We start from the raw sequence: 57,340 nt of genomic DNA, 5'->3' as shown, positions 1-57,340 counted from the left end.
TGGCCCCATGTCGGCGCCTGGCCCGTCGGCATCGAGACCGATTTGTGGACGCCAGCGCCAACCGAGCAGAAGAGCGTCGACGTGCTGCTCTATGACAAGGTCCGCTGGGATTACGGACGGTACGATGTGGAGCTAATCGAGCCGATCCGCAGGTATCTCGAAGCGAGCGGCCGCTCCGTCGAGGTGATCCGCTACGGCTACTATAAGGAAGACGACTACAAAGCGGCGTTGGCGCGTTGCCGCAGCATGGTCTTCCTCTGCGAACACGAGAGCCAGGGCATCGCCTGCCAGCAAGCGCTGTCGAGCGGCGTCCCTGTCTTTGCCTGGGATCGCGGCGGGCCGTGGCAGGATCCAAAATATTTCCCGAACAAAGTGAGGTTCGACGGCGGCGTATCCTCAGTGCCCTACTTCGACGCACGCTGTGGCATGACCTTCACCGATGCGGACGGCTTCACCTCCGGTTGGAACGGCTTCTGGTCGCAGGTCAGCGCCGGCGGCTTCACGCCGCGCGACTATGTGCTGGACAATCTGACACTCGAGAAAGGCGCGCTTCACTATTACGAAATCGCCGAAGCTGCGATGCAGAACCACGCGTGACGAGGCTCGACAGACGCGAATTCCTGCTCGGCAGCGCCGCGACGCTCGCGACGGGCGCATCTGCGTCGGCCGCGCCGGCCTCGAAACGTGCCCAGCGCCGTCCGGGCTATGGCGCGGCGGCCACGCTATGGGACCTGCAAGCCGATCCGCGGCTTGGGGACGCCATCAGCACCTATTGCACGCAGGTGGTGCCGGTGCTCGAGCTGAAATGGCCGATGCTGCGGCCGGACGCGCACACCTTCGCCTTCGAGCGCGCCGACGCGATCCTGGATTTCGCGCGAGACAACGATCTGACGATGCGCGGCCACGCGCTCGCCTGGTATCACGACATTCCGGACTGGACCAAGCAGATCAAGGACGGCAAGGGCGTCGAGCGCGCCTTCGTCGACCACATCAGCACCGTCGTTTCCTATTACAAGGACAAGCTGACGTCTTGGGACGTCGTCAATGAGCCGATCCCGGACAATCCGAAGAAGATCACCGATCGGCGCGACACGTTCTGGACACAGCATCTCGGCGAGCGCTGGATTCCGCTGGCCTTCCGCACCGCCGCCGCGGCCGACCCCTTCGTCAAGCTCGCGATCAACGAATACGACATCGAATCGGCCAAGGACTCCTTCATCGCCAAGCGCGCGGCGTACCGCAACCTGATCATGGATCTGCTCGACCGGGGCGTTCCGCTTCACGCCGTCGGCTTGCAATCGCATCTGCATGCCGAGCTCGAGATCGACACGCACGGGCTTGCCGAATTCGTCACCGAGCTGCGTTCCTGGGGGCTCGAGGTGCTCGTCACCGAGCTCGACGTTGACGATCAGAAGCTGACGGGGAGCGCGGCGGAGCGCGACGCCATCGTCGCCAAGCGCGTCGACGATCTGCTGACGGCGATTTCGACCAGCGGACCGGTGCGCTCGATCCTGACCTGGGGTATCTCGGATCGCTACAGCTGGATCAACGGCACCTTCGCCCGCAAGGACAAGCAGCCGAACCGTCCTCTGCCGCTCGACGGCGAGTTCAAGCCGAAGCCGTTCATGGACGTGATCAGCAAATTCACGAAGGATGCTTGAGCGCGCTATTGTTTGAGCATGATCTTTCCGGAAAACCGCTGCACACTTTGCGCGAACGCGGCCCTTCGGGTCCGGATCATGCTCTAACGCGCCTTCGGCACCTCGAATGTGGCCACCTCTCCCATATGGTCGGGAGACAGGCTCGGCGCGCGCCGGTCGCGCGAATTCAACCGGAACACATCCCGGATGTCGTCGATCGAGGTCGACGAATAGGACTGGATGCAGAGCGCGACCTGTTCGGGCGAGGCGGCGCGCATCATCGCTTCGATGGCCGGACGGTCGAGGCGCGTGTCGTCCCAGTGCGAGACCGCGATGCTGTCTTCCGTGACCTGATGCGCAGCCAGATGCGCGGGCGAGCTCGCGACGAAATGGCCATAGAGCAGGTACTCGGAAAACTTCTTCTTCCGGCACAGCGCCAGGACCCAGTTCAGCCCCGTCGCCGCCTTGATGGCGCCGGTCATCGCGCGCGCGGTGTCTCTGTCCCACACCAGCGCGTTGCCGACATAGTCGTCCGCGGGGAAGGACCGGTCCTTCACGCCGAGGAGCTGATCGACGGTGCGCAGCCACAGGGCGTGCAGCGGCGCATCGGCAGCGATGGCCTCCGGCGTGACGAAGAGCGGCGTCTTCTCACCGCCGGCGTATTGGCCGACGTCGAATTCGCGGAAGAACAGATTGTCCGAATCCAGGATGCAAACGCGCTGCTCCGGCGCATTGAGGACGCCGGCGATCTTCAGGATCTGCTGGATGTGCCAGCCGTGCACCGGTGACGAGAGCAGCGAGAGCCAGACGCGGCGGCTGCTGATGAACTGGAGGGCCGGCGGCAGCGCGAAGAGCCATTTCGGCAGGTAACACGAGGCCGGGACGATGACGCGCTTGTCGGAACCGAACGGCTCGAACAGCGGCACATCCTCATCGTTAACGAGAACATAATGCCGCGTGTATCCCGAGAGCCAGGTGTCGATGCTCTCGCTGAGCAGCGAAAAGCGCTCGATATCCTTGGCGTAGCTGGCGGTCAGCAGGGCAACGGAATGCATGGGCGCGCTCGAATGGCAGTCAGGCCGCAGTCATAGCCGCGTCAGGACGCGTTGGATACGTCCATTCGCAATCAAGGTAAAATGAAACGAAGTATTAGCCATCGGCCGGCAGCCCCTGTTCGATCCTGCGAAAGCGCAGCGGCGCCAGTGCGGAGGCGCGTTGCCACCAATCGGCGACGCGGTCGTCGAGGGCGGACACGCCGCGGCCCTGACCGGGAAAGATCCGGATCTGCTGAACCGCCTCGGCTTCAAAACCCCTGCCCTTGCGCGTGATCTTGAGGGCGGCACCTTCGCGGTCCCGCTGCGTCAGCGGCACCAGGAGGCGGCCGCGCGGACGGAGCTGCTCGAGCCAGAGTGGGTGCGGGTGCGAGAAGCCGGCGTGCACGATGATCACGTCGGCGAGTTCGCTGATCTTCTCACATCCATCGCCATGGACCACCTCGACATTGCGACAAGCGCGGAGGTGACCCGTAGCGCGCTTCGCAAGCCGCTCGTCGCATTCGATTGCAAGCACCCTGCCCTTTGGGCCGACGATCTTCGACAGCACCGCGGAAAAATAGCCGAGCCCACAGCCGATCTGAACCACCCGGTCCTTCTCCCCGACCTCGAGCACGTCGATGAAGTGCGCCCACAGGCTCGGCAGCCCGGTATCCAGCTTGCGGCGCGCGTCGATCGCGACCAGCACATTGTCGTAGAGATGTATGGGATCGGCGCCCGGCGTCAGCCGATAGCTGCGCGCCGTCGCGCTCTTGATGCGCCAGGGTCCCCTTGGCAGAAAACCCTCGCGCGGGACGGTGGCGAGCGCTTCGAGCAGGCGCTTTGAGGCAATCCGCTCGCGCTTTGCGATTGTCTCGGCGTAACGCGCACGCGCTGCGGCAAGATCGCTCATGTCAAGGGGCGGCCTGCTCGCGGACGAGCGCGTCCGCACCGAGCTCGTCGACCAGCTGCATCGCCTGCTTCAGGTCCGGCGTGTAGAAACCTTCGCTGAACTTGCCGACGATGGGCACGAGCAGGAGCCTTGCGTGCTCGCGCCTGCCGGCCTGATGCGACAGCCGCGCGAGGCTGACGGCGGTACGAAGCTCCCAGGACAAGGCGCCCTGCTTGCGCGCGGTCTCCAGCGACAGGGCGAACATGTCCTCGGCCTCCCGCACTGATGCCGGGTCGCCATCCGACAGCGTGATCTCGCCTTGCAGGCGATAGACTTCGGCGAGGTAGGAGTGATCGCCGGTCCGTCTTGCGGTCGCGAGCGCGCCGTCCAGTGCCCGCAAGGCGGCATCGCGCATCCCGACCTTGGCATAGGCCTCCGCGAGCAGGCAGCGGAACCAGCAGCCAGCAAGCCAGGAATCCATCGCCTCATACTCGTCGAGACCAAAGCGCATCTGGCTGAGGCCTTCGTCGGCTTCGCCGAGCTGAGCCAGCGCCCAGCCGCGCAGGATCGCCGCCTGCTGCTTCCAGTGCAGGAAATTGTGCTCGGTGGCGATGATCATGGCGCGGTTGGCGTGATCACGTGTGCCCTCGACGTCGCGCAGATGCTGGCAGAGATAGGCGCCGAACATGAGCGCGAAAGCGAGCGTGAAGGGATGGCGGATCTTCTCGGCGTTCGCGATCGCCTGCTCGCTGTGCTGGCGCGCCGCGTCGGGATGGCCGAGGAACCAGAGGAGATAACCGAGATAGGAGAGCGAGACGACGCCGGGATCGATGCCGTGGCGCTCCATCAGATCGGAGTGCAGATCGGGGCTGTAGAGGTTGATGCAGCGGTGCAGGTGATGCTGGGCGGCAGCAAAGCGGCCGCGATAGAGCATGGTCATCGCGATCGCGCGGTGCGCCTCGATCAGATAACCGGTTTGCTGCGACGGCTGCGCCCGCTGGTTCAGCCGCTCGCGCTTGGCGAATCTCAACAATTCGACGCTGAGATCGTGCGCACGCGTGAGATCGGCACGGATGAAATGGCACACCCAGAGCCCGCGCGTGGCGGCGAAGGTCTTTTCGTCGTCGTCGAGCTGGTGGCCGAGCTCGAGCGCGCGGATGTAGTTCTCCTCGACCTCCTGCACGGCATAGCCTTTGGCGGCGATCAGCGCGTTGCCAAGTGCGATCCGCAGCTCGAGCTCCATCTCGTCGGCGCCCTGCATGCGCCCATTGGCCTGCACGACGCTGAGGCCGCGCCGCAAATGACCGATCGCTTCCAGATTGGCGCCGCTCTTGGCCGCCTGCTTGCCGGCCTTGAGCCAGAAGCTGGCGGCGCCCTCACTCTGGCCGGATTCGGTCAGGTGATGAGCGAGCAGCTCCGGTTCGCGCTCTGTCTTCTCCGGATACATCTCGGCGAGCACCTGGGCGATCCGGGAATGCAGCTTGCGGCGCTCGCTGTGCAGCAGGCTCGCATGCGCGGCGTTCTGGATCATCACGTGCTTGAAGGAGTAGAGCGCGTCCGGCGGATGGCCGCGGCGCATGATCAGGCCCGCCTGCTCCAGATGATTGAGCGCGGCTTCGATCTGCTCGGCGGGCGTGTTGGCGACTGCGTGCAGCGTCTCGTAGGAAAACTCGCGACCGATTGTGGCGCCGATCTGTGCGATCCGCTTGAACGGACCCATCCGGTCCAGCCGCGCCATCAGCGAGTCCGTCAGGGTCGCCGGGATCGCGAGCTGCCGCCACGGGCCCGACAGCACGTAGCGCCCGTGCCGCTCGGTCAGGAGGTTGGATTCCAGAACCGTCTTGGTCAGCTCTTCCAGGAACAGCGGCACGCCGTCGGTCTTGACGATGATCTCCTCGACGACTTCCTTAGGCAACTCTCGTCCGGCAACGCGCTCGACCAGCGTCGTGCGCAGCTGCCGGCTCAGACGGTTCAGCACCAAAGTCGTGACATGCGAATGCGCGTTCCAGCTCGGCTGGAATTCGGATCGCGCGGTAATGATGACCAGCATCGGCCGGTTCTGCACCCGGTCGACCAGGAGGTCGATCACCTCGCGCGAGGTCGGGTCGATCCAGTGCAGGTCCTCGAACACAATCACCAGCGGCATCTCGCGCGCAAGGCCGAGGAAGTGATTGACCAGCGCCGCGACGGTCGCATCCTTCTGCTGCTGCGGCGAAAGGTCGAGCCGCGGATAGCGGTCGCCGGTCGGTATCGACAGCAGCGCGGCAAACAGCGGCGCGACCTGATCGACGTCGCCATGCGCGGCGGCGATCGCGGTTTCCAGACTCGCCAGCGACTGCGTGGACGCATCCTCGCGGTCGAGACCGAGGGAGAATTTGAGCTGCTCGACGAACGGATGGAACGCCGTGGAGGTGTAGTAAGGCGAGCACTGGAGCGAGACTTGTCCATGCCGATCGCCGGATATCCGCTCAAAGATTTCCTGGATGATGCGTGACTTGCCGATGCCGGGCTCGCCGAACTTGACGACGACCTGGCCGTCGCCGTCCTTGACCTGCTGCCAGCGCCCCATCAGCAGCGCGATCTCCTCCTCGCGGTTGACGAGCGGCGTTAGCCGCGTGCCCATGGCAGCGGCGAAGCGGGTCTCCACCCGCGAGGCGCGCATCACGTGCCAGGCTTGCGTCTTTTCGGAGATGCCCTTCAAGTCATGGACGCCGAGATTGCGGTAGTCGAACTTCCCCTTCAGCAGCGCTTGTGTCGAGGCGGAGATCACGACGCCGTTGGGCGGCGCCAGGCCTTGCAGGCGCGCGGCGAGATTGACGGTTTCTCCGACCGCGGAATCGCGCTCTTCGGTGCCCTGTCCGACGAGATCGCCGACCACGACGAGACCGGTCGCGATCCCGATGCGGACGGCGGGCGAGTGGCTCAGCGCACCACGTGGCTCGGTCGCGCGCGCGCTCGACAGCACTCGCACGATCTCGAGCCCGGCGCGCACCGCGCGCTCGGCGTCGTCCTCATGAGCGGTCGGATAACCGAAATAGACCAGGATACCGTCGCCGACGAAACGGGCGGCAAAGCCCTCGTAATGCTTGACCACGCGGACACAGGTTTCGCGGAAGCCCGCGATCATGTCGCGCACGTCTTCCGGATCGAATTGAACCGAGAGCGAGGTGGAATCCACCATGTCGCAGAACATGGTGGTGAGCTGACGCCGTTCCGCGCCAACCTCCGCCCGCGCTTGCGGAGGCGCCACTGCCGCCGACGGCTCCGCCGTTTCAGCCTGGAATAGCGCCGACATGGCTCGCTGAAGCCGCTTGCGATCACCGAGCGGCAATCCGAGCTCGACTAGATCCGACTCGGTCAGGTCCGCCACGACGTCGAGATCGAGACGGTGCTGCGCGAACAGATCAGCGTAGTGGCCGAGACCGATGCCCTCGAGCCAGCGCTTCAGCCCGCCCTCCGTTCCCGTACCCGGCTCGTTCTCCAGCATGGTGATTTCTGCCCGACCATCACTCCGTCCTAGGGCTTTGGACCCCTCAACCACAGATTTTGGGGCCCGAACTTCACCTCAGACTGGACGCGTTCCCTAACTCCTGGAAAGAATAGCTCAATCAGATCAAAAGGGAATGGCGTTGTCGGACATTGCATCCGGAGCGAAACGGGAATCGGAAGGCGTAGGCGCCGAAATCAGGTCCTTTGCCCATATCGGCGGCCTTCTCGATTTCCATGCGCGGAAGATGCCGGCGGCACCCGCCCTCCTCGCCCCGGGCCGGCCGGCCCTCAGCTACGGCGCACTGGGCGAATTGATCCAGCAACTTGTCCGTACCTTACGTGGGCTCGGCATCGGTCACGCAGACCGCATCGCCGTCGCGCTGCCGCGCGGCGCCGACAGCGCGCTGGCATTGATCGCAGTCGCCTCGAGCGGTGCCTGCGTCCCCATCAATCCCGATCTGACCGCGGACGAGCTGCAGCGCTATTTCAGCGAACTGAAGCTGACGGCGCTCGTGACCCGGGCCGACATGAACTCGGCGAGCCGCGACATCGCCAAGGCGCTCGACATCGCGGTCATCGATTTCGTGGCGGGGCCGGTGAACGATCTCGCTGGCTGCGCGTTCATCGGGCCGACGATCGGGCCGGCAAATTCCAGCGGCACCTCGCGCGGCGACGACGATGCGTTCATCCTGCTGACGTCAGGCACGGCGGCGCGGCCGAAAATGGTGCCGCTGACGCATCGCAATGTGTGCCTGTCCGCCCACAACGCCGGCCGCGTGCTGTCGCTCACCTCCCACGATCGCCTGCTCAACGTCCTGCCGCTGTTTCACGCCCATGGTCTGATCTCCGGCCTGCTGACGGCGCTGGCCGCAGGCTCCAGCGTGATCTGCACCGAGGGTTTCGACGCGTCGTCCTTCTTCAGTTGGATGCGGGAGCTGCAACCGACCTGGTACACGGCGGTGCCGACCATTCATCGCGCGCTGTTGACTGCGGCGGAAGCTGATCCGGACCGCGTCCGGGCATTGTCGCTGCGCGTGATCCGCTCGGCCTCAGCTTCGCTGGCGCCAGCGATACTCGAAGGGCTGGAAGCGACGTTCGGCGTTCCCGTGCTCGAGACCTACGGCATGACCGAGGCGGCCTCGCAGATCGCGGCCAACCCGTTCGAGCTGCGCAAGGTCGGATCGGTCGGCCGCGCGGCGGGCCCGGAGATCACGATCATGGACGAGACGGGCCGCGCAGTCGCGAGCGGCACGCATGGCGAGATCATGCTGCGCGGCCCCAACATGAGCCGCGGCTACTACAATGACGCGGCGGCGACAGAGGCCGCGTTCCGCAACGGCTGGTTCCGGACCGGAGATCTCGGCTATCTCGACGCCGACGGTTATCTCTTCATCGTTGGCCGCATCAAGGACGTCGTCAACCGCGGCGGCCAGAAGATCTCACCGCTGGAGGTGGAAGAGGTCCTGCTCAGCCATCCGGCGGTGCTGGAGGCCGGCGTGTTCGCCGTCCCGCACGACAAGCTCGGCGAGAACGTTGCGGCCGTCGTGGTGCTGCGGCCGAATTCCGCGATGACCTCGGACCAGTTGCGCCAGTTCGCGCGAAAGCGGCTCGCTGCCTACAAGGTGCCGAGCCTGATCCGCAGCGTCACCGCGCTACCGAAAGGCGCCAGCGGCAAGGTCAAGCGCAATGCGCTGGCCGCGCTGATCGCAACATTGGACGGCTGCGACGAGGCCCGGCTGCCGCGCAATGCGCTGGAGACCCAGCTCGCCGCGATCTGGGCCGGTCTATTGGAGCTGCCGCAGGTCGGCGCCGATCAGGACGTCTTCGCGCTCGGCGCGGATTCGCTCGCGGTGACGCAGATGCGCTCGCGCCTGCGCGAACGCTTCAACGTCGATTTCTCGTTCGAGGACATTTTCGACTGTGCCACGGTCACGGCTCTTGCGGCCCGGCTCGAGACCGCCGCAAGCCACCGCGAGGCGGCGCTGCCGGCATGGCGCAAGGCCATAGACGCGGACGCACCGCTGTCGTTCCAGCAGCAGCGGATGTATTTGCTCTCGCGGCTCGATCCGACCCACTACAATTACAACGTCGCCGAAGTCGCGCTTCTCAAGGGCCCGGTCGACGTCGCGGCCCTTCAGGCGGGCCTCGCGGCGATCTGCGTGCGCCACGAGGCGCTGCGCGCGGTTTTCATCGAACGGCAGGGCGAGCCGGCGCAGCTTGTGCTGCAATCGCCACCGCAGTTCGAGCGGATCAAGCTCAAGCCGTGCCCTGCGGACAAGCGGACCGCAGTGATCCGGCGCGAGGCGCTCAAGCTCGCGCAACATCCGTTCGATCTTTCGCACGCACCGCCGCTCAAGGTGACGCTGCTGTCATTCGACAAGACGAGCCACGCGCTGGTGGTCAACGTCCATCACCTCGTCACCGACGGCTGGTCGCAACGGCTGTTCTGGCAAGAGCTTGCCGCCCATTATGCGGCCGCGCACAAGAGGAGCGCCGCCGCGCTGCCGCCACCCGCCTTCCAATATCGCGACTTTGCGCTGTGGCAGCAGAGCTGGGCGCAGACGCCGGCGGCAAAGGAACAGCTCGACTATTGGCGAACCCAGCTCGACGGCGTCACCATGCTGCCACTGCGAACCGACCGGCCGAGGCCGGAGATCTGGAGCGGCCACGGCGCCCGTCACTACCTCGAATTCTCAAGAACTCTGTCGGCCGACCTGCGCACGCTCAGCCAGAACCAGGGCGTCACGCCGTTCATGACGCTGCTCGCCGTGTTCCAATGCCTGCTGTTTCGCCACACCTCGCATGAAGACGTCGCCACCGGCTCGCTGATCGCCAATCGCAACCAGATCGAAAGCGAGCGCCTGATCGGGCTGTTCGCCAACACTCTGGTCCTGCGCAACGATTTCAGCGGCGATCCGAGCTTCGGCGAGATGTTGCGGCGGGTGCGGCAGGTCACGTTGGACGCCTACCGCAACCAGGATCTTCCGATCGAGGAGGTGTTGCGCGCGCTCCAGGTCGCGCGCCGCAGCGACGGCAATCCGCTGTTCCGGATCATGTTCATCCTCCAGAACGCCTCGATCGAGGCGGCGCGCTTCCCGGGCCTGTCGACGCGGCGGCTGGAAGTCGATCCGAAAGTCGCGCGCTTCGACATCACGCTCGAACTGGTCGAGGCCGACGGCCGTTTCACCGGCTTCTTCGAATACGCCACCGATCTGTTCGACGCGGCGACGATCGACGGCATGGCCGCCCAGTTCAAGACCCTGCTCAAGGCGGCCATCGCCAATCCGGAGCAGCGCATCTCGCGCCTGCCGCTGCTGACCGAGGCCGAACGCCGGCAATTGCTGGCGAAAGGCCGGGGCGTGCCGGCCAATTTCACCACGCGCGGCAATTTGAGCGAACGCTTCGATCGTCAGGTCAGGACGACACCGAACGCTATCGCGGTGTCGGACGGACGCACGTCCCTGAGCTATCGCGAGCTGGCGCGCCGCAGCCAGGCGGTCGCGCGCTGGCTGACCCGCGAGGGCGTTGGTGCCGAGAGCGTGGTCGCCTTGCTGGCGGAGCGCGGGCCCGACCTGCTCGCCGCGATGATCGCGGTGCAGCGCGTGGGCGCGGCCTTCCTCAATCTCGATCCCGACCAGCCGACGGCACGGCTCGCGACCATACTCGGATCGAGCTGCGCCCGCGTGCTGCTGACCGGGCGGGCTCAGTCCGCCATGGTCGAGACGCTGATCGATCCGCTGGTCGAGCGCATCCATGTGGCCGAGCTCGAAGACGCGATAGCGCCAGGGACGACCAAGCCGGCCCGCGCCGCACCGCGCGCCGCCGCGAGCCTAGCTTATCTCGTCTATACCTCCGGATCCTCCGGCACGCCGAAAGGCGTCATGATCGAGCAGCGCGGCCTGTCGAACCATCTGGCCTCGCTCATCTCCGAGCTCGGGCTCACGGCCAGGGACGTGATCGCGCAGACCGCTCCACAGAGTTTCGTCATTTCAGTCTGGCAGTTCCTCGCCGGGCCCATGGTCGGCGCACGCGTGCATATCTGTGGCAACGCGACCATGCAGGACCCGATCCTGTTGGCGCAGGAGATCGAGCGCGAAGGCGTCACGGTGCTCGAGATCGTTCCCTCGCTGTTGCGGGTCGTCGTCGAACGGATGAACGAAGCGCGGGTCCAACGCGCCTTCTCCAAGTTGCGGCTGCTGATCTCGACCGGAGAGCCGCTGCCCGTCGATCTCTGCCACGCCTGGTTCGCCCGCTCCCCGAAAGTGCCGCTGATCAACGCTTATGGCGCGTCGGAATGTTCTGACGACGTCTCCCTGCATCGCCTGACCAAGGCGCCGGCAATCGCGACCGGCAACGTTCCGGTCGGCGCGCCGCTGCCGAACACCCAGCTCTATGTGCTCGATACAAACCTCCGGGCGCAGCCGGTCGGCGTGACCGGCGAGCTCTGCATCGGCGGCGCTGGCGTCGGCCGCGGCTACATCAACGATCCCGCCCAGAGCCGGCAGCGTTTCATGCCCGATCCGTTCACGCGCCGGGCGGGCGCGCGGCTTTACCGGACCGGCGATCTCGCCCGCCGCCGCGCTGACGGCACGATCGAATGCCTCGGCCGCGCCGACCATCAGGTCAAGATCCGTGGCTACCGAATCGAACTCAAGGAGATCGAGAGCGTACTTGCCGAGCATCCGAATGTGCGCGCCGGCATCGTCGAGCCGCGTCGCGAAGCGAGCGGCGATGTCAGACTGATCGCTCATATCGTCGCAAGGCCCGGCAGCACGAGCAGCGCCAGCGAGCTGCGCGAATTCCTGAAGGGCCGGCTGCCGGGCCACGCCATCCCGTCCGCATTCCTGTTCCTCGATCAGGTGCCGCTCAATGCCCATGGCAAGCTCGACCGGTCCGCACTACTGGCGCCGGCGCAGCAGGACGTGTCCGGACCGGATGCGGCCGTGCCGGCGCGGCGCTTCACCGAGAAGGTGCTCGCCGACATCTGGATCGACCTATTGAAGGTCGAGAGCATCAGTGTGACCGACAATTTCTTCGATCTCGGCGGCCATTCGCTGCTCGCGGGACAGGTGAAGGCGCGCGTCGCCCGTGCGCTCGGCGTGTCGCTGCCGATCAAGACCATCTTCGAGGCCCCGACGATCGAAGCGCTTGCCCGGCAGGTCGACGCGGCGGTGGCGGCGAAGCCGCGCAAGCCTGCCGCAAGCGGGATAAGGCAGACTGAAACGAGGCTGGCCGGCAGCAGTCCTCCGGCGCTCTCGATCGCACAGGATCAGATGCTGCGGATCGAGCAGAACCTGCCGGGGCTGCCGCTGTTCAACCTGCCCTTCGCCTTTCGCCTCCAGGGCCCACTCGATCGGGACGCTCTGGCGCAGGCGATCGATGATATCGTCCGCCGGCACGACGCGCTGCGAACCAGTTTCGACTGGAACGGCGAGGAGCCCGTCAGCCACATCGTCGCGCCCGGCACCCTCGGCCGCGTCCTGGCCAATGAGGTCATCGGCGATGGTCTTCCCCACAACAACAAGCGGCGCAGGGCTCTGGAGCTCAGGAAGATCGATCTCCTGATCGAGCAGGAAACCTATACCCCGATCGACATCACGCGCGCGCCGCTGTTGCGCGCCCGGTTGTTGCGGCTCCACGACGACGATCACGTGCTGCTGCTGACGCTGCATCACGCCATCGTCGACGGCTGGTCGATCGGCGTGCTGTTCGAGGAATTGTCGATCCGCTATGCGGCGCTGGCCGGATATCCGTCGGTGCCGCTGCCGAAACTGCCGCCGGCCTTTTCGGACGTCGCGCGCTGGCAGCGCTGGTGGTGCGGCACCGACGCGGCCCGCCGCCAACTCGCCGACTGGACCGAGAATTTGCGCGGCGCGGCGCCGCTCTTCGATGGCGAATCACGGCCGGGTGCGTCCACCGGGCATCATCCGGTGAGCCTCGAGCGTGAGCTGATCGGCCGGCTCACGGCTTTCGCCGGCCGGCATAACGCCACTCTGTTCATGTGCCTTCTCACCGGCCTGAAGGCGTTGCTGCTGGCGCGAACGGGGCGCACCGACATCGTGGTCGCCACCGCCATGGCCAATCGCGCCCAGCCGGATACTGACCGAATCGTCGGCCCGTTCGAGAACACGGTGATCGTCCGCACGAAAATCGCGCCGGAGCTGTCGTTCGTGCAAGCCTTGGCGCGGGTGCGCCAGAACGTGCTGGACGCGCATGCCCGGCAGGAGCTGCCGTTCAACATCCTGGCCGAACATCTTGAGCGGGAGGGGGTAGATCCGGCCTCGCTGTTCCAGGTCTATTTCACCTTGCAAAATCCGCTGCGCCAGCCGCTCGATCTGCCCGATCTCGCGACAGAATCGATCGGCAACATCGCTCGCGAAGGCCAGCCGGTGCTGCCGATCGACCAGACCTGGCTGTCACTGATGCTCAAGGAACGCCCGACCGGAATCACCGGTTCATGCAATTACAAGCGGGAGCTGTTAGACGGCCGCATGGTCGGCGCCTGGATGGAGGATCTCGTTGCGTTGCTGGCGGCGGCGATCGCCGAGCCCAGCGCGCCTCTCGGCAAATTGCTCGACCGCAGAGCAGCCTGATTTCAAGCCGGAGGAAAACGCCGGCTCGTCGAAGCTGTGAATGATCCAGTTGCATCTTGATTATTTGGCGCCGCCGCGCAAGATTGTTCGCGGGCTTTGATTTGCACGATTATTTTCAACCGGGGAAATGTTATGGGTTTCATCAAATTTACGAAGAAGACCTCGCTCAGCGAGGAGGACCGCAAGGCACTGCGAGAGCTGCTCAACTTCGAGAAAGACAAGCTCAAGCTCGCGCTGAAGGATGTCGACGACAGCCTTAAGGCTCTGCGCGGGGCCAAGAAGAAATCCAGGAAGAAGAAAAAGTAAGCGTCGGCCGGGGACGCCGCACGATTGTTTAAAAATCGACCACTCGCCTGTCGAGTTGGGGTCTCGCACAAGCTTGCGTCTGTAAACCGGCCAGCAATCGACAAGAATTCGCCCGAGTGGACCGCTAGAAGCGGTCTGCTCAATTGATTCTTGCGTCCCGCGCCGGGGGATTCCCTCCCGCCTGACGCCAAAGGCCTCATTGATGGCAGACGACGGAATTGAACTGTTTGTCGGACTGATCGAGACCATCGACGCGCCGGGGGCGGTCGATGCGTGCCGACGCCTGCTTTCGGCCGACGAACAGATCCGCGCCGACCGTTTCATGTTCGAGCGGCATCGACGGCAGTATATTTTCGCGCACGCCATGCTGCGCATGGCGCTGTCGCAGGTCGCCTCCAACGTTGCGCCCTCCGACTGGTCCTTTGCGGCCGGCCGCTATGGGCGGCCGTTTGTCGCAGCGCCCAAGACCTCGACCGCGCTGCATTTCAGCCTGTCGCATGCCGACGGCTGCGTCGCCTGCGTCGTGTCGCGGCATGAGGCCGTCGGCGTCGACGTCGAAACCGTGTCCCGGCGCGTCGCGCCGTTATCCACCGCGCTTCGCTTCTTTGCGCCAGAGGAAGTCGAAACCTTGCGCGGATTGCCGGAGCCCGCCGCGATCGACCGCTTCTTCGACTATTGGACGCTCAAGGAGGCCTACCTGAAAGCCAGAGGCTTTGGGCTCAACTTGCCGCTGGACGCCTTTGCGATGCAGGTATCGCGCGAGGGCATCGAGATCAGCTTCAAGCCCGATATCGCCGACGATCCGCATGGCTGGCGCTTCTCGCTGTGCTCGCCATCGCCATCACATCGCCTCGCGATCGCCGACGGCTCCCGTGCGCACGGCGGCCTTCCCATCAGCCGCAATGCCTGGCCGCTCCAGGAAGCGGCTGAATGACGACCTCGCGGCTGCGCGTCTGTCGAGGTAATGACGTGTTTTCCGGCCTCTGCCCGCATCCGCCTTCGCCAAAGGCTTCGGCGGGCAAGGGCGGTAAAAGGCGGAGATCACCGCGCCTCTTCGAATCCTGCCAGCACAGAAGTCAGGTTCGCGCCTAAAATATCCGAGAGATAGCCGCCCTCCTGCACGAATACAGTCGGCAGGCCCATTTTCGCGATGGCCTGGCCGATGCGGCGGAAGCCCGGCGTGGTGACGGCCAGTCCCTTCAGCGGGTCGTGCTCGGAGGCATCGAGACCGAGCGCGATGACGAGGGCGCCAGGCGCAAAGGACTCGATCGCCTTGCGCGCGACGTCCAGCGCCTGGATGTAGCCGTCATCGCCGGTGCCGATGGCCAAGGGAATGTTGAGATTGGTGCCGAGGCCGGGGCCCTCGCCACGCTCATGGGCATAGCCCCACACGAACGGATAATACGCAATCGGATCGGCATGGATCGAGATCGTGTAAACGTCCGGTCGCGCATAGAAGATGCCCTGCGTGCCGTTGCCGTGATGGACGTCGACGTCGAGGATGACGACACGCTCATGCTTCTGCCGCAGATGCGCCGCTGCGATCGCGCTGTTGTTGAGGAAGCAGAAGCCGCCCGCCATGTCGCGATAGGCGTGATGGCCCGGCGGACGGCAGAGCGCATAGGTCGCATCCTCGCCGTCCATCACCATCTGCGCCGCGGTGACTGCAACGTCGGTCGCGGCACAGGCGGCCGCCCACGTGCCTGGCCCGATCGGCGCGGCGGTGTCGGCGGTGTGCCAGCCGAGCTTGCCGACGATGTGGGTGGGATAGGTCGCGGCGTGGCGCACCGGATGGATGTTGCCGATCATCTCCGGCCCGGAATCGCCGAGCGCAGTCCAGGCATCCCAGGCTTCGCTCAGGAACGACAGATATTCCGGACTGTGGATGCGCGCGCGCGGGCCCTGCCCGAATTTCGTCGGCTCGACCAGTTGATGCTTGCCGTCCTTCAATCCCTTGAGCAGACGGTCGGCGCGCTCGGGCTGCTCGGTGGTGCGCTTGACGACACCGCGAACCAGGAAGAATTGCGGATCATGGCTGCGATGAAGTTCGGTATGGACGGCTTTCACTCAAACACTCCGTGGGTCGCATGCTCTTTAATGTGCCGCAGAGTCTTGATCTCCGCGGCGGCCAGATGCAAGCAAGAAGAATGCCGCCCTTGTCGCGCTGCCCTGCGCTGAGGGCAGATCGCCCGTGATGCTCAGCAGCGCCCGCGCTGAAGACAGTGCTCGCGGCCCTGCTGGTCGGTGCGGAAGGCCTCGATGAAGCCGCCCTGGCGCTGCGTGACGAAAACGGTCTTGCCGTCGCCGCCGCCGAAGGCGAGGTTGGTCGGCTCCTTGGCCCTCAGCGCGATCTCGCGCTCGACCGCGCCGTTGGGCTTCATCAACGCGATCGTGCCCTTGAGAATGCGCGCCACATACAGCCGACCGGTGACATCGGTGCGCAGGCCGTCGATGGTGTCGGGCTGGAACGACTTGACGAGCTTTGCGTCGACGAGGTCGTTGCCCCGGATGCCATAGGACCAGATCTGGCCGCTGCTGGATTCGCCGACATAGAGCGTCTTGCCGTCAGGACTGAGATCGATGCCGTTGGTGGTGCCCATTGCGCGCGGCGCCGCCATGACCTGCCCCTGCACCGATCCGTCCGCTGCCTTCGCGATGCGCCAGATGTGCCCCTCGCGGCCCTTCCAGTTCGGGTCGCTCGCATAGATCGTTCCGTCGCGGGCGATCGTGATGTCGTTGGGCTGGTTCATCTCGTCGGAGTGAAACCAGAGGGACGGCTCCGTCGCTCCCTTCGGAATCGTGAAGACGTTGTGCTTCTTGTAGTCGGCAATGAACATGGTGCCGTTCCGATCGAAACGGATGGCGTTGCCGACGCTGCCTTCGGGCAGCATCGTGAACGGCTCCGAGGCCGCCCTGCCGGCTGGCAGCCTGCCGATGGTGCCTTGCTTGCCGAGATTGACCACGAAGAGATTGCCGTCGAGGTCGGCGGCAGGCCCTTCGATGCCGAAGGTGTATTCGCCAGACGGCGTCACCTGTGCGCTTTCGAACAGCTTGGTCCCGGCAGCAGCCGGCAGCGTCGCGACGAGCAAAATACTACTGCACAGGCACCAGAAATTCCTGCCGGATGTAATAGCCATCGTCGTCGGTGCACTCGCCGTTCAGATAGGGATCGGCCGGCCGGAAGAATCGGCCGAAGCCGGGTTTGTCTACAGCGCTCCTTTGTGTCACGACCACGACCTTGGCGGCCGGTATTTCGCCGCATTCCTTGTTGGTCTTGCCGAAGAACTTGCGCTGCGGCGGACCGGGCTTGATCCGCATCCGCGTGCCCGGAACCATTTTCGCAACGAGCAGGTCCGCAGTGTCGAGCAGCCGCGTGTAACCCGGCTCGCTCTTCGGCAGGCCCTCGCCGCCCGGCGGCATCAGCTTCTCCGCACCGAGACCGCGCAGCCGCGTGCGCAGCTTGCCGGCGTCGGGATCGCCCGGATAGATCCAGCCGTCCTGCGACAGCATGAAGCGGAGCACCGTCGAATCCTTCTCTGCGTCCGATTGTCCTGGTTTCAGGCCGAAATCCGAGTGGCAGCCGACGCAATGCTTCTCGACGAGGCCCTTGCGCAGCGTCGTGAGTCGGACGCTGTTCTGCGCGTCTCTGGCGACGAACGCCGCGAGCTGGTCGATCATCGCCTGGCTGCGGATGTCGCAGGGTAGCGGCGCCGGCGCGTCGCCCGCGGCGCGATCGATGCGGATCACGGTCTTGTTCTTGTCCTCGACCAGCCAGATCGCGCCATCCTCCGCCACCGTCATGCCGACCGGGGCGCCTTGCGGCCGCGCGCCGTTGACGCGGTGCCAGCCTGAAATCAGCTCCTCGAACGGCGCGGCGGCGACTTCGCCGGCATCGGTCAGGAAGCTGCGGGTCGGGTCTGCGGCGCAGCTGACGTGATAGTGCACCGGCGCCGGGACAGGCTTGGGGAAGCCGTGGTCGTCGACGTCATAGATGAGGACGCGGCTGCCGGTCGGGCGATAGCCGTGCAGACCGACCAGCAGCTTACCCTCCAGCTCCGGGAATCTTGTGCCGTGATAATAGAGCATCGCGAGCGGCGCACCGTGCGGCGGCATCAGCGAGAGCGGCGGCTTGTAGAGCGCGTTGGCGGTGCAGAGCGATTTATAAATGCCGGACTGCAGCACGCCCCTGAATTCCGGGCTCGGCGTCGACACATCGTAACAATAGGGCCAGCCATAGTGCCTGCCCTGCTCGATCGCGTTGATCTCCTCGTTGGGCTTGATGATGTCTGGCAGGTCGCGGCCGTTCTCGCCTTGCAGGAGGGCGTAGCCGGCATCGGGAAAGCTCGGATGCAGCGCCAGCGCCATCGAATTGCGCAAGCCCCGCGCATAGACGGTGTGCGGCGGATCCGGATCGTTCGGCTTCAGCGCCGGGAAGACGCCACCCGCTGGCGGCGTGTACAGCCAGATCGATGCCATCGCGGACGCGCCCTCGGCGGCCGCGCAAGGCTTCGTGATCGGTGCCGGCGTGATGCAGTCGTCGCTGTGCGAGCCGATGTTGACGAACAGCCGCCCGTTCCTGTCAAAGACGAACTGCTTGAGCGGATGCGCGCTTTCGTCGAGCCTGGTGCCGTCGGGCAGACTGATCCGCCGGCCGGAATGATGGTCTCGACCGTGCCGCGCGGATTGTCCGCAAGCGGATCGAACCGGAAGATCGTCTCTGCGGTCGAGGCATAGAGCTTCCTGCCGGGGCCGATCACCAGGCCGAACGGATACTCGACCCCGGTCAGCAATTCCTTCAACCGTTGGCCTGGGGGCGCATGCGGATCGAGCAGCAGCAGCCGTCCGTCGGTATGGCCCCAGCCGCCCATGTCGGCCACCACGAACAGGTCGCGGCCCGGCACCTGGATGATCGCGCGCGGGAATTTCAGGCGGTCGTCCTCGCTGGCGACGAGGCCGGCGCAAAAGCCTGCCTTCATGTCGATCTGGATTCTGGGAAAAGCGAGATCGCCGCTGCCGCAGACGTCCGTGCCGATCGCATAGCCGCCTCGCCTGACGAGCTCGGATGATGCCCCGGGGGCAAGACCAAGCAGGAGCGCGGCGAAGGCGACTGCCCACGCGCGCAGGCTCCGGCCTTCCCTGCAGATTGTGAGATGTTTCACTGCCGCCCTCCCCCGACTTTTGTCGGAGGTTGTTCCATGCCGCCGAAGCGCGGTCCAGCTGATCATCACCCGCCTGTGATTAAACCTGTAACGACCTCGGAGGCGACCAATCTCCGTAAATTCCCTTACCGGGTTCGACCCGAATGTTTCGCGAATGCCTCGGGTGGTATCAGTTTGCCATCCCAATCGCTCCCTACAGGAGGCGTATATGGTCCAGGTCTATTTTCACTGCTCCAATACCGAGGGCACACTGATCGATCGCTACGGCGCCGCCGTCTCCAATCTCACCGAGGCCCGCGACCGCGCCGCCCAGATCATGCGGTCGATGATCCTGACGCCGAGCAACGAGGATTGGCGCGACTGGGTGATCCATGTCAGCGACGACGATGGCGAGGAGATTTTCGATCTCCCCTTCACGGCCATGCTCGGCAAGCCGCATTGAGGTGATGCCATGCTGCTCGCTCCCTTGACCCTGCTCCGCCACCCCCTGAGCTTCGTCGCCACCAAATGGCAGACCTTGATGAGGGTCGCAGGCGATCCTTACCGCCCCGAGCTTCACTACATGCGCGGGCCCGGCCCGAAATGGCGCGCCAAGTATCAGGCCAGCCGGCTGACCCGCCCACTCTGAGCGCTCCGGCTCGTCGCTTTCCCATTGATCTCCGTCGTCATGGCCGGGCTTGTCCCGGCCATGACGTTCTTGGAGAAGACGTGGATGCCCGGGATAGCGCGGGAATGACGAGCTACGGGAAGCGGTCCCTGCCTCATCGCCCTGTAAACCTCGCCTTGCGCTTCTCGACAAAGGCATTGCGGCCTTCGATGGCGTCGGCGCTCTTGCGGATCGTGGCCTGAAGCTCGATCTCGCGGCGAAACTGCGCCTCGTAGGTCGCATGCTCGCTCTCCTCGACGAGCGCGCGCGTTGCGACCAAAGCGCGCGTCGGGCCATCGGCCAGGCGGCGCGCCAGGATGAGCGCCTCCTCCATCAGCTTCGCATCATCGACCACCTGCCGGACCAGGCCGATCTCATGGGCGCGTTCGGCCGATAGCGGCTCGTTCAGCAGCATCAATTCGAGCGCGCGCTGGCGACCAATCAGGCGCGGCAGCAGCCAGGTCGAGCCGAGATCGGGCACCAGAGCGATGCGGCTGAACACCTGGATGAAGCTCGCCGACCGCGCCGCAACAATGATGTCGCCGGCCATGGCGAGGCTGAAGCCACCGCCGGCCGCGACGCCGTTGACGGCAACGACCACGGGTACGCGGCACTCGCGCAACGCCCTAAAAGTGGGCCAGTAGAATCGCATCACGCCGGCCGCGATGTCCTCCCCGAGCGCTCCCGATGCTTTCAAATTCTGTCCTGAGCAAAATCCGCGCCCGGCGCCGGTGAGGATCAGGGCGCGAATGCCTTCATCCCGCGTCATCTCGGCGACGGCAGCGGCCAGTGCGCCGAGCAGGTCCGGCGTCATCGCGTTCAGGCTGGTCGGTTCGTCGAGGGTCAAGATCCCGACCGCGCCATCCCGCGCCTGTTTCACACCAGCCATGTCGCGCCTCCCTTTCGATGTTCTCGTTGGCGGCAATGTGCCATTGTCTGCGAGCTTCGCCAATTGCGGAGCCTCGAAGTCAACGCAGCAAAGCCACGACAAACATCAAGACGACAACATGCCTCACCAGTTCAGTCGCGCCCAACAGATCCGCAAACCCGCAGTCAGAACCAAGGGCGGCATCGTCGCCGCGCAATCGCGCCGGGCCGCCGAGGTCGGCGCAGAGGTGCTGGCGGCAGGCGGCGACTGCGTCGACGCCATCGTCGCGACGACGTTTGCGCTGAACGTGCTGGAGCCCTGGATGAGCGGCATGGGCGGCGGCGGCGCGATGGTGCTCTACCGCGCCAAGGACAATCGCTACGAGGTGATCGACTACGGCATGTGCGCGCCGCAGAGCCTGCGCGTAACCGATTATCCGATCACGGGCGAAGGCGCGGCCTCCGACCTGTTCCCCTGGCCGCGGGTGAAGGACGATCGCAACATTCACGGGCCCGGCTCGATCGCGGTGCCCGGCGTCGTCGCCGGCATGGAGGAAGCGCATCGCCGCCACGCCAGGATGCCTTGGAAAGATCTGGTCGCGCCCGCCGCGACAATCGCGGGCGAAGGCTTGCTGGTCGACTGGTGGACGACGCTGATGATCGCGAGCACGGCCGCCGACCTCAGGCGCTATCCCGCCAGCGCGGAGATATTCCTGAAGGACGGTCTGCCGCCGAATGCGCCCTGGGGCATCAAGGCCGAGACGCGGCTGCCTCAGGACAAGCTGAAGGCGACGCTGGCCCATCTCGCCGCGGCCGGCCCGCGCGATTTCTATGAGGGCGATCTCGCCAAGAGCATCGCCTCCGACATCAAGGCCGATGGCGGTTCGCTGTCTGTGGAGGATCTCGCCGCGTTCCGCAGCCACCTGCGCGAGCCGCTGGCGATCCCCTATCGCGGCGGCAAGGTGTTTGCGACGCCGGAGCTCACGGCTGGGCCGACGATGGCGCATGCGCTACGCCTGTTGCAGCAGAACCTGAAGCCGGGCACCGCGCCGGATGCGGCCGCCTACGCTGAATACGCGCTCGCTTTGCAATCGGCCTACCGCCAGCGGCTGGGCGACATGGGCGATGCCGACGGCAAGCGCTCGCTTGGGGCGGAATATCTCGCGCCGGCCTGCACCACGCATTTCTCCGTGGTCGACCGGCACGGCAACATGGCCGCGGTGACGCAGACGCTGCTCTCCACCTTCGGCTCGAAATATGTGACGCCGCACAGTGGCATCCCCATGAACAACGGCATCATGTGGTTCGATCCGACGCCTGGCACCACCAACTCGCTCGCCTCCGGCAAGCGCTGTCTGACCAACTACACGCCCGTCATCGCCGAGACGAAGGACGGCAAGCGCCTCGCGGTCGGCGCCTCCGGCGGCCGCCGTATCCTGCCGGCGGTGATGCAGCTCGTGTCCTTTGCGATGGATTTCGGCATGGACCTCGATGCCGCCATCCACCAGCCGCGCATCGACGCCAGCGAAGGCGCGGTCGTGATCGGCGATGCCCGCCTGCCGGCGGAGGCACGCAATACGCTGGCGGCGCGGTTCGACTATGAGGAGACGCAGGTGCAGGCACTGCCGATGAAGTTTGCTTGCCCGAGCGTGGTGATGCGCGAGGGCGAGACCAATTCGGGCGCGGTCGAGATTTTCCAACCGTGGGCCGAAGCGGTGGTGGAAGGCTGAGCGCACGGATCGATGCGAGCTTGTGCCAACGTTCGTTGAGCCGTCGCGCCATTGCCATCTCCGCGAGCGTCATGACTCCTCCACATTCGCAGGGAACTTACCTGCCCACCGTTCGTTCAGTGAACGGACAAATGCGCTCGCCCCAGTGGAGGACATGATGAAGAAACTTGCGCTCGCCGCGTCGCTGATCGTTGCGGCCGGCCTCACATTTGCCAGCCCTGCGCTGGCCAAGGGTGGGCATGGACATGGGCACGGCTACGGTCGTGGCCACGCGATGGGCTATCATTACCATGGCACGCCGCCGGGATGGTACCACGGGCGCAAGGTCGGCTGGCGCGGCATGGGCTGCCCGCCCGGCCTGTGGAAACAGGGCCGCTGCTGAACATCGGATCGAGCAAGGCGCTGCCTCGGCAGCGCCTTTTCTATATCCCCAGCCGATCTCTCACCCGCCCCGCGATCACCGCTGTAGTCACCCCGATCGGCCAGAACGCGTGCATCGGCATCGGCTTGATGCCCGTTATCGGCATATCGATCTCCACCTTCGGCCCGCCGATCAGCCGGCGCGCCAGCTGCGCGCCCATCGCGGTGGAGAGCGCAACGCCGCGGCCATTGCAGCCGAGCGAGATCAGGATGTTCTCCGCGGGCTCATGCACATGCGGATAATGATCCACGGTAATCGCGAGCCGGCTGTTCCAGCCATGCGTCCAGGCGACGCCCTTGAGCTGCGGCCATAGCCGCTCGGCGTAGCGCATGAGGTAGGCGACGTCGTTCGGCGACTTGATCCAGCGCATCGGGCCGCGGCCGCCCATCAACAGGCGGTTGTGCTGATCGATGCGGTAATAGACCGTGATGTGGCCGCTCTCGTAGAGCACGGGACGCGTCGGCATGATCGCGCGCGCAACCGCGTCCGAGAGCGGCGCGGTGGCGGCGATCGAGGAAAACACCGGCACGATGGTGCGGCGAAGTGCCGGCCAGAGATCGTCGGTGAAGCCGTTGGTGGCGAGCAGGACTTTTTCGGCATGCACGATCGCGCGCGGCGTCTCGATGCGCCAACGCGTGCCCTCGCGGCGCAGCGACAGCGCCGGCGTCTCGCCAAAAACCTTCGCACCGGCGGAGATCGCGGCGCGCGCGAGGCCACGGGCGTAGCTGAGGGGATGCAGATCGCCACCGCGCGTGTCCAGCATGGCGCCGATATAGCGGTCGGTGCCGGTCATCTCGCGCAACTGCTCGCGATTCAAGAATGACACCGGCATGCCGCGGCGGATGCATTGCTGCGCGGTGTTTTCGATCGCGGCGGCGCTGGCCTCGTTATAGGCCGCGCGCAGCGTGCCGTTCTGCCGTGCCTCGCAGGGAATCTGGTAACGGCGGATCAATTCGTGGGTGAAGTTGGTGGTGCCGTAGGAGAAGTCGATCATGCGGCGGCCGAGATCTGCGCCGAAATCGGCCTCGATCTGATCGGGATCGTGCTTCAGTCCGGGATTGGTGTGGCCGCCATTGTTGCCGGACGCGCCCCAGCCGGGCTCCTGCGCCTCCAGCACCAGCGCCTCGACACCCTGCTCGGCCAGATGCAGCGCGGTGGACAGGCCGGTGTAGCCGCCGCCGACGATCGCGATGGAGACGGTCTTGTCGACGTCGAGCGGCGGCGTGGCGACCGGCGCGACGGCGGTGTCGGCGTAGACAGAGGGCGGCAGAGACAGGCGCGTGGTCATGGCGAAGACCGATTAGAGCGGATGCAACACGCGGCGCAGAAAATCCTGCGTGCGCGGATGCTGGGGTTGATTGAGCAGCGCCTTGGCTGGCCCCTGCTCGACAATGACGCCGCCGTCGATGAACAGCACGCGATCGGCGACGTCGCGGGCAAAGCCCATCTCGTGGGTGACGACGACCATGGTCATGCCGTCGTCGGCGAGCTTGCGCATCACGCCGAGGACGTCGCCGACCAGTTCAGGGTCGAGCGCCGAGGTCGGCTCGTCGAACAGGATCGCCTTCGGTTGCATGGCGAGCGCCCGCGCGATCGCAACGCGCTGCTGCTGGCCGCCGGAGAGTTGCGGCGGATGCGCATCGGCCTTCTCGGCGAGCCCGACCTGGGCGAGCAGCGCGCGGCCGCGCTCCAGCGCCTGCGCACGCGGCTCCTTCTTTACATAGAGCGGTCCCTCAACGACGTTCTCCAGCGCCGTACGATGCGGAAACAGATTGAAGCGCTGAAACACCATCGAGACCTGGGTGCGGATGTTCACGATCGACGGTGCATCGCGATCGACCTTCAACCCCTCGACGCTGATCTCGCCGCGGTCATAGCTCTCCAGCCCGTTGATGCAACGCAGGATGGTGGACTTGCCGGAGCCGGAGGGGCCGATGATGCAGACCACTTCGCCCTTTTGCACCGACGCATCGATGCCCTTGAGCACCTCGACCTTGCCAAAGCTCTTGTGGACGTCGTTCAGCTCGATCATCGCTTGCCGGCCCGCTTCTCGAAATGACGAACGAGCAGGATCAGCGGGATGCTCATGGTGAGGTACATCAGCGCAACAAGGGTGAACACGCTGGTGTTCTTGAAGGTCGAGGACGCGATCAATTTGCCTTGCAGAGCGAGCTCGGCGACCGTGATGGTCGAGGCCTGCGAGGAATCCTTCAGCATCATGATCATGACGTTGCCGTAAGGAGGCAGCACGATGCGGACGGCCTGCGGCAGCACCACGCGGCGCATGGTGAGCCACCAGCCCATGCCGATCGTCTGCGCCGCCTCGATCTGGCCCTTGTCGATCGCCTCGATGCCGGCGCGGAAATTTTCCGCCTGATAGGCCGAATAGGCGATGCCGAGCCCAAGAATCGCGGCCTGCAACGCCGACAGCGTGACGCCGAGATCGGGCATCACGAAATAGAGGTAGAACAACAGCACGATGATCGGGATGCCCCGGATCATGTTGATCAGGCTGGCGCTGAGCATCGACAGCATCTTGATGCCGGAGACCCGCATCATCGCCCAGACGAGGCCGAGCACCGTCGAGAGCAGCAGCGAGCCGACCGTGACGATGATCGTCAGCGCGACGCCGTTCAACAGGATCGGGAAGAACTCGACGGCGTCGCGCCAGAAGCCTTTCATCGGGCAGCTTTCAACCGGTCTCTATTGATCTGACTTTGACGATCAACCTTGCGCCTTCAAGCCCCATTTATCGAGGATCTTGGCGATGGTGCCGTTGGCCTTGAGCTTCGCGAGCGAAGCGTTGATCTTGCCCAGCAGCGCGGTCTCGCCCTTGCGCACGCCAATGCCGACCGAGCCGACGGTGACGGGCTTGTAGCCGTCGACCAGACGCACTTCGGGGAAGCCGCCCTGCTTCAGATTGTAGGCGAGGATCGGATAGTCGGCGTAACCAGCCTTGAGGCGGCCGGTGTTCACGTCGCGCAGGATGTCGGGGATGGTGTCGTAGGCCTTGACCTCGGCGAACAGGCCGGACTTCTTCAGCGCATCGACGAAGGCGGTGCCGACCTGGGCACCGACCGTCTCGCCCTTCAGGTCGTCCTGCGTGGCATAGGCCTTGGTGTCGCTCTTCGGCACGACGAGACCTTCGCCGTAGGTGTAGATCGGGTCGGAGAAGTCGACGACTTCCTTCCGCGGCGGCGTGATGAACATCGCGGCGGCGATGATGTCGATCTTGCTCGAGGTCAGCGACGGGATCAGCGCCGAGAACTGCATCGGTTCGATCTGCACGTTGAAGCCGGCGTCCTTGCCGATCTCGGTGACGAGATCGACCATGATGCCCTGAATGGTGTTGGTCTTGGTGTCGAGGAAAGTGAAGGGAATGCCCGTCGGCGTCGAGCCGACTTTCAGCACCTGTTGCGCCGAAGCCGGCACCACGGCTGCAATTGCCAATGCCGCGATCGCGGCCAGACCAAAACGCTTCATCGCATCCCCCTTTGGGCCTGGCCGATGGCGGCGCTCGCGCGTGTCGTGATCAGACGTTGCGGGCCAGACCGTTTCGGCCTATTTTCACCAATATGAAAATTTGGTCATACTTTCGCGGATCGCGCAAGCGGTTTTCATGCACATGAAGAAAGCGATCTGACGTGAGCGGTGGCAAAAGAATGCGCAAACCGGCCGCGAGGCCGGCGAAGAAGCTGAAGGCCAAAGCCAGGACCAAGGCTGTCACCAAACCCGCAGAGCCCGCAATGGACGTCGCGGTCGGCCGCCGCATCAGGGATCTCCGGCGCGTCAGGCAGTTTTCGCTGGAAACGGTCGCGGCGCGCACGGAGCTGTCGATCGGCTTCCTCAGCCAGATCGAGCGCGGCCTGTCATCACCCTCGCTGCGTGTGCTGGCGACGCTCGCCGACGTGTTCGGCGTCGGCATCGCCGCGCTGTTCGGCGCGAGCCCGAGCGCTGACGGCGGATCCAACCAGGTCGTGACGCGTGGGCTTGAGCGCCCCGAGCTGAAGCTCTGGCGCACCGGCGTATCCAAGCAATTGCTGAGCCCGGCGAGCGCCGACAACAAGCTCAATCTGTTCCTGGTGCATCTGGAGCCCGGCGGCTCCACCGGCGACGAGCTCTACACCCATGACGGCGAAGAGGCCGGCCTCGTGCTCGAAGGTGAGATGATGCTGACGGTGGACAGCGAAACGTGGTCGCTGAAGAGCGGTGACAGTTTTAGGTTTGCGAGCCGGCGGCCGCACCGGTTTTCCAATCCGGCGCAGGATGCCAGGGCGGTGGTGCTCTGGGTGAATTGCATGACGGGGGCGGGGTAGCGCTCTTCGCGACGGAAACAATGCCAGCGCCGTTATCCTGAGGCGCGAATCATGAGGCGCAACGCCTCCACCGCGTCATTGCGAGGAGCCCTTGCGACGAAGCAATCCAGACTGTTTCCGCGGACGGATACTTTGCTTCGCTGCGCTCGCAATGACGGGCGGACAGTGCCTTACCCAAACCGGTGCTTGTACCGGTCCACCGCCAGCGCGCTCACGTCGATGTCCGGCTTCTTGCCCGACAGCATGTCCGCGAGCACGCGCCCCGAACCGCAGGACATGGTCCAGCCGAGCGTGCCATGGCCGGTGTTGAGGTGGAGATTGGCGTATGGCGTCGGGCCGATCACGGGTGGGCCGTCCGGCGTCATCGGACGCAGGCCGCTCCAGAACGTCGCCTTGGCGAGATCGCCGCCGCGCGGGAACAGGTCGGTCAGCGAGTGATCGAGCGTGGCGCGGCGGGCGTCGTACAGCTTGCTGGAATAGCCGGAGATTTCGGCGGTGCCGCCGACGCGGATACGGTTGCCGAGGCGGGTGATCGCGACCTTGTAGCTCTCGTCCATCACGGTCGATTCCGGCGCGCCGGAGGCGTCCTTGATCGGCACCGTGATCGAATAGCCCTTCACCGGATAGACCGGCAGCGAGATGCCGAGCGGCGCGACGAGCCGTGACGACCAGCTTCCGAGCGCAAGGACGTAAGCGTCTGCCTGTAACAGGCCGGCACTGGTCACAACGCCGCTGACACGCGCGCCGTCGGTGACGATGCGGTCGATGCCTGTGTTGAACATGAAGCGCACGCCGAGCGCCTGGGCATGCTTGGCCAGCGCCCGCGTGAACATGTGGCAGTCGCCGGTCTCATCCTGCGGCAGGCGAAGCCCGCCGACGAACTTCTCCTTCACGCCTGATAGCGCCGGCTCGACCGCGATGCAGCCCTCGCGACTCAGCACCTCGAAAGGCACGCCGTACTGCTTGAGCACGGCGATATCCTCGGCCGTGCCGTCGAGCTGCGCCTGATAGCGGAACAGCTGGAGCGTTCCTTTCAAGCGCTCGTCATATTGAATGCCGATGTCGCGGCGCAGATCGCGCAAGGAATCGCGGCTGTATTCCGCGATCGGGATCATCCGGCTCTTGTTGACCGCGTAGCGCGCGCTGGTGCAATTGCGCAGCATCTTGAGCAGCCAGACCCACATCACCGGATCCAACTTCGGCCGGATCACCAGCGGGCCGTGCTTCATCAACAGCCATTTGATCGCCTTCACCGGCACGCCGGGGCCGGCCCAGGGCGAGGAATAGCCTGGCGACACCTCGCCGGCGTTGGCAAACGAGGTCTCCAGTGCCGGTTCCGGCTGGCGGTCGACGACCGTCACCTCATGACCGGCACGTGCGAGGTAGTAGGCAGAGGTGACACCGATGACACCGCTGCCGAGGATCAAGACTTTCACGCTTCGTCAAACTCCCGCGGCATCACGCGCCGCTGCAAGAAGAAACTCCGTGAACCGCGGGAGCAATTATCAGGCCACCTTCTTGATGGCGTTGCCGAGGATCGAGACCATCTGGTCGATATGGCTCTTCTCGACGATGAGCGGAGGCGACATCGCGAAGCTGTCGCCGCTCATGCGCAGGTAGAGGCCGGTGTTGAAGCAGTCGACCATGACGTCGTAGCCGCGGGCACCGACGACACCGTCGCGCGGCGCCAGCTCCACCGCACCCATCAGGCCGCAATTGCGGATGTCGACGACGTTCGGCAGGCCCTTCAGCGAATGCAGCGCATCGCGCCAATATTCGGCGATTGACGCACCGCGCGTGAGCAGGCCTTCATCCTTGTAGATGTCGAGCGTCGCGATGCCGGCGGCGCAGGCGGTCGGATGCGCCGAATAGGTGTAGCCGTGGAACAGCTCCATCTGGTTCTCCGGGCCGACCATCAGGCCGTCATGCACCTTGCGGCTAGCAAACACCGCGCCGCAGGGAATGGTGCCGTTGGTGATGCCCTTGGCCGTCGTCATCAGATCCGGCGTGACGCCGAAGAAGTTGGCGGCGAACGGCGTGCCGAGGCGGCCGAAACCGGTGATGACCTCGTCGAAGATCAGGAGGATGCCGTGCTTGTCGCAGATCTCGCGCAGGCGCTGGAGATAGCCCTTCGGCGGCGGCAGCACCGCGGTCGAGCCCGGCACCGGCTCGACGATGACGGCAGCGATGGTCTCGGCGCCGTGCAGGGCCACCAGACGCTCGAGATCGTCGGCGAGTTCGGCGCCGTGCTCGGGCTGGTCCTTGGCGAAGGCGTTACGGGTGAGATCGTGGGTGTGGCGGATGTGGTCGACGCCCGGCAGCAGGGTCGCGAAGGCGCGGCGATTGGCGACCATGCCGCCGACCGAGGTGCCGCCGAAGCCGACGCCGTGATAGCCGCGCTCGCGGCCGATCAGGCGGGTGCGGCTGGCCTGGCCGTTGGCGCGGTGATAGGCGAGCGCGATCTTCAGCGCGGTGTCGACCGATTCGGAGCCGGAGTTGGTGAAGAAGACGCGATCGAGGCCCTTCGGCGCGATCTCGGCGAGCCGCTCGGCGAAGTCGAACGCCAGCGGATGGCCCATCTGGAACGACGGTGCGAAGTCCAGCGTCATGAGCTGGCGCTCGACCGCAGCAGCAATCTGCTTGCGGCCGTGACCGGCATTGACGCACCACAGGCCCGCGGAGCCGTCGATCACCTTGCGGCCGTCGACAGTGGTGTAGTGCATCCCCTCAGCGGATGAGAACAGGCGCGGCGCCTTCTTGAACTGCCGGTTGGCCGTGAACGGCATCCAGAACGAGTCGGTCTTGATAGTGTTCGGAATCTGATGAAGGGTCACGGCCGCGCTCCTTTGCTGACCTGTTAGCAGAGCCACGGCTGATAAAGCGCAACAAGTCCTTTTCTGATCAGCTGCAAGCCATTGATTTCACTGGGGCTGCCGGTCCATATTTGCGCGATCCGCAACACCTGCAACACAGGACCAAGGCATGAGCGTCGACATCGGTGGACGGCTGCGATTCATCAGGGCGCGCCACAAGCTGTCGCAGCGTGAGCTGGCAAAGCGAGCCGGCGTCACCAATTCGACGATCTCGCTGATCGAATCCAACCAGATGAACCCGTCGGTCGGCGCGCTCAAGCGCATTCTCGACGGCATCCCGATGGGGCTCGCCGAGTTCTTCGCGCTGGAGCCGGAGAGCCGGCGCAAGATCTTCTACCGCGCCGAGGAACTCACCGAGGTCGGCAAGAAGCCGATCTCCTACCAGCAAGTCGGCGACAATCTGTTCGGCCGCAGCCTGCAGATCCTGAAGGAGCGTTACGAGCCCGGCAGTGACACCGGGCGCGTCCACCTCGTCCATGACGGTGAGGAAGGCGGTATCGTGATCTCGGGAAAGCTCGAGGTCACCGTCGAGGACGAGCGCCGCATCCTCAATCCGGGCGATGCCTATTATTTCGAGAGCCGCCGCCCGCATCGCTTCCGCTGCGTCGGCGGCAAGCCGTGCGAAGTGATCTCGGCCTGCACGCCGCCGACGTTCTGAAGCGAGCGCGCGTCGGCCCGCCAGCCTTCTTGCGCTAACTCAAGGAATTTGGTCCCGCTCGAATTCTCAGCGCGCTTGAGCCACCTCAATGTCCGCTGGCCGAACCTGGGCTAACTGTCATCACGTAGCCGAGCAGCCTCGCGCAAAAGGTGCTGAGGTTATGGCCCCGGACTCCTAGGCACTCCGGGGCCGCTTTGTTCCGGGACGGCAGCTAGAGCTGCGTCAACAACTCCTCGATCCGGATCGGAAAGCGGCGGACACGCACGCCGGTCGCATGCCAGACCGCGTTGGCGACCGCGCCGGCGCTGCCGGTGATGCCGATCTCGCCGACGCCCTTGATGCCGAGCGCATTGACGTGGGGGTCATGCTCCTCGACCGTGATCACGTCGAGCGGCGGCACATCGGCATTCACGGGGATGTGGTACTCGCCGAGATTGGCATTCATGATCCGGCCGCTGCGGCGGTCGGTGATGGCCTCCTCGTGCAGCGCGAAGGACAGACCCCAGATCATGCCGCCGAACAGCTGGCTCTGCACCATCCGCGGATTGACGATGCGTCCCGCCGCGAAGGCGCCAACCATGCGGGTGACCCGGACCTGGCCGAGCTCGGGATCGACCTTCACCTCCGCGAACACCGCGCCGTGGGCGTGCATCGCGTATTCCTCCATCGCCGCGGGGTTCGGCGCGCCGGTGCCGCGCGCCTCGACCTCGGAGACGCCAGCGCGTGCCAGGATCTCGACATAGCTCTCGCCGAGGCTCTGGTCATCGCGTCGAAACAGCTTTCCGTCGCGCGCGACCACGCCGGCATTGCCGGCGCCGAACAGCGGCGAGCGCTCGTCATTGGTTGCGAGATCGGCGAGCTTTGCAATCACGGCCGCGCCGGCGCTGTGGATCGCCGCACCGGCGGTTGCCGTGTGCGCCGAGCCGCCGGCGATGCCCGCGTCGGGCAGGTCGGACGTGCCGGCCTTGAACGTGATGCGGTCCATATCGAGACCAACGGCATCGGCGGCAATCTGCGCCAATGCCGTCCAGGCGCCCTGCCCCATGTCATGCGCGCCGATCTCCATCACGCCCGAGCCGTCGCGGCGGATCACCGCGCGCGCCTCGGCCTGGAACATCAGCGCCGGGAAGGTCGCGGTGCCCATGCCCCAGCCGACCAGCAGGCCGGCATCGTCGCGCATCTGCCGTGGCTGGAGCGAGCGCTTCGCCCAGCCGAAGCGCGCCGCGCCCTGCTCGTAGCAGGCGCGCAGCGCTTTCGAGGAGAAGGGCTTGCCGGTGATCGGCTCCACCTCGGCGTAGTTCTTCAGGCGAAAGGCGAGCGGATCCATGCCGCAGGCCCAGGCCATCTCGTCGATCGCACTTTCGAGCGCGATCGATCCGGTCGCCTCGCCGGGCGCGCGCATGAACAACGGCGTGCCGGTGTTGACGCGCACGGCGTCATGCGAGGTGCGGATTGCAGGGGCCGCATACAGCGAGTGCGAGGCGCCGGCCGCGGGCTCGTAGAAATCGTCAAACGTACTCGACACAGTGCGGGCATGATGATCGAGCGCGGTCAGACGCCCCTCGCCGTCGGCGCCGATGCGCAGCCGCTGGCGCGTCGGCGCGCGATGGCCGACCGGGCCGTACATCTGCTCACGGCGCAACACGAGCTTGACCGGCCTGCCGACCAGCTTGGCAGCCATGATGCCGAGCGTCGGCGGGCCGGCCATCAGCCCCTTGGAGCCGAAGCCGCCACCGAGGAACGGGCTGCGGATGTGGATCTTGTCGTGCGCGATGCCGAACAACTCGGCGATACGCGCCAGCGACATCATCAAACCCTGGGTCGGCATGTCGACCGACAATTTATCGCCGTCCCAGCTGGCGACGATCGCATGCGGCTCCATCGCGTTGTGATATTGCGGCGGTGTCTCGTAGACCGCGTCGATCTGCTTCTCGGCAGAGGCAAGGCCCGCCTCGACATCGCCGTGGTAATGCGCCGCGGGGTTGCCGACACCGACGACCGGCGGCACGAAACTTTCGCCGGCATCGAGACCAATCAGCGCCGGCAGCGTCTCGTAGCGCGGCGCCAGCAGCGCCGCGCCTTCCGTTGCGGCCTCCAGCGTCTCCGCGATCACGACGGCGATCGGCTGGTTGGCGTAGCGGACCTCATTGCTCTGCAACACCTCCATCCGGAACACGAACGGATTGGTCTTGATCTCGGGGTCAACCGCGAGCTGCGGCTTGTGGTCCGGCGTCATGACGTCGACCACGCCGGGATGGCGCTTGGCGGCATCGATATTCAGCGAGGCCACACGGCCGCGCGAAATGCTGGCGATGGCCATCACCGCAAACAGCATGCCGGGCGGATGATTGTCGGCGGCATAGATCGCCTGCCCCTTGACCTTGAGGATGCCGTCACGGCGGGTCAGCGGCTGGCCGATGTTCGAGCCGTGGCGCAGATGGGCGGGCGCACTGGTCAGGTTGAGCTCAGGCATGGATGGCTCCGGAGGTCGAGGCAAAGGGAGAGGCCGGCAGCGCCGGCAGGCGCGCCGGCGTACCGGCTGCGGCCAGCGTCAACGCGCGCACGAGAATGCGGTGCGCGAGCTCGATCTTGTAAGCATTGTCACCGGACGGCCTTGCATCGGTGAGCGCACGGCTGGCGGCTTCCTGGAAAGCGCCGGCCGTGGGCGCGACGTTCCTGAGAACATCCTCCGCGTCGCGCGCACGCCAGGGCTTTGCCGCGACGCCGCCAAGCGCGAGCCGCGCCTCCGCGATCTTGCCGCTCTCGATCCGCAATGCGGCCGCAGCCGATACCACGGCAAAGGCATAGGACGTACGTTCGCGAACCTTGAGGTAGCGCGCATGCGCGGCAAAGCCGCGCGCCGCAGGCGGCAGGCGCACCGCCGTGATGAGGTCGCCGCGCTCGAGCGCCGACTCGCGCTCCGGAGTATTGCCGGGCAGGCGGTGCAGCTCGTCGAGCGCGATCTCGCGCCGGCCGTCCCTGCCCTCGATCTCGACGACGGCGTCGAGTGCGACCAGCGGCACGCAGAAATCGGACGGATGCGTGGCGGTGCAGTTCTCGCTCCAGCCGAGCACGGCATGGCTGCGGTTCTCGCCCTCACGCGCATCGCAACCGCTGCCGGCCTCGCGCTTGTTGCAGCGGCTGGCGGTATCGGAGAAATAGGCGCAGCGCGTCCGTTGCAACAGATTGCCGCCGACCGTCGCGGCATTGCGCAGTTGTGCGGATGCGCCCGACAGCAGCGCTTCGGCGACCGCGGGATACGATTTGGCGAATTCGACATCATGAGCGAGATCGGCGTTGCTGACGAGCGCGCCGATGCGCAACGAACCGTCGGCGAGCCGCTCGATCCCGTCGAGTCCATCGAGATGCGTGACGTCGACGAGACGATCCGGACGGCTGACCCCGCCCTTCATCAGATCGAGCAGATTGGTGCCGGCAGCGAGATAGACGGCGCCCGGCTGGGCCGCGGCGGCAACGGCCTCGGCGACTGTGGCGGGCCTGACATAATCGAACGGTTTCATGCGAAGCGCCTCCGATTGGATTCGTCCATGCGTCCTTGCGCCTCGAGCACGGCATCGACGATGCCGGCATAGGCGCCGCAGCGGCAGAGATTGCCGCTCATGCATTCGCGGACGCGTTCGGGATCGTTGCCGGCCTGGCCCTCGCGCATCATGCCGATCGCGCTCATGATCTGGCCGGGCGTGCAGAAGCCGCACTGAAAGCCGTCATGGGCGATGAAGGCGGCCTGCACCGGATGAAGCTGGTCGCCGCGTGCGACGCCCTCGATGGTGAGGATGTCGGCACCGTCATGGCTGATGGCGAGCGCGAGACAGGAGTTGATGCGCTTGCCGTCGACGAGAATGGTGCAGGCGCCGCACTGGCCCCGGTCGCATCCTTTCTTGGTTCCGGTCAGATGGAGGCGCTCACGCAGGAGATCGAGCAACGTGACGCGCGGATCGTCGAGGACGAATTCGCGCCGCGCACCGTTCACGGTGAGGCTGATGGAGTGGTTCATACAAGGCTCCGATCAGAAATGGACATGACTAGTCGTGCAGCGCGCCACCGCCGTGGCCGCTGTCGAATAGCGCCGCCCGACCACAATCCGAGCCGGCACATCCACGAAGATACGGAGGCACCCTCCGCTTAACAAGGGCCGGCGGAAAAATATTGGAATTCGTCAAAACCCCGTGCGCCACCAACGCGATGCAGCCAGCCAAGGGTTCAACATGGGTTCAATCTAACCAATTCGTGATCTACATTGCCGACATGGACGACCACACCGACCAGACCCGAAAGCCCCGCGCCGATGCCGTGCGCAATCGCGAGCGCGTGCTCGAAGCCGCGAAAACCGTGTTCAGCGCCGGCGGCCCCGAGGCCAGCCTCGAGGCCGTGGCGAAACGCGCCGGTGTCGGCATCGGCACGCTCTACCGGCATTTCCCGACACGCGAGGATTTGTTCGAGGCGGTCTACCGCCGCGAGGTCGAGCAGCTCAGCGAGCTCGCCGAACAGCTGAAGAATGCAAAGGACCCGGTGGATGCGCTGCGGCGATGGCTGCGCTCCAACGTCGAATTCGTCGCCACCAAGAAAGGCATGTCGGCTGCACTGGCGCTGACGTTCCAGAGCTCATCGGAGCTCGCGGCGTTCTCGATGGACCGGTTGACCAAGGCGATCGGCTCACTGCTCGATCGCGCGGTCGCAGCCGGCCAGATGCGCGGCGATGTCAGTCCCGAGGACCTGCTGCGCGCATTTTTCGGGATGTGCTACATGCACGATCAGCCGGGGTGGCAGGCCTCGGTGCTGCGCCTGCTCGACGTGTTCGTGGACGGGCTGCGGGTGCAGCCCGTCACGAAAGCCAAGCCGCGCGCCGTCGCCAAACCTGCGAAGCCCATCGCGAAGCGCAAGCGATAGCCGGCGGCGGCCAGAAGATCACCGGAAGCTCGCTGCTGAAAGCTGGACGGGAGGCCTAAGTCGCAAAGCCCGGGCCGGTCTTCGTCGCGTTCATCCGCGAGCGGATCAGCAGCAATACGACGATGCCGATGTTCAGCGCGTTCCACGCCACGCCGTTGGCGAACGCCGCGGCATACGAGCCGGTGGCATCGAAGATGACGCCCGATACCCAGCCGCCGAAGGACATGCCGAACACGGACGCAAAGATCACGATGCCGACGCGCGTTGCGGCTTCGCTCGCCGGCATCGCCTCGCGCACGATGATGGCATAGCTCGGCACGATGCCGCCCTGGAACAGACCGAACATCGCCGAGATCAGATAGAGCGAGGTGAGGCTGTCGAAGAACAAATAGAACACCAGCGCAAAGCCCTGCGCCAGCGATCCCACCAGCAGCGTGCGGATGCCGCCGATCTTGTCGGCGAGATAGCCCGACCCGATCCGGCTGACGATGCCGCAGCCCATCATCAAGGACAGCATCTCGGCGCCACGCGCGACGCCATAACCGAGATCGCCGCAATAGGCGACGATATGCACCTGCGGCATCGCCATGGCGACGCAGCAGGAAATGCTGGCGATCGAGAGCAGCACCGTCAGCGTGTTGGTCGACAGCTTGAGATCGACCCGCGGCGGCGGTGCATTGGCATGGTCGCGGATATGGTCGTCGCCCATCTGCGCGCGCAGGACGAGGACCAGAAGTGCCATCGTGCTCGCGCAGACGAGGCCGATGCCGATATGGGTGTAGCGCCAGCCGGCGGTCTGCGTGCCCCAGCTCACGATCGGCGGCCACATCGTGCCGGCGACATAATTGCCGCTGGCGACGATGGTCACGGCAAGTCCGCGATAGCGCTCGAACCAATGCGAGGCTTCCGCCATCAGCGGCGCGAAAGTCGCGGAGGTGCCGAGCCCGATCAGGAAATACGCCGCCACGAACTGCCAGAGTTGCGTCGACAGCCCCGCGAGCACGTTGGCGATGCCGAGAAAGGCGATGCTGATCGCCATCGCCAGCACGATGCCGAACCGGTCGGTGATCTTGCCGGCGATCACGCCGCCCAGCCCGAAACCGAACATCATCAGCGTGAAGGCCAGCGACACCGCGCCGCGTGTGGCACCGAATTCCGCCTGCACCACGGGAATGACGACCACGACCGCCCACATGCCGACGGCGCCGATCGAGCCGATCAGGAGCGCAATGACCAGCCGCATCCAGGCCTGACGCGAATCAGGGGTGAATGAAGCCGGAGTTTGTCCTGGATGATTTGGCGCGTGCACGGAACGGACCATGTTCGCTGATTGGCACATGGTCAAGCATCGTGGCGCGATATTGGGCATGCGCGGTGCACTGCGGTAAGAAGGAGCTTGGCGAACGCGGGTTTTGCCACTAGTTTGCAATCAGCGTGTGCAACATTGCCGCGCGGGGAACATGTCGGCGGAATGCTGTTGCGATTGACACGATCGATGCGGATCAGGGTGGGGCGCCTCGTTGTCCTCGCCTATCTGTTTTGCGTGCTCGCGCCGGCAGCAGCGCTTGCCTGGGGCAGCGGTCCGGCACCGTGTCTTGCGGACGAGGCCCCGCTCGCCGATCTCGCGCCGGCGCACCACCAGATGCATGCAAGCCATCAGCATGGCGCTCCCTCGCATGACCACGCGGGAGCGCATGCGCATCACCAGACCGCTGCGCAGGACGCGCCCGCTCCGCATCATCATGACGGCAAGGGCACGGCCGGACCGTGCTGCGGGATGATGTGCGTGAGCGCGCTGCCGGCCGATCTGCCCAGCGTCGCCAAGCCGCTTCAGCCCATCTCCGCCTGCGCGCCCGAGATCGTGGCCAGCCTGCACAGCGCGACGCCGCCCCTGCACTACCGCCCTCCCATCGCCTGATCTGACGCGACGACGTCAGGCCGAGCGCGCGTCTGCGCGCGCGAACCTGTGGTCTCTACGGACAGATCAGGGATGAATCATGTTGACGCTTTCCGGGGCGAAGTCCGCCGCCGCATCCGCGGCGTGTGGACGATACTTTCTATTTAGTTGGTCGCTGCTGACCGTGATTGCGCTGGCGTTGGCCGGCTGCATGCCGGCAACGACACACATCGCTGCCGCGGATCCTGCCGATCCCGCGGCCAAGGTGACGCCGACCATCTATCGTTCGACGATCGCGCCCTACAGCAGCCTGCGGCCGGCGACGCCGGCACCATGGCGCGAGCGCAACGAGAATGTCGCGCCGCAGCCGAAGCAAGACCGGTAGGAGCGCGCCATGGCACATCATTTCGCGCGAAGCCTGCTCCTTCTCGCCGCGCTCAATCTGTCTGGCTGCGCCGCGTTCTCGCCCGACAGCGGCATGACCACAGTCTCGGAGCTGACGAGCCAGAGCATCAACAAGGACGTCGCCTTCGTGCGAACGACTGAGGGAGAGGGCGCAGTTGACGGGCGCGTGCGCCAGCTGCTGTCGCGGACATTGACCGCAGACACGGCCGTGCAGATCGCGCTGCTCAACAACAAGGGGCTGCAGGCGGCCTATAACGAGCTGGCACTCGCCGAGACCGATCTGGTCGAACAGAGCCTGCCGCCCAATCCTGTGTTCTCGATCTCGCGGATCTCAGGCAATGGCGCCAGCGAGATCGAGCGCCAGGTGGTGGGTGACATCCTCGCGCTCGCCACCCTGCCGTTCCGCTCCGACATCGCCCGCGATCGTTTTCGCCAGGCCCAATTGCGCGCGGCACTGGCAACATTGCGGCTCGCCGCCGACGTCCGCCGCGCTTATTGGCGCGCCGTTGCCGGCAACGAGATGGTGGTGCTGCTGACGGACGCGAAGGCGACGGCGGAATCGACCGCGCAGCTCGCGGTCAAGCTCGGCGAGACCGGCTCGCTCAACAAGCTCGACCAGGCGCGCGAGCAGGTGTTTTACGCCGAGACCACCGCCGACCTCGCCACCGCACGGCAGACGGCAGCGAGCGCACGCGAGAGGCTCGCACGCCTGCTGGGGCTGTGGGACGGCGGCCTCGACTTCCGTCTGCCGAACGCGTTGCCGCCGCTGCCGCGCCGGCCGCACACGTTGCCTTCGATCGAGGCCGATGCGGTGGCCCATCGCATTGACCTTCAGATCGCGCGGCTGGAGCTGACGGCGCTGGCGAAATCGCTGCACCTCACCGAGGCGACGCGCTTCGTCACCCTGCTCGATCTCGCCGGCATCTCCCGCCGCACGCAGGATCCGGAAGGTGCGCCGTTCCGCGAGCGCGGCTTCGACGTCCAGTTCCAGATCCCGATCTTCGACGGCGGCGAGGTGCGCGTGCGCCAAGCGGCGGAGACCTACAATTTCGCCTTCAACCGCCTGACCGAGCGCGCCGTCAACGTCCGTTCGGAGGCACGCGACGCTTATCGCATCTATCGCTCCACTTACGACATCGCCAGCCACTACCAGCGCGAGATCATCCCTTTGCGAAAGATCATCACGGAGGAGATGCAGCTGCGCTTCTCCAGCATGCAGGTCGATATCTTCGCGCTACTGACCGAGGCACGGCAGCGCCTGGCGTCGCTGCGCGGCGCCATCGATGCCAAGCAGCGCTTCTTCCTCGCGCAGTCCGACTTGCAGACCGTCGTCAATGGCGGCGGCTCGCCTGCGGCCGGCAGCGACAATCCAACCACCATCGCCGCGGCAGCGCCTGCCGATGGCGGCCACTGACATGGAGGCCGACATGTTTTCCCGCCGAGGATTTTTAGGCACAGCCGCGCTTGCCAGCGCCTCAGCCATCAGCGGCCGCGTCCAGGCCGCATCGATTCCAGAGGCCCCGCACATGGACAAGGTGGTGATGCAGCCGCCGCTGCATCCGAGCAGCGGTCCGGACTACCGGCCCGTGGTCACGCTGAACGGCTGGTCGCTGCCGTTCCGCATGAACGGCGACTGGAAGGAATTCCATCTCGTCGCCGAGCCCGTGGTGCGGGAGTTCGCCGAAGGCATGAAGGTGAATCTGTGGGGTTACAACGGCCAGTCGCCGGGCCCGACCATCGAGGCGGTGGAGGGCGACAAGGTCCGCATCTTCGTAACGAACAGACTGCCCGAATACACCACCGTGCACTGGCACGGCATGATCATTCCGAGCGGCATGGACGGCGTCGGCGGGCTGACGCAGCCGCACATCCAGCCAGGAATAACCTTCGTCTACGAATTCGAGATGAAGAAGAGCGGGACCTTCATGTACCACCCGCACTCCGACGAGATGGTGCAGATGGCGATGGGCATGATGGGCATGGTCGTCGTGCATCCGCGCGATCAAAACTTCCGGCCCGTCGACCGCGACTTCGTCTTCGTGATGAGCACCTATCGCGTCGATCCCGGCACCTATCTCCCCCTGGTCAATGAGATGACCGACTTCAATATGTGGACCTGGAACGCGCGGGTGTTTCCCGGCATCGATCCGCTGCCGGTGCGGCTCGGCGACAAGGTGCGCGTGCGCATCGGCAATCTCAGCATGACCAACCATCCGATCCATCTGCACGGCCACAGCTTTGCGGTGACCTGCACCGACGGTGGCTGGATTCCGGAGAGCGCGCAATATCCGGAGACAACGACCGACGTGCCGGTCGGCGCGGTGCGCGTGTTCGACGTGCTCGCCGACAATCCCGGTGACTGGGCGTTCCACTGCCACAAGTCGCACCACACCATGAATGCGATGGGGCACGAGGTGCGCAATCTGATCGGGGTGTCGCGCAAGGACCTCGCCAAGGCCGTCGGCAAGCTCGCGCCCGACAGCATGGCGATGGGCTCGACCGGCATGGCGATGGGCAACATGGAGATGCCCGCGCCCGACAACACGCTGCCGATGATGACCGGCACCGGCCAGTTCGGGCCGATCGAGATGGGCGGCATGTTCACCGTGATGAAGATCCGCGAGGACCTCGCGCGCGACGATTACCGCGATCCCGGACCTTACAAGTTCCCGCAAGGCACCGTCGCCTACGAAGTCACGGCACCGGCCACAGAGCCGGCACGGCAAAAACCGGGCAGCCCGCCGATGAAAAACATGAAGATGTGAGCGTTTCGATGAACCACCAACTGGAGACTACAATGAAGAAGACCGTCACATTCGTCCTCGCGCTGGCAACGCTCTCGATCTCGTCCGCCGGTGCGCACGAAAATCACGGCCATACGTCCTTTTCAGCGGGCGAGCCCGGCGATCCCAAAAAGCCGGCGCGCACCATCGAGATCGCGCTGAGCGAGATGTCGTACGAGCCGTCGAACATCAACGTGAAGCGCGGCGAGCAGATCCGCTTCGTGCTGCGCAATGTCGGCAAGGAGGACCACGAGTTTCTACTCGCCACACCCAAGGAGAATCTCGCGCATGCCGAGGTGATGAAGAAGCATCCGCACATGGAGCATGACGATCCGAACGGAGTGCGGCTTGCCCCGAACAAGACGGCCGAGATCGTCTGGAAATTCACCAAGGCCGGCACGTTCGAATTTTCGTGCCTGATTCCCGACCACCGCGACTACGGCATGGTCGGCCACGTCACCGTGAAGTAAGCAATGGAGACCCCCATGAACCGCATCATCCGTATCACTGCTGCGCTGGCGCTGACGTTAGGCGTTGCCACTGGAGCTCTGGCAGCCGGGGCGGCCTCGATCAGCGGCGAGGTCAAGAAGATCGACGAGGGCGCCGGCAAGATCACGCTCAAGCACGGACCTGCGAAGAGCCTCGGCATGGAAGAACCCATGACCATGGTCTACCGCGTCAAGGACACCGCGATGCTGAAGCAGGTGAAGGTCGGCGACAAGGTGACCTTCGAGGCCGAGGAGGCCGCTTCGGGGTACACGGTGACGAAGATGGAGAAGGCGAAGTAGGCGACCGCTCTTCAGCCGTCATTCCGGGGCGCGCCTCTTGGCGCGAGCCCGGAATCCATTTCCCCACAACACCTGCAGCACGATGGATTCCGGGTTCGCCCTTCGGGCGCCTCGGAATGACAACCCTTGGTGGCCCGAAACACCCGCCCCGCGCTCCTGCCCCACCCCGTTAACCCTTTGCTAACCATACACCGGGCAAAAATTGCCGGGTGAAGTCGAGTGTCGTCAGCCGGGTAGAACGGGAGATCCCCCCGTGGACGCCAGTGCGGTGCCTCACTTTCGGAGCGGCGGCCCTTCGGCCGCCGCGCAGACGTTTGGGGCGCGCGGACGGCAGTCGCGCGGGGAGGCAGCTACCATGGTCGACGTCACCGCAGGACAGGGCGTAGGCGCAGCAAGGCCCTCGATTCCCTCCCTCAACGAGATCGTCACCATCCTCAAGCGCGGCGACATCGCGCTGGCGCTCGGCATCCTCACCATCCTGGTGGTGCTGATCCTTCCCCTGCCCGCGATCGTGCTGGATCTGTTCCTGGCGATCTCGATCACGCTCTCGATCCTGATCCTGATGACGTCGCTGTTCATTCAGGCGCCACTGGAATTCTCCGCCTTCCCGACCATCCTCCTGATCTCGACCATGCTGCGCCTGTCGCTCAACATGGCCTCGACCCGGCTGATCCTGTCGCACGGGCACGAGGGCACGGCTGCCGCCGGTCACGTTATCGAAGCCTTCGGCAGCTTCGTGATGGGCGGCAATTTCGTCATCGGTATCATCGTCTTCGCCATCCTGATCATCGTCAACTTCGTCGTCATCACCAAGGGTTCGGGCCGTATCGCTGAAGTTGCCGCCCGCTTCCACCTCGACGCCATGCCCGGCAAGCAGATGGCGATCGATGCCGATCTCTCCGCCGGTCTGATCGACGAGAAGGTCGCCAAGGAGCGGCGCAAGGAGTTGGAGGACGAGAGCGGCTTCTTCGGCGCCATGGACGGTGCCTCCAAGTTCGTCCGCGGCGATGCCATCGCCGGCCTGCTGATCGTCTTCATCAATGTCGTCGGCGGCATGATCATCGGCGTGGCGCAGCAGGGCATGTCCTTTGCCGACGCCGGCCGCAGCTACACGCTCCTGACCGTCGGTGACGGCCTCGTCACCCAGGTGCCAGCGCTGATCGTCTCGACCGCGGCCGGCCTGCTCGTCTCCAAGGCCGGCGTCTCCGGCGCCGCCGACAAGGCGCTGATGAAGCAGTTCTCCGGCTATCCGCAGGCCCTGGCCATGTCCTCGGCGGTGATGCTGGTGCTGGCGGCCCTGCCGGGCATTCCGACCATCCCCTTCCTCGCGCTCGGCGCCGGCGCCGGCGCGCTGGCCTGGCACGCCCGCAACCACAAGAAGACTGCCGTCAAGGCCGAGGAAGCCGCCAAGGCCGCGCCTGCTCCAGGCATGCCGGGTGCGCCGGGCGCGGCTGCGGCCGAAGAGCCGATCTCGGCGGCGCTCAAGATCGACGACCTCAAGATCGAGCTCGGCTATGCTCTGCTGCCGCTGGTCAACGGCCCCGATGGCACCGACCGCCTCACCGAGCAGATCAAGGCGCTGCGCCGTTCGCTCGCGATCGAGATGGGCTTCGTGATGCCGGCGGTGCGCATCCTCGACAACGTCCAGCTCGAGGCCAACACCTACATCATCAAGATCAAGGAGGTCGACGCCGGCACCGGCAAGATCTGGCCGAACCAGTTCATGGTCATGGACCCCGGCGGCAGCCAGGTGCAGGTGCCCGGCATCCACACCACAGAGCCGACCTTCGGCCTGCCCGCGACCTGGGTCGACGCCAGCCTCAAGGAAGAGGCCTCGCTCAAGGGCTACACCGTGGTCGACGCGGCGACCGTGCTCTCGACCCATCTCACCGAGCTGCTCAAGGCCAACATGTCGGACCTGCTCTCCTATGGCGAGGTGCAGAAGCTGCTCAAGGAGCTGCCGAAGGAGCAGAGCGAGCTGGTCAAGGATATCGTGCCGGGACAGGTCACGGTCTCCGGCATCCAGCGCGTGCTGCAGCTCCTGCTCGCCGAGCGGATCTCGATCCGCGACCTCTCGACCATCCTCGAAGGCATCGCCGACTCGCTCGCCTTCTCGCGCAATCCCGCGACCATGGTCGAGCATGTCCGCGCCCGGCTGGCGCGGCAGATCTGCGCGCAGAACACCTCCTACAACGGCTATCTGCCGCTGATCGCGCTGTCGGCGCGGTGGGAGCAGGCCTTCGCCGAATCCATCATCGGCCAGGGCGAGGAGCGCAGCCTCGCCATGCAACCTTCGAAACTGTCGGAGTTCATGACCGCCGTGCGCGAGGCGTTCGAGCGTGCCGCCCGCGAAGGCGAGGCGCCGGTGCTGGTGACCTCTGCCGCAATTCGTCCGTTCGTGCGTTCCCTGGTGGAACGGTTCCGAGCCCAGACCACCGTGCTGTCGCAGGCCGAAATCCACCCTAGGGCGAGGTTGAAAACGGTCGGAAGCATCTGATTTGCCTTAAGAAGCCGTGTGTTTTTCGGCCACAGGCAAATGGTTTTTGAGTTCCTGGCGCGTTGTGGACCAAGCATCGAAAAGGCAACCCGCAGGCACATTACATCTTTGAAATAATTATATAATCGAACGATCCAGGGACGTTTTTGATCGCGACGTTTCACGTCCTTTCACGCCCTTGTGATGGCCTCTTGGGAACGAATCCTCCCAATACTAGGTTGTTGGGCACCGGAAGCATGAACCGGCCTGAAAGGGCGGGCGACTACTTCGGGTAGATGGCGGCAGGAGGCTTCCATGAACCACTCGATCTACAGCGCTGATCGCGCGACCCATTTGAAGATTGTGGTCGTCGCCCTCGTCGCAGGGATCGCGGTGGCGGGTCTCGGCATCACGGCACGCACGGGTTCGGATGAAGGTCTGACCCAGACCGCCCGCGTCATCAAGGCCGACAAGCCGGTCGTTATCACCAGTTCGAACGCGTCTCTCGTTCGCTAAGGAGATCTGACGAGTTTTGTGAATTCACGCGGCTCTTTACCAGCCCCCCAAAGTCGCCACGTGGATATGTAGACGACCCCAACCCCAAGTCGACTACAGAAAGCGCCCGCCCCCCACGGGCGCTTTCTCACGTCTGGGGCATGTTTGCATAGCGGGTGTGGCGCCAGCAGTCCCACAAATTCCGCTGTCATTCCCCGCGGAGGCGGGGAATCCAGTACGCCGCGGCTTCTCCGTATCCCACTATTGTCTCTGGAATACTGGATCGCCCGCTTTCGCGGGCGATGACACCGAATCTTTGGCCACTACCGCCCCCCATAAGTCGGCGGCGGCGCCTGTACCGTCGGCGCGGCGGCAGCGAAGAGCTCGTCCGTGCTGCCGGTGAGCGGCGGATAGATACGCCTGCGGTTGATCGTCTCCTTGGTCGCCTTTGCCGCCGCGCCGGTGGCGCGCACCTCGCGGTCCCAGCCTTCGGTATAAAGCGCGCCCCAGCCGCCGAGATCGAGCACGGTCACGTACCAGTCGATCCGCAGCGGCAGCATCGGCAGGCCGGCGAGATCGGCCACCACGTTGTGGCCGGCGAAGCGGCCCATGGGCCGCGCGAACTGACAGGACATCACGGTCGGATGCAGCCCGTCGATCACGCTCGAGGCAACGTCGCCGGCCGCGAACACGCCGCCGACATCCGCAACCCGCATGAAGGGATCAACCAGAATGCGCCCGAGGCGATCGCGCGCGTCCGGAAAGCTCGCCGTTAAGGGGCTTGCACGCATCCCTGCGCACCAGATCACCGTCTGCGTCGCAATGAACTCGCCCGAGTTCAGGTGCATACCGGCGGCCTCCACGGAGACCACACGCACGCCGAGGCGTGTCTCGACGTCGAGCGACGACAATGCCGTCTCGATCACGGGGCGCGCGTGCGCGCCAATGGTGGCGCCGACCGCCGGATTGGGATCGACGAGAATGATGCGACGGCTGCCGCTGATGCCCGCACGCGCGAGCCTGGCCGGCATCTCGGCCGCGACCTCGATGCCGGTGAAGCCGGCGCCGACCACCACAACCGTCGCACGCCCCGGCGACGGGGCGCTGCGTCCGAGCGAGACGAGATGATCCCCAAGGCGAAGCGCCGCGGAATAGGTGTCGACGTCGAAGGCGTGGCCGGCAAGGCCTGGAATGTCCGGACGCATCACCTCGCTGCCGAGCGCCAGCACGAGGCGGTCATAGTGCAACGTCTCCTCGCCGCCGCTGGTGACCAGCGAGATTTCGCGATGTGCCGGATCGATGGCTTCAACCTCGCCGAGACCATGGCTGACGCCGATCGGATCGAGCAGTTGGGGCAGCGGTAGCGCAACCTCGCCGAGGTCGACCTCGTAATTGCGCACGCGGATGTTGTGATAGGGATTGCGGTCGATGACGCGGATCTCGATGTCCCGCCCGCTCGCGCCGATCTCGTCGCGCTTGCGCGCAGCACCGATGGCCGCCCACAGGCCTGCAAACCCGGCGCCGAGCACGACGATACGCGCCATGTCCGCCTACACTACTTTCCAAAGCAATCCCGCGGTCTGCCCGCGCAGGTAGATATAGCTCAACAGCCCGCATCGACCAACTACGGCAGCGCCGCACCGCTGCACAAAATCGCGACTTACGCCTCGCGCAGCTCCGACGGCGTCGCGCTAAAACGCTTGCGAAAGGCGCGATTGAAATAGGACAGATCGGCGAAGCCCGAGGCGTGCGCGATGTCGCTGATCTTGCGCGCTCTGGCGCGGGGATCGCCGAGCAGCTTGCGGGCGTGGAGCAGGCGCTGCTCCAGCACGAATTCGGTGAAGGTCGTGCCGGCTTGCTCGAACAGGCGCTGCGCCTGGCGCGGGCTGAGGCCCGAGCGCGTCGCGATCTCGGACAGGCAGAGATCGTTGCGGCCGAGTGCGGCCATCACGTCGGCGCGCATGAGATCGAGACGCGCCGCGGCATGCCCGCGTCCGCGCGCAAGGCCGGCATGCTCGGCGTCGGTCCCGAGCAGGAGGCCGACGAGATCGACCATGTGTTGCGCGGTCAGACGCTGGCCGACGGCATCGAGATGCGGCGCCTGATTGGCGGCGAGCGCATGGTAGCGGAAGATGGTCTCGGCGACCGCGCCGTCGGACAGCACCTGCGACAGCTTGTCCTCCGCGCGCGGATTGATGTCGAGCAGCGCGCGGCGCGGCATGCGGATGGTGGTGAAGCGCTCCTCGTCGGTGTGGCCGACGGTGCCAGTGATGCTCATGTCGACGAGCACCATCTGCGCCGGCGCGAGCTCGACGGTATGACCGTTCTGCCCGACGCGGACGAGGCCCGCGTGTCCCGCGATCAGCACGAGATCGTCGCTGCCGTCGGCAAGGTGGCTCTGCGTGCGTGAATATTGTGCGGAAGCGCCTTCGGGAATGGCGAGCGCAATGTTGTCGACGACGCTGACCTGGATCCGGCAGTCGATGCTCTCGCCCTGGCTCGGGCCGATATCGAGGCCGCAGGGCCCGAAGGCCCGCTCGCGCCAATGCTCGAACGCCGCACCCTGCGGCAGGCCTGCATATTGGTGAACGAAGATGCCTGGCGTTCTCGCTGCATCCATCTGATTTCTAGCCCCTCTCCGGCACCATGATCGGCGGCGCCGACTGCAAATTCCGGGGATTTGACGCCGCCAAGTGCAGGCAGGTTCAAATCGGGGGCGGATTCGGCGGGACTTGTCGGAATGCGACGGCGGGGTGGACCGTGGCGACAATTTTTGCTCGTAGCCCGCATGGAGCAGAGCGGAATGCGGGACGGTGGACCCGGATTGCGCTGCGCTCCATCCGGGCTACGACACCTACTTCTTCGCTGGCGCCGGCGGCTGCGTTGGCGGCACGGTCTCGATCAGCTTGCCGGAAAACACCGGCGCCGAGGTCGGCTGGCCGTTGGGCGAACCGCCGGCCTGCTCGACCGTGACGGCGTAGGTCGCACCGTTGACGACGTCGGAATCGTAGGAAGCGAGCAGCGGACGTGCGGTGAAATCGCTCGCACCGATCACGCCGAGCGAACGCGGCCGCGGCAGCTTGTCGGAGATCAGCCAAAGCTCGAAGCTCTTGCCGGGCTCCGGGGTCGCCCCGACCTTTCGTACCGTGAAATTCCGCGTCGCACCGTCGACCGTGAGGATGAAGGCGGGGCCGCCACCCTGGCCCTGCAGCAGGGCAACATATTGCGCGGAGGCGGTGAGCGGGGCGGCCGGTGTCTTCACTTCCACCGTCTGGATGCGTGGCGCAGGACGCAAGGCGCCCGGCAGTGCATCAGGCAGGAAGATCTGAAGCGACAGCGTCACGAGCAGCGCGGCCGCAAGTGCGCCAACGGCGGATGCGATGTTGCGCCAGCGCTTCACGCGCCCCTCGAGACGGATCACATTGCCATCGTCGACGACCGGCGCTTGCGGCGCGTGCACGACGTTGAGATCCGGGGCATGGACCTGCGGGATAAACTGCGGCGCGATGTCCGGGATGGCATCGGGCTCGGGACGCGACGGCTGCGGCTGCTCCGCTTCGGGTTGCTGCGGCTCCGGCGACTGCACGCCCTTCGTCGCGGATTCCGATGACGCAGTCTCCGGCGAGGGCAATTCCGGTATGGGCGGAGGTGGCGGCGGCGAAGCCTCGGCAAGCGCAGGCGGCTCCTGCGCAAGGACAGTGCGCGCGATCTCGGACCTGATGTTCTCCCACACGATCGGACGCGGTTCGACCGAGCCGACCATCTGGTTGAGGACGCCGAGCCGATGGGCCCAGGCCTGCACGATTTCGGCGAACGCCTCATCCACCGCCATCATGGTCTCGACCTGCGCGCGCTCGTCGGCGTCGAGCGTACCGAGCGCATATTCCGCGGCGAGCGCGATATGGTCCTCCGTGTAGGCCATCACTGTCCTTCACCTCTCCCGAAGGGAGAGGTCGGATCGCATCGCAAGATGCGGTCCGGGTGAGGGGTTACGCTCTCGCGGAAGATCTGCGGCCCCTCACCCGGCGCTCCGCGCCGACCTCTCCCCAACGGGGAAAGGTGGACAGTCGTTGCCGCGCTGGATTCTGCCACTCTCATCATCTTCTAAAGTCCGAGGCACTCGCGGATATCCAGCATGCTGCGCCGGAGCCACGTCTTCACCGTGTTGACGGGCGCGGCGAATTTCTCCGCCAATTGCTCGCGGCTCCAGCCGTTGTAATAGGCGAGAAGCACGAGGCGCTGGCGATCCGGCTCGAGCCGGCCGATACATTCCAGGAGCCGCTTCAACTCCTCGGTCATCTCCCTCCGCGCCAGCGGATCGGGACTGTCGGCTGCCACCTCCATCGCCTGAGGCTCTTCCTCGATTGAGACTTCCGATTTCTTGCGCACGATGTCGATCGCACGGTTGCGCGCGATCGACGCCATCCACGTGATCGGCGAGGACATGGCCGGATTGAACTGGCCGGCGTTGTTCCAGATCTTGACGTAGGTCTCTTGAATGACCTCCTCTGAAAGATCCTGACGGCGCAAGATACGGAGCACGACGCCATAAAGTTTCGCGCGCGTGGCGACGTAGAGCCGCTCGAATGCGGCCTGATCGCCCTTCGCCACCGCCTCAATCAGCCCGACCAGCTCTGCCGGCGTCAGCATTCAGCCCCCTGAAACGCGGCCCGTCGCTTCCCTTCACCTCTCCCCGACGGGGAGAGGTCGATTTGCGCAGCAAATCGGGTGAGGGGGCGCAGGACTAACGGGAGACCGTCACCCCTCACCCGGCGCTCCGCGCCGACCTCTCCCAAGGGAGAGGTGGGCACCGCCGTCGCTGGCACAGCATTCATTCCCGCTACCATAGCGCGCGACAAAGCCGACCACCAAGCGGCGCGGCGCCACACTGTGGACAGCACATACGAAAACCCGGACCTTGCGGGTCCGGGTTTTGCAGATTTCTCGGCGATCTGGCTGCTGGCGCCGTTAGGCGACGGCGCCGATGCGGGCGCGCATCAGGCCGATGCTGTCGAGGTCGGCCTGCTCGCGGGCGTTCTCTTCGGCCCGTTCGCGGGCCTGGTCGCGCTCGTCCAGCAGCTCGACCTTCTTCAGCTCCTCGAAGGCCTCGGCCAACGCGGTCTTGGCTTCATCGAGCTGGCCCTTGAGCTCGTCGGCCGAGCGGGTCAGGTTCTCGCGGCGCTGGATCGCGGCCTTGGCATAGGTCGGGTAGGCGAAGTGCGAGGGATCGTTGATCCCGGCACGCTCCTGCTCGGTCTGGATCTCGCGCTCGAGATCGACCGACATCCGCTGGAAGTCAGCGATCATGGTCTCGATCTGGGTGACCCGGCGGCGCTTCTCGTCGACCTGAAACTTCTTCAGGCGGATGAGGGTATCACGTGACTTCATCGACTCGTACTCCCCAGAAGTCCCCTCGCTGCACGTGGGACGGCACCGGTCTGCCCACAGGCCCGATTGCGGCCAAGACCGGCTCTGCTACTCTGTGGGATCGGATGATGAACTGACAAAGTTAGCGTTCCGTTTCCAAATCACCGAGGATTTGCGCCAACTGGCGATAGCCGTCCGCGAGTGATGCATTTTCATCCTTGCGCTGGCGCAGGAAGGCCTCCAGCGGCTCATGCAGGCGGATCGCCTCGTCGACCTCGGGGCTGGAGCCGGCCCGGTAGGCGCCGAGCCGGATCAATTCCTCCATGTCGGCATAGGTCGCCATCACCTGCCGTGCCCGCTGGATGGTCGGCCAGAATTGCGGATCGGCCGATTTCGGCATGGTGCGGGAGACGGATTTGAGGATGTTGATGGCGGGGTAGCGGCCGCGCTCGGCGATCGAGCGCTGCATCACGATATGGCCGTCGAGGATGCCGCGGACGGCGTCCGCAATCGGCTCGTTATGGTCGTCGCCGTCGACCAGCACCGTGAAGATCGCCGTGATGGCGCCCTCCCCCAGGCCCGGTCCGGCGCGCTCCAAAAGCTTCGGCAGCTCCGTGAACACGGTCGGCGTGTAGCCCTTGGCGGTCGGCGGCTCGCCAGCGGACAAACCGATCTCGCGCTGGGCCATGGCAAAGCGCGTCACCGAGTCCATCAGGCACAGCACGTCCTTGTCCTCGTCGCGAAAATACTCGGCGACCGCGAGCGTCAGATACGCGGCCTGGCGGCGCATCAGCGCCGGCTCGTCCGAGGTGGCGACCACCACGACGGACCGGGCAAGGCCCTCCTCGCCGAGGTCGTCCTGCAAGAATTCCTGCACCTCGCGGCCGCGTTCGCCGATCAGCCCGATGACGCTCACCGCCGCATCGACGTTGCGCGCCAGCATCGAGAGCAGCACCGACTTGCCGACGCCGGAGCCAGCGAAGATACCCATGCGCTGGCCGCGACAGCAGGTGAGGAAGGTGTTCATCGCGCGCACGCCGAGATCGAGCGGGGCGCCGACGCGCTTGCGCGAATGCGCGGGCGGCGGCGTATTGCGGAACGGCATCGGCGAGGAACCTTGCGGCAACGGCCCCTTGCCGTCGATCGGCTCGCCCAGCGCATTGACGACGCGGCCGAGCCAGGCCGCTGACGGTCGCACTTGATTGGCGGCATTGGCGATGACCGCCTTGCAGCCGCGGCGCACGCCATCGAGACCGGCGAACGGCATCACGACGGCGTTGTTGCCGGAGAAGCCGATCACCTCGCAGGGAATCGAGCGGTTGGCGCCGGTTTCGATCACCAGCCGCGCGCCGACCGACATGGCGTGAATGGGACCGGCCACCTCGACCATCAGGCCGCGCACGCCGACCACGCGGCCATAAATGTTGATGCCGTCGATGTCGCCGATCTGTTCGGCAAGAGCCTTCATCGGTGAGCCTTCATTAAGGGGCGCGCCTAGGTCATCCGGGACTTCACGGTGAAACTCTTAAGTTTCGCCATATTTCTGAACGGCGCTTAACTTCGTGTTTACCCGCATCATTAATCATTGCGTCACTGTCTTTGAAACTGAGCGTGACTTCCCTTCAGAAGAAGGCTGAGTCGCGGGAGTCGGTTAGGTCCGTCTCTTAAAGTGGAGCTTGAACGGAATCGGGTGACGAAAGCTGCTTCGTACGCAAGACCTTAGGGCGATTCGACAAAAATTGCACCGGGGGGACTTGCGTTCCAGAATCAGAGTTTGTTAACCATCTGTTGTCAGGATCCGAATCAGTTGTTCAAAGGCGTTTTGTTGAGTGCCGCGAATGCGGCCGACCTGACGCCCAGGAGCGGCGACTATGGGGAACTGGCATGCGCGTTTTGCTGATTGAAGATGACAGCGCCGTCGCGCAGTCGATCGAGCTGATGTTGAAGTCGGAAAGCTTCAACGTCTACACGACCGATTTGGGGGAAGAAGGCGTCGATCTCGGTAAACTATACGATTACGACATTATTCTCCTCGACCTCAACCTGCCCGACATGTCCGGCTACGACGTGCTCAAGCAGCTCCGGGTCTCCAAGATCAAGACACCTATCCTGATCCTCTCCGGCCTCGCCGGCATCGAGGACAAGGTCAAAGGTCTCGGCGTCGGCGCCGACGACTACATGACCAAGCCCTTCCACAAGGACGAGCTGGTGGCGCGCATCCACGCGATCGTGCGCCGCTCCAAGGGCCATGCCCAGTCGGTCATCCAGACCGGCGACCTCGTCGTCAACCTCGACACCAAGACGGTGGAAGTCGGCGGCCAGCGCGTGCATCTGACCGGCAAGGAATATCAGATGCTGGAGCTGCTCAGCTTGCGCAAAGGCACGACCCTCACCAAGGAAATGTTCCTCAACCATCTCTATGGCGGCATGGACGAGCCGGAGCTGAAGATCATCGACGTCTTCATCTGCAAGCTCCGCAAGAAGCTCGCCAACGCTTCCGAGGGCCGCAACTTCATCGAGACCGTGTGGGGCCGCGGCTACGTGCTGCGCGAGCCGCATGAGGCCGACGAGCGCATCCCCGCCTGATCCTGGGTTTACGTCGCGAGCCCCTCGGGGCTCGCTCCTCCCAGCCTGGACCCCCGCCGCAAATGGCGGGGTTTTGTTTTTTGGGGACGCCTCATACGAAGCTTAATGTTTGAACCGCTACCCTCCGCCAGCCGACGAATGGTCGCTGCACGATGGGGGAACGATGATCCTGCAATCACTCGCCGGCCTGCCCGCCTTCCTGGTCTATTTCTGCACCGGGCTGATCGCGATCGTGGCCTATCTGTTCGTCTACACCCGCATCACGGCGCATAACGAATTTCAGCTGATCCGCGACAATGAGCCGGCCGCGGCGATCGCGCTCGGCCTCAGCCTGCTCGGTTTCGTCGCGCCGCTGGTCAGCGCCATCGCGCATTCGGCCAACGTGCTGGACTGCCTGATCTGGGCGACGATCGCGCTGGTCGTGCAGGTCATCGTGTTCTTCCTCGTGAAGGTCCCGGTGCCGAACCTGTCGGCGCGGATCTCTGCCGGCGAGCTTGCCCCGTCGATCTGGCTCGGTCTGTCCTCGCTCGCCGCGGGCCTGCTGAACGCCGCCTGCATGATCTACTGACATGGCCGACAAATCCTCCAAAAAGGAGTTCGGCAAGCGCCGGCCGGTGACCGAGCCACCGCCTCCGCGGCCACCGATGAAGCGCTCCGGCCATGTTGCGCTGCTGGTGATGGGCACGCTCGCGGTCGGTACAACCGCCTACACGATGATGCCGCGGCAGACCTGCGAGCCGCCTCCTCCCGGGGCGACAGTTTCCGGAACGGAGACGCCGGCACAGGTGAGCACCGCGTGCAGCAGCAGAAGCAGCTCCTCCAGTGGGAGCAGCTCGCGCTGGTCGTCGCGATCGAGTTTCTTCAGCAGCGATTCCTCGAGCCATTCCTCGTCGGGAACATCCTCCGATTCTGGCCACAGCAGCGTGAGCCGCGGCGGCTTCGGCTCGTTCGGCCATGGCTTCTCGGGCGGCGGCTAGCGCATGATCCGGAAAAGTGGCCACCGGTTTTCCGGCAAGATCATGCGCAGGAAATAACATGCAACGTATCGTTTGTCTCGAGCGCGACGACTGGCGAGAGACCGCAGCGCAATGCGGCTTCGTCTTCCACACCATCGACGGCGAACGCTATTGGGACGAGCGCGCCTATTACGGCTTCACGCTCGAGGAGATCGAGCGCGGCATCGAGACGCCGACCGGCGAGATCGACGCCATGTGCCTGGAGCTGGCCGGCCGCGTCATCGGCGACGAGCGCTACTTGCGCCGTTTGAAGATTCCGGAAGCATTCTGGAGCTTGATCGCCGAGAGCTGGAAGCGCAACGACCGCAGCCTCTACGGCCGGCTCGACCTGAAATTCGACGGCAATGGTCTGGCAAAACTGCTCGAATACAATGCGGACACGCCGACCTCGATCTTCGAGGCTGCGGTGTTTCAATGGACCTGGCTCGAACAGGCGATCGAACGCCGCATGATCCCGGCGCGCGCCGATCAATTCAACTCGATCCATGAGCGGCTGATCGCGGCGTGGAAAGAGATCGCCGCCGGCCGCCAAGTCCATCTCACCGGCATCACCGGCAATGAGGAAGACGCCGGCACGCTCGCTTATCTCGAAGACACCGCACGCCAGGCGGGGCTTTCGACCAGGCTGCTCGACATCGAACAGGTCGGCTGGCGCGATGAAGGTGGCGGCTTCGTCGATCTCGACGATTGCGATATCGCGCTGGCCTTCAAGCTCTATCCCTGGGAGTGGATGTTCCACGACACCTTCGGCGCAAAGCTCAAGGACGCACCGACACGCTGGATCGAGCCGCAGTGGAAAGCCGTGCTCTCCAACAAGGGCATCCTGCCGTTGCTGTGGGAGATGTTTCCGAACCATCCCAATCTGCTGCCGGCCTTCTTCGAGGACGATCCGCGCGCCGCTGAACTCAGCACGTCCTATGTGCGTAAGCCGCTGCTGTCGCGCGAAGGCGCCAACGTCACGATCGTGTCGGGCGGCATGCCGCTCGACGAGCAGGAGGGTCCGTACGGTGCCGAAGGATTCGTGCGACAGGCTCTAGCACCGCTGCCGAATTTTTCGGGCTTCTACCCGGTGATTGGAAGCTGGCTGGTGAACCACGAGCCGTGCGGCCTGTCGATCCGCGAGGACGAGAGCCCGATCACGGGCAACCGCTCGCGCTTTCTGCCGCATGCGATTTTGTGAGAGATGCACTTCTTTCCTTCTCCCCTTGCGGGAGAAGGTGGCGCGAAGCGCCGGATGAGGGGTTCTATCCGCGCGCTTCAATGCGAGAGATTCGCTTGCGGAGAGAACCCCTCACCCGGCTTCGCTATTGCGAAGCCACCCTCTCCCACAAGGGGAGAGGGAAGAAGCACCTCACCGCGCCGCGGCGATCTTCAGCGGCTGCGGCATCAGCCCGCCCATGGGGCGGCCGGAGCGCGTGGGGTTGAGCTGGTAGAGACCGCGGCGCTCAGTGATGGGGCGGAACGCATCGGTGATGCCGACGACGGATTCGGCCGCGCCAAGCAGCAGCGTGCCGTCGGCTTCCAATCCCTTCGCCATCCGCTCGAAGATCACCGCCTTGGTGTCCTGGTCGAAATAGATCAGCACGTTGCGGCAGAAGATCACGTCGAACGTGCCGAGATGGGAGAAGTCCTGCAACAGATTGAGCTGGCGGAACTGCACCATCGCGCGAATGTCGGCATTGAGCTGCCAGACTTCGCCGACTTGCGTGAAGTACTTCATCAGGTGCTGGATCGGCAGGCCGCGCTGCACCTCGAACTGGCTGTAGACGCCGGCCTTGGATTTCTCCAGCACCTCCTGCGACAGGTCGGTGGCGACAATCTCGATGCGCCAGCCGGCGAAGGCCGCTCCCATCTCCTTCACGCACATTGCGATCGAATAGGGCTCCTGCCCCGTCGACGACGCCGCCGACCAGATGCGCAGCGATTTGCGCGCCGCGCGTGCCGGGATCAGCCCCGGCAGGATGGTATTGCGCAGATGATCGAACGGGATCTTGTCGCGGTAGAAGAAGGTTTCGTTGGTGGTCATCGCTTCGACCACGTCGGTCGCGAGCCGGCCGTCGCCGTTCGTGATCTTCAGCACGAGATCGGGAATGCCAGATAGGCTCGCCTTGCGGGCGAGCGGCAGCAGCCGGCTCTCGACCAGATATTGCTTGTCGGCGGACAGGTCGAGGCCGGAGCGCTCTTTCAGGAACTTGCGCAGATACTCGTAGTCGACCGGCGTCACGAGCGGTCTCCCGCGAACAGGCGATTGACCTTGGCGCCGATCTGGTTGAGCGGCAGGATCGCCGCGCAGATGCCGGCATTGGCGGCCGCGCCCGGCATGCCCCAGACCACGCTGGAAGCTTCGTCCTGCGCGATGACACTGCCACCGGCAGCGACGATGTCCTTGCCGCCGCGCATGCCGTCGGAGCCCATGCCCGTCAGGATCACGGAGAGGATGCCGCCGTGCCAGACGTCGATGGCGGAGGTGAAGAGCGGATCGACCGCGGGCTTGCAGAAATTGACGGCGGGGCCGTCGTCGAGCGCGATCACGGTGTCGGCGCCGCTGCGCACCACGCGCATGTGCTTGCCGCCGGGCGCCAGATAAATCCGTCCCGGCTTCACCGGCTCGCCGTCGATCGCCTCGGCTGCCGGCTTGCGGCTCGAACGCGCCAGATGCTCGGCAAGAATGGTGGTGAAGGTCGGCGGCATGTGCTGAGTGATCAGCACCGGGACGCGGTCGATCACCGGGCCGAGCTCGGTGACGAGTGCCATCAGCGCCTGGGGACCGCCGGTCGAGGAGCCGATCAGCAGCACCTTCGGCGTCTGGGTCGAGAACGGGCGCGTCGCCAGCGCTCCCGACGACGGCGGGGCCGGCGCAAGCGCGGCGGACCGCGCGACGGCTGGTGCACGTACGGCCGGAGCCGGGCTCGCGGGCGCCAGCGGCGGGCTCGCAACCGCGGGCTTCCTGCGCAGACGCGCGCCGAGGTGACGGATCTTCTGGATCAAATCGTGGTGGAAGGTGTCCGCGGCGGAGGCCTCGCGCGTCGACTCCGGCTTCGGAATGTAGTCGGCCGCGCCAAGCGACAGCGCCTTGAAGCTGATCTCCGCGTTACGGCGAGTCAGCGTCGAGGCCATGATGATGACGAGATCGCGCTTCTTCGCCAGCAGTTGCGGCAGCGCCGAGAGGCCGTCGAGCTCGGGCATTTCGATGTCGAGCACGGCGACATCGGGATTGATGCGTTCGATCTGGTTGACCGCCTCGAGCCCGGTGCGCAGCGAGGCCGCGACCTCCATGTCGTGCTCGGCGCCGATCCAGCGCGAGATCAGACCGCGGATGACAACGGAGTCGTCGACGATCATCACCCGCAGCGGCCCCGCTTCGCGCGACGAACCCATGGTCGAACTACCTGCGAACGCAGTACCCATTACTCACCAACTCAGACTGAAACGGTTCAGTTGAAAACCAGCGCCGAAGGATCCGTTCAGCCTCCGGGCGATCGCTCAGATAAGGCCGACTTCCTGGAATTTCGCCGTCACGATGTCCTTGTCGAAGGGCTTCATGATGTACTCGTTGGCGCCGGCGTGCAGCGCGCGCGCGATGTGCGCGACGTCGTTCTCGGTGGTGCAGAACACCACCTTGGGCTGGTCGCCGCCGGGCATGCGCCTGAGATGGCCGAGGAACTCGTAGCCATCCATCACGGGCATGTTCCAGTCGAGCAGCACCGCGTCGGGCAAGCCGCGCTTGCAGGCCTCCAGCGCCTTCTCACCGTCTTCGGCTTCGAGGATCTGGAAGTCGAGGCCCTCCAGGATCCGGCGCGCAACCTTGCGGATGACGCTGGAATCATCAACGACGAGACAAGTCCGCATGTGAACCTCTGCTTCCTCCCCTTTGCCGGGGCACTTCCAGTTGCAGGCCCGATGACGGCGATGCCGCCGTATCAGGCCGCCATCATCTCGGGCGCGAGCTCGAGGACGCGATCGACGTCGAGGACGACCATGAGCTGGCCGTCGAGGCG

The 57,340-nt window shown here is 65.2% G+C and carries 49 protein-coding genes and 2 pseudogenes (1 of these 51 cut by a window edge); 24 read left to right on the top strand and 27 right to left on the bottom strand.

What is annotated here, in order from left to right; translation table 11 throughout:
* A protein-coding gene (locus tag AAE027_RS11130) for a glycosyltransferase family 1 protein (RefSeq protein WP_370988057.1) crosses the window boundary here: on the top strand, positions 1-597 show its 3' portion. Its footprint begins 486 nt before the window's first position; 597 of the gene's 1,083 nt are visible here — the last part of the coding sequence; the start codon falls outside the window, past its left edge; it ends in the stop codon at positions 595-597.
* Positions 594-1,661 (top strand): endo-1,4-beta-xylanase, encoded by a 1,068-nt coding sequence (locus AAE027_RS11125; RefSeq protein WP_370988056.1) that lies wholly within the window; start codon positions 594-596, stop codon positions 1,659-1,661. Before AAE027_RS11130 ends, AAE027_RS11125 begins: the two co-directional genes overlap by 4 nt.
* An 83-nt stretch (positions 1,662-1,744) precedes the next feature.
* Here AAE027_RS11125 and AAE027_RS11120 read toward each other — a convergent pair whose 3' ends face one another.
* From AAE027_RS11120 to AAE027_RS11110, 3 genes are all read right to left on the bottom strand, one after another.
* Positions 1,745-2,695 (bottom strand): DUF6492 family protein, encoded by a 951-nt coding sequence (locus AAE027_RS11120; protein ID WP_370988055.1) that lies wholly within the window; start codon positions 2,693-2,695, stop codon positions 1,745-1,747.
* A 94-nt stretch (positions 2,696-2,789) separates the two neighbouring features.
* A complete protein-coding gene (locus tag AAE027_RS11115) occupies positions 2,790-3,584 on the bottom strand; it encodes a protein-L-isoaspartate O-methyltransferase family protein (protein WP_370988054.1) in 795 nt (264 codons plus the stop codon).
* Between the two features lies 1 nt (position 3,585).
* The gene (locus AAE027_RS11110; RefSeq protein ID WP_370988052.1) at positions 3,586-7,050 is read right to left on the bottom strand and encodes an ATP-binding protein; all 3,465 of its coding nucleotides are present in this window, start codon (positions 7,048-7,050) and stop codon (positions 3,586-3,588) included.
* A 136-nt stretch (positions 7,051-7,186) separates the two neighbouring features.
* Between AAE027_RS11110 and AAE027_RS11105 the strand changes: the two genes are divergently transcribed.
* The 3 genes from AAE027_RS11105 to AAE027_RS11095 all read left to right on the top strand — a co-directional run bounded on the left by AAE027_RS11105 (position 7,187) and on the right by AAE027_RS11095 (position 14,885).
* A complete protein-coding gene (locus AAE027_RS11105; protein WP_370988051.1) occupies positions 7,187-13,645 on the top strand; it encodes an amino acid adenylation domain-containing protein in 6,459 nt (2,152 codons plus the stop codon).
* Between the two features lie 132 nt (positions 13,646-13,777).
* A complete protein-coding gene (locus AAE027_RS11100; RefSeq protein WP_176945470.1) occupies positions 13,778-13,951 on the top strand; it encodes a hypothetical protein in 174 nt (57 codons plus the stop codon).
* Between the two features lie 202 nt (positions 13,952-14,153).
* Positions 14,154-14,885: a 4'-phosphopantetheinyl transferase family protein gene (locus AAE027_RS11095; protein ID WP_370988050.1), complete on the top strand. Its 732-nt coding sequence runs from the start codon at positions 14,154-14,156 to the stop codon at positions 14,883-14,885.
* A 107-nt stretch (positions 14,886-14,992) separates the two neighbouring features.
* On the opposite strand, the gene AAE027_RS11090 is transcribed toward AAE027_RS11095, so the two are convergent.
* From AAE027_RS11090 to AAE027_RS11080, 3 genes and pseudogenes are all read right to left on the bottom strand, one after another.
* On the bottom strand, positions 14,993-16,018 hold the full coding sequence (locus tag AAE027_RS11090) for a histone deacetylase family protein (protein WP_091884056.1): 1,026 nt from the start codon (positions 16,016-16,018) through the stop codon (positions 14,993-14,995).
* Positions 16,019-16,149: 131 nt separating this feature from the next.
* Positions 16,150-17,088 carry an SMP-30/gluconolactonase/LRE family protein gene (locus tag AAE027_RS11085; RefSeq protein ID WP_370988049.1) on the bottom strand — a complete coding sequence of 313 codons (939 nt, stop codon included), beginning with the start codon at positions 17,086-17,088 and terminating at the stop codon, positions 16,150-16,152.
* Positions 17,045-19,110 (bottom strand): annotated as a pseudogene (locus AAE027_RS11080) (PQQ-dependent sugar dehydrogenase). The gene AAE027_RS11085 and the pseudogene AAE027_RS11080 overlap by 44 nt, the downstream one beginning before the upstream one ends.
* 208 nt (positions 19,111-19,318) lie before the next feature.
* Between AAE027_RS11080 and AAE027_RS11075 the strand changes: the two are divergent.
* The gene (locus tag AAE027_RS11075) at positions 19,319-19,552 is read left to right on the top strand and encodes a DUF6894 family protein (protein ID WP_091884042.1); all 234 of its coding nucleotides are present in this window, start codon (positions 19,319-19,321) and stop codon (positions 19,550-19,552) included.
* A gap of 9 nt (positions 19,553-19,561) precedes the next feature.
* Positions 19,562-19,738: a hypothetical protein gene (locus AAE027_RS11070; RefSeq protein ID WP_164934414.1), complete on the top strand. Its 177-nt coding sequence runs from the start codon at positions 19,562-19,564 to the stop codon at positions 19,736-19,738.
* Between the two features lie 133 nt (positions 19,739-19,871).
* Here AAE027_RS11070 and AAE027_RS11065 read toward each other — a convergent pair whose 3' ends face one another.
* Positions 19,872-20,645 carry an enoyl-CoA hydratase-related protein gene (locus tag AAE027_RS11065; RefSeq protein WP_370988048.1) on the bottom strand — a complete coding sequence of 258 codons (774 nt, stop codon included), beginning with the start codon at positions 20,643-20,645 and terminating at the stop codon, positions 19,872-19,874.
* Positions 20,646-20,763: 118 nt separating this feature from the next.
* Between AAE027_RS11065 and AAE027_RS11060 the strand changes: the two genes are divergently transcribed.
* Complete coding sequence (locus tag AAE027_RS11060; RefSeq protein WP_370988047.1) at positions 20,764-22,353, top strand: gamma-glutamyltransferase; 1,590 nt, start codon at positions 20,764-20,766, stop codon at positions 22,351-22,353.
* Between the two features lie 154 nt (positions 22,354-22,507).
* On the top strand, positions 22,508-22,735 hold the full coding sequence (locus AAE027_RS11055; protein ID WP_370988046.1) for a hypothetical protein: 228 nt from the start codon (positions 22,508-22,510) through the stop codon (positions 22,733-22,735).
* Positions 22,736-22,775: 40 nt separating this feature from the next.
* Here AAE027_RS11055 and AAE027_RS11050 read toward each other — a convergent pair whose 3' ends face one another.
* The 4 genes from AAE027_RS11050 to AAE027_RS11035 are packed head-to-tail and all read right to left on the bottom strand — an operon-like array spanning position 22,776 to position 26,257.
* A complete protein-coding gene (locus AAE027_RS11050) occupies positions 22,776-24,062 on the bottom strand; it encodes an NAD(P)/FAD-dependent oxidoreductase (protein WP_370988045.1) in 1,287 nt (428 codons plus the stop codon).
* A 12-nt stretch (positions 24,063-24,074) separates the two neighbouring features.
* Positions 24,075-24,806, bottom strand: coding sequence for an amino acid ABC transporter ATP-binding protein (locus AAE027_RS11045; RefSeq protein ID WP_091884032.1), 732 nt, complete (start codon positions 24,804-24,806; stop codon positions 24,075-24,077).
* Positions 24,803-25,456, bottom strand: coding sequence for an amino acid ABC transporter permease (locus AAE027_RS11040; protein ID WP_370988043.1), 654 nt, complete (start codon positions 25,454-25,456; stop codon positions 24,803-24,805). The genes AAE027_RS11045 and AAE027_RS11040 overlap by 4 nt, the downstream gene beginning before the upstream one ends.
* A 42-nt stretch (positions 25,457-25,498) precedes the next feature.
* Complete coding sequence (locus tag AAE027_RS11035) at positions 25,499-26,257, bottom strand: ABC transporter substrate-binding protein (protein WP_370988042.1); 759 nt, start codon at positions 26,255-26,257, stop codon at positions 25,499-25,501.
* Between the two features lie 179 nt (positions 26,258-26,436).
* On the opposite strand from AAE027_RS11035, the gene AAE027_RS11030 reads away from it, so the two are divergent.
* A complete protein-coding gene (locus tag AAE027_RS11030; protein ID WP_370988041.1) occupies positions 26,437-27,090 on the top strand; it encodes a helix-turn-helix domain-containing protein in 654 nt (217 codons plus the stop codon).
* A gap of 170 nt (positions 27,091-27,260) precedes the next feature.
* Here AAE027_RS11030 and AAE027_RS11025 read toward each other — a convergent pair whose 3' ends face one another.
* Positions 27,261-28,526, bottom strand: coding sequence for a D-amino acid dehydrogenase (locus AAE027_RS11025; protein ID WP_370988040.1), 1,266 nt, complete (start codon positions 28,524-28,526; stop codon positions 27,261-27,263).
* Between the two features lie 69 nt (positions 28,527-28,595).
* Positions 28,596-29,924, bottom strand: a complete 1,329-nt coding sequence (gene aptA, locus AAE027_RS11020; RefSeq protein WP_370988039.1) for an omega-aminotransferase AptA — start codon at positions 29,922-29,924, stop codon at positions 28,596-28,598.
* Between the two features lie 148 nt (positions 29,925-30,072).
* Here aptA and AAE027_RS11015 point away from each other — a divergent pair, with 148 nt between their 5' ends.
* Positions 30,073-30,621 carry a cupin domain-containing protein gene (locus AAE027_RS11015; RefSeq protein WP_038972074.1) on the top strand — a complete coding sequence of 183 codons (549 nt, stop codon included), beginning with the start codon at positions 30,073-30,075 and terminating at the stop codon, positions 30,619-30,621.
* Between the two features lie 211 nt (positions 30,622-30,832).
* Here AAE027_RS11015 and AAE027_RS11010 read toward each other — a convergent pair whose 3' ends face one another.
* From AAE027_RS11010 to AAE027_RS11000, 3 genes are read right to left on the bottom strand one after another with little or no spacing between them, the layout of a single operon-like run.
* The gene (locus tag AAE027_RS11010; RefSeq protein WP_370988038.1) at positions 30,833-33,094 is read right to left on the bottom strand and encodes a xanthine dehydrogenase family protein molybdopterin-binding subunit; all 2,262 of its coding nucleotides are present in this window, start codon (positions 33,092-33,094) and stop codon (positions 30,833-30,835) included.
* Positions 33,087-34,142, bottom strand: a complete 1,056-nt coding sequence (locus AAE027_RS11005; protein WP_370988037.1) for an FAD binding domain-containing protein — start codon at positions 34,140-34,142, stop codon at positions 33,087-33,089. Before AAE027_RS11005 ends, AAE027_RS11010 begins: the two co-directional genes overlap by 8 nt.
* Positions 34,139-34,636 carry a (2Fe-2S)-binding protein gene (locus AAE027_RS11000; RefSeq protein ID WP_370988036.1) on the bottom strand — a complete coding sequence of 166 codons (498 nt, stop codon included), beginning with the start codon at positions 34,634-34,636 and terminating at the stop codon, positions 34,139-34,141. Before AAE027_RS11000 ends, AAE027_RS11005 begins: the two co-directional genes overlap by 4 nt.
* A 251-nt stretch (positions 34,637-34,887) precedes the next feature.
* Between AAE027_RS11000 and AAE027_RS10995 the strand changes: the two genes are divergently transcribed.
* A complete protein-coding gene (locus AAE027_RS10995) occupies positions 34,888-35,529 on the top strand; it encodes a TetR/AcrR family transcriptional regulator (RefSeq protein ID WP_370988248.1) in 642 nt (213 codons plus the stop codon).
* Positions 35,530-35,584: 55 nt separating this feature from the next.
* Here the strand turns inward: AAE027_RS10995 and AAE027_RS10990 are convergent, their stop codons facing one another.
* On the bottom strand, positions 35,585-36,850 hold the full coding sequence (locus AAE027_RS10990) for an MFS transporter (protein WP_091883987.1): 1,266 nt from the start codon (positions 36,848-36,850) through the stop codon (positions 35,585-35,587).
* 150 nt (positions 36,851-37,000) lie between these two features.
* On the opposite strand from AAE027_RS10990, the gene AAE027_RS10985 reads away from it, so the two are divergent.
* From AAE027_RS10985 to AAE027_RS10950, 8 genes are all read left to right on the top strand, one after another.
* Positions 37,001-37,447 carry a hypothetical protein gene (locus AAE027_RS10985; protein WP_370988035.1) on the top strand — a complete coding sequence of 149 codons (447 nt, stop codon included), beginning with the start codon at positions 37,001-37,003 and terminating at the stop codon, positions 37,445-37,447.
* 79 nt (positions 37,448-37,526) lie between these two features.
* Positions 37,527-37,811, top strand: a complete 285-nt coding sequence (locus AAE027_RS10980) for a hypothetical protein (protein WP_370988034.1) — start codon at positions 37,527-37,529, stop codon at positions 37,809-37,811.
* 9 nt (positions 37,812-37,820) lie between these two features.
* Positions 37,821-39,245 (top strand): TolC family protein, encoded by a 1,425-nt coding sequence (locus AAE027_RS10975; protein WP_370988033.1) that lies wholly within the window; start codon positions 37,821-37,823, stop codon positions 39,243-39,245.
* Positions 39,246-39,258: 13 nt separating this feature from the next.
* Positions 39,259-40,596: a copper oxidase gene (locus AAE027_RS10970; protein ID WP_370988032.1), complete on the top strand. Its 1,338-nt coding sequence runs from the start codon at positions 39,259-39,261 to the stop codon at positions 40,594-40,596.
* Positions 40,597-40,628: 32 nt separating this feature from the next.
* Entirely contained in the window at positions 40,629-41,084 is a 456-nt protein-coding gene (locus tag AAE027_RS10965) for a cupredoxin domain-containing protein (RefSeq protein WP_370988031.1), read from the top strand.
* A gap of 15 nt (positions 41,085-41,099) precedes the next feature.
* Complete coding sequence (locus AAE027_RS10960; RefSeq protein ID WP_128935888.1) at positions 41,100-41,402, top strand: copper-binding protein; 303 nt, start codon at positions 41,100-41,102, stop codon at positions 41,400-41,402.
* Positions 41,403-41,757: 355 nt separating this feature from the next.
* Positions 41,758-43,899 (top strand): flagellar biosynthesis protein FlhA, encoded by a 2,142-nt coding sequence (gene flhA, locus AAE027_RS10955; protein WP_176945463.1) that lies wholly within the window; start codon positions 41,758-41,760, stop codon positions 43,897-43,899.
* Positions 43,900-44,193: 294 nt separating this feature from the next.
* Positions 44,194-44,394, top strand: coding sequence for a hypothetical protein (locus AAE027_RS10950; protein ID WP_128935890.1), 201 nt, complete (start codon positions 44,194-44,196; stop codon positions 44,392-44,394).
* A gap of 302 nt (positions 44,395-44,696) precedes the next feature.
* On the opposite strand, the gene AAE027_RS10945 is transcribed toward AAE027_RS10950, so the two are convergent.
* The 6 genes from AAE027_RS10945 to fliI form a co-directional block, all read right to left on the bottom strand.
* A complete protein-coding gene (locus tag AAE027_RS10945; RefSeq protein ID WP_370988030.1) occupies positions 44,697-45,917 on the bottom strand; it encodes an NAD(P)/FAD-dependent oxidoreductase in 1,221 nt (406 codons plus the stop codon).
* Positions 45,918-46,033: 116 nt separating this feature from the next.
* Positions 46,034-46,993, bottom strand: a complete 960-nt coding sequence (locus AAE027_RS10940; protein WP_370988029.1) for a helix-turn-helix transcriptional regulator — start codon at positions 46,991-46,993, stop codon at positions 46,034-46,036.
* Between the two features lie 234 nt (positions 46,994-47,227).
* Entirely contained in the window at positions 47,228-48,295 is a 1,068-nt protein-coding gene (locus AAE027_RS10935; protein ID WP_370988247.1) for an anti-sigma factor domain-containing protein, read from the bottom strand.
* Positions 48,296-48,477: 182 nt separating this feature from the next.
* Entirely contained in the window at positions 48,478-49,023 is a 546-nt protein-coding gene (locus tag AAE027_RS10930; RefSeq protein ID WP_370988028.1) for a sigma-70 family RNA polymerase sigma factor, read from the bottom strand.
* A 318-nt stretch (positions 49,024-49,341) separates the two neighbouring features.
* Entirely contained in the window at positions 49,342-49,761 is a 420-nt protein-coding gene (gene fliJ / locus AAE027_RS10925; RefSeq protein WP_370988027.1) for a flagellar export protein FliJ, read from the bottom strand.
* A gap of 121 nt (positions 49,762-49,882) precedes the next feature.
* On the bottom strand, positions 49,883-51,208 hold the full coding sequence (gene fliI, locus AAE027_RS10920) for a flagellar protein export ATPase FliI (RefSeq protein WP_091883920.1): 1,326 nt from the start codon (positions 51,206-51,208) through the stop codon (positions 49,883-49,885).
* A gap of 416 nt (positions 51,209-51,624) precedes the next feature.
* On the opposite strand from fliI, the gene ctrA reads away from it, so the two are divergent.
* The 4 genes from ctrA (at position 51,625) to AAE027_RS10900 (ending at position 54,522) form a co-directional block, all read left to right on the top strand.
* Entirely contained in the window at positions 51,625-52,326 is a 702-nt protein-coding gene (ctrA, locus tag AAE027_RS10915) for a response regulator transcription factor CtrA (protein ID WP_016848562.1), read from the top strand.
* A 163-nt stretch (positions 52,327-52,489) separates the two neighbouring features.
* Positions 52,490-52,894: a DUF350 domain-containing protein gene (locus AAE027_RS10910; protein ID WP_130217761.1), complete on the top strand. Its 405-nt coding sequence runs from the start codon at positions 52,490-52,492 to the stop codon at positions 52,892-52,894.
* 1 nt (position 52,895) lies between these two features.
* Positions 52,896-53,303 carry a hypothetical protein gene (locus tag AAE027_RS10905; protein WP_370988026.1) on the top strand — a complete coding sequence of 136 codons (408 nt, stop codon included), beginning with the start codon at positions 52,896-52,898 and terminating at the stop codon, positions 53,301-53,303.
* Positions 53,304-53,361: 58 nt separating this feature from the next.
* Positions 53,362-54,522, top strand: a complete 1,161-nt coding sequence (locus tag AAE027_RS10900; RefSeq protein ID WP_370988025.1) for a glutathionylspermidine synthase family protein — start codon at positions 53,362-53,364, stop codon at positions 54,520-54,522.
* A gap of 171 nt (positions 54,523-54,693) precedes the next feature.
* On the opposite strand, the gene AAE027_RS10895 is transcribed toward AAE027_RS10900, so the two are convergent.
* The 4 genes and pseudogenes from AAE027_RS10895 to AAE027_RS10880 all read right to left on the bottom strand — a co-directional run.
* Positions 54,694-55,566 (bottom strand): CheR family methyltransferase, encoded by an 873-nt coding sequence (locus tag AAE027_RS10895; RefSeq protein WP_370988024.1) that lies wholly within the window; start codon positions 55,564-55,566, stop codon positions 54,694-54,696.
* Entirely contained in the window at positions 55,563-56,750 is a 1,188-nt protein-coding gene (locus AAE027_RS10890) for a protein-glutamate methylesterase/protein-glutamine glutaminase (protein ID WP_370988023.1), read from the bottom strand. The genes AAE027_RS10895 and AAE027_RS10890 overlap by 4 nt, the downstream gene beginning before the upstream one ends.
* A 75-nt stretch (positions 56,751-56,825) precedes the next feature.
* The gene (locus tag AAE027_RS10885; protein WP_007600538.1) at positions 56,826-57,191 is read right to left on the bottom strand and encodes a response regulator; all 366 of its coding nucleotides are present in this window, start codon (positions 57,189-57,191) and stop codon (positions 56,826-56,828) included.
* Positions 57,192-57,262: 71 nt separating this feature from the next.
* Positions 57,263-57,340: pseudogene (locus AAE027_RS10880) on the bottom strand (chemotaxis protein CheW); the annotation flags it as partial.

It is taken from the genome of Bradyrhizobium sp. DN3 (genome assembly GCF_041357655.1).
Lineage (GTDB): Bacteria > Pseudomonadota > Alphaproteobacteria > Rhizobiales > Xanthobacteraceae > Bradyrhizobium.
The sequence above is the reverse complement of the archived record's forward strand: the minus strand, read 5'-3'. Positions and strand labels throughout refer to the sequence as shown.

Bases quoted from the DNA above. Each gene is read 5' to 3' on its own strand.
- AAE027_RS11120 (WP_370988055.1), bottom strand. From the start codon at position 2,695: ATGCATTCCGTTGCCCTGCTGACCGCCAGCTACGCCAAGGATATCGAG.
- AAE027_RS11115 (WP_370988054.1), bottom strand. From the start codon at position 3,584: ATGAGCGATCTTGCCGCAGCGCGTGCGCGTTACGCCGAGACAATCGCA.
- AAE027_RS11110 (WP_370988052.1), bottom strand. From the start codon at position 7,050: ATGCTGGAGAACGAGCCGGGTACGGGAACGGAGGGCGGGCTGAAGCGC.
- AAE027_RS11105 (WP_370988051.1), top strand. From the start codon at position 7,187: ATGGCGTTGTCGGACATTGCATCCGGAGCGAAACGGGAATCGGAAGGC.
- AAE027_RS11100 (WP_176945470.1), top strand. From the start codon at position 13,778: ATGGGTTTCATCAAATTTACGAAGAAGACCTCGCTCAGCGAGGAGGAC.
- AAE027_RS11095 (WP_370988050.1), top strand. From the start codon at position 14,154: ATGGCAGACGACGGAATTGAACTGTTTGTCGGACTGATCGAGACCATC.
- AAE027_RS11085 (WP_370988049.1), bottom strand. From the start codon at position 17,088: ATGGCTATTACATCCGGCAGGAATTTCTGGTGCCTGTGCAGTAGTATT.
- AAE027_RS11075 (WP_091884042.1), top strand. From the start codon at position 19,319: ATGGTCCAGGTCTATTTTCACTGCTCCAATACCGAGGGCACACTGATC.
- AAE027_RS11070 (WP_164934414.1), top strand. From the start codon at position 19,562: ATGCTGCTCGCTCCCTTGACCCTGCTCCGCCACCCCCTGAGCTTCGTC.
- AAE027_RS11065 (WP_370988048.1), bottom strand. From the start codon at position 20,645: ATGGCTGGTGTGAAACAGGCGCGGGATGGCGCGGTCGGGATCTTGACC.
- AAE027_RS11060 (WP_370988047.1), top strand. From the start codon at position 20,764: ATGCCTCACCAGTTCAGTCGCGCCCAACAGATCCGCAAACCCGCAGTC.
- AAE027_RS11055 (WP_370988046.1), top strand. From the start codon at position 22,508: ATGATGAAGAAACTTGCGCTCGCCGCGTCGCTGATCGTTGCGGCCGGC.
- AAE027_RS11050 (WP_370988045.1), bottom strand. From the start codon at position 24,062: ATGACCACGCGCCTGTCTCTGCCGCCCTCTGTCTACGCCGACACCGCC.
- AAE027_RS11045 (WP_091884032.1), bottom strand. From the start codon at position 24,806: ATGATCGAGCTGAACGACGTCCACAAGAGCTTTGGCAAGGTCGAGGTG.
- AAE027_RS11040 (WP_370988043.1), bottom strand. From the start codon at position 25,456: ATGAAAGGCTTCTGGCGCGACGCCGTCGAGTTCTTCCCGATCCTGTTG.
- AAE027_RS11035 (WP_370988042.1), bottom strand. From the start codon at position 26,257: ATGAAGCGTTTTGGTCTGGCCGCGATCGCGGCATTGGCAATTGCAGCC.
- AAE027_RS11030 (WP_370988041.1), top strand. From the start codon at position 26,437: ATGCGCAAACCGGCCGCGAGGCCGGCGAAGAAGCTGAAGGCCAAAGCC.
- AAE027_RS11015 (WP_038972074.1), top strand. From the start codon at position 30,073: ATGAGCGTCGACATCGGTGGACGGCTGCGATTCATCAGGGCGCGCCAC.
- AAE027_RS11010 (WP_370988038.1), bottom strand. From the start codon at position 33,094: ATGCCTGAGCTCAACCTGACCAGTGCGCCCGCCCATCTGCGCCACGGC.
- AAE027_RS11005 (WP_370988037.1), bottom strand. From the start codon at position 34,142: ATGAAACCGTTCGATTATGTCAGGCCCGCCACAGTCGCCGAGGCCGTT.
- AAE027_RS11000 (WP_370988036.1), bottom strand. From the start codon at position 34,636: ATGAACCACTCCATCAGCCTCACCGTGAACGGTGCGCGGCGCGAATTC.
- AAE027_RS10995 (WP_370988248.1), top strand. From the start codon at position 34,888: ATGGACGACCACACCGACCAGACCCGAAAGCCCCGCGCCGATGCCGTG.
- AAE027_RS10990 (WP_091883987.1), bottom strand. From the start codon at position 36,850: ATGGTCCGTTCCGTGCACGCGCCAAATCATCCAGGACAAACTCCGGCT.
- AAE027_RS10985 (WP_370988035.1), top strand. From the start codon at position 37,001: ATGCTGTTGCGATTGACACGATCGATGCGGATCAGGGTGGGGCGCCTC.
- AAE027_RS10980 (WP_370988034.1), top strand. From the start codon at position 37,527: ATGTTGACGCTTTCCGGGGCGAAGTCCGCCGCCGCATCCGCGGCGTGT.
- AAE027_RS10975 (WP_370988033.1), top strand. From the start codon at position 37,821: ATGGCACATCATTTCGCGCGAAGCCTGCTCCTTCTCGCCGCGCTCAAT.
- AAE027_RS10970 (WP_370988032.1), top strand. From the start codon at position 39,259: ATGTTTTCCCGCCGAGGATTTTTAGGCACAGCCGCGCTTGCCAGCGCC.
- AAE027_RS10965 (WP_370988031.1), top strand. From the start codon at position 40,629: ATGAAGAAGACCGTCACATTCGTCCTCGCGCTGGCAACGCTCTCGATC.
- AAE027_RS10960 (WP_128935888.1), top strand. From the start codon at position 41,100: ATGAACCGCATCATCCGTATCACTGCTGCGCTGGCGCTGACGTTAGGC.
- flhA (WP_176945463.1), top strand. From the start codon at position 41,758: ATGGTCGACGTCACCGCAGGACAGGGCGTAGGCGCAGCAAGGCCCTCG.
- AAE027_RS10950 (WP_128935890.1), top strand. From the start codon at position 44,194: ATGAACCACTCGATCTACAGCGCTGATCGCGCGACCCATTTGAAGATT.
- AAE027_RS10945 (WP_370988030.1), bottom strand. From the start codon at position 45,917: ATGGCGCGTATCGTCGTGCTCGGCGCCGGGTTTGCAGGCCTGTGGGCG.
- AAE027_RS10940 (WP_370988029.1), bottom strand. From the start codon at position 46,993: ATGGATGCAGCGAGAACGCCAGGCATCTTCGTTCACCAATATGCAGGC.
- AAE027_RS10935 (WP_370988247.1), bottom strand. From the start codon at position 48,295: ATGGCCTACACGGAGGACCATATCGCGCTCGCCGCGGAATATGCGCTC.
- AAE027_RS10930 (WP_370988028.1), bottom strand. From the start codon at position 49,023: ATGCTGACGCCGGCAGAGCTGGTCGGGCTGATTGAGGCGGTGGCGAAG.
- fliJ (WP_370988027.1), bottom strand. From the start codon at position 49,761: ATGAAGTCACGTGATACCCTCATCCGCCTGAAGAAGTTTCAGGTCGAC.
- fliI (WP_091883920.1), bottom strand. From the start codon at position 51,208: ATGAAGGCTCTTGCCGAACAGATCGGCGACATCGACGGCATCAACATT.
- ctrA (WP_016848562.1), top strand. From the start codon at position 51,625: ATGCGCGTTTTGCTGATTGAAGATGACAGCGCCGTCGCGCAGTCGATC.
- AAE027_RS10910 (WP_130217761.1), top strand. From the start codon at position 52,490: ATGATCCTGCAATCACTCGCCGGCCTGCCCGCCTTCCTGGTCTATTTC.
- AAE027_RS10905 (WP_370988026.1), top strand. From the start codon at position 52,896: ATGGCCGACAAATCCTCCAAAAAGGAGTTCGGCAAGCGCCGGCCGGTG.
- AAE027_RS10900 (WP_370988025.1), top strand. From the start codon at position 53,362: ATGCAACGTATCGTTTGTCTCGAGCGCGACGACTGGCGAGAGACCGCA.
- AAE027_RS10890 (WP_370988023.1), bottom strand. From the start codon at position 56,750: ATGGGTACTGCGTTCGCAGGTAGTTCGACCATGGGTTCGTCGCGCGAA.
- AAE027_RS10885 (WP_007600538.1), bottom strand. From the start codon at position 57,191: ATGCGGACTTGTCTCGTCGTTGATGATTCCAGCGTCATCCGCAAGGTT.